We start from the raw sequence: 57,671 nt of genomic DNA, 5'->3' as shown, positions 1-57,671 counted from the left end.
TCATCACCCTCTCGTCCGCCACCTGGCAATTCCCACATATTGGGCCAAGGAATGCTTGCCTTATCATCACGCAAGATAGTTAAAATCCTATCCTCACAAAAGAGGGCAATTTTGCAACCTGTAAAATCAGAAATTTCTATTTCCATATCAGACTCCTTCGGCTAATTCTTCCTCTAACTCTGCTAACCAGTTTTCATAATAACGTTTCTCGTCTCGCACCAAACGGCTGGTCCTCATGTTTTTTCTAGCAATCTTTATAGCCTTGTCAGTCTGATCCATATCTTTCTTTACCAGAAATTGATAACAGGCTTGAATGATCTGTGTATCTGTCATTTTTAGAGATAAGAAGGCTTTGACTCCTCGATTACATGCATATTGCTCCGCTTTTTCATGATCTCCTTCTAGCAAGGCAATGTGAAGAAGGTATAATTGGGAAAGAGTTTGAGACATTGGATTATCTGTTTTATCTAATAAAGACTGAAAGTGTTTTTTGGCAGCCTCTATCTGATTATCGAATATGAAAACCAGTCCCTGAAAAATTAGAACACTTTCTGCAAAACTCCCTCTCGCATTCTCATCAACAGGCATGATAAAGTCTTTCAAATCATATTCTTGAGGAGCTAGCAAGGTCTGGGCAGAATGCCTCAACACCAGGTAGGCGTATTTGGTATTTTCAGGATGTTGTAGCAATTCCCAAATTTTTGCTCCATCGGTAATCCCAACTGGCTTAGCATTGATGAGAAGAAAAGATAGATTTAGACAAATCCAAGTAGCTGCAAAATACCAGTTAGCTGTCAAAATTCCATACAATAGGGCCAATAAAATCAAACCAAGATGAACCATCAAGCCTCCTGCAAGCATCAGGATGATTCTTTGATCACTTTCATCTTCTTTTAATCCAATATACTGAGCACCAACATTTTTCAGAACGGCTGTTCGACTCAGATGAAACTTGCCTGACTTTTTGGTCAAAAGAAAGTTTCCTAATCCAAAAGCCACCAGGCGATAGCCTGTCAGGTAACCACAAAATGCATGACCTAGCTCATGAAGGATAAATATCAGATAAATGCTGAGAAAAGTAAATAGATAGCCTGGAATAAAGACTAAAGAAAAATCTAACTCTTTAAAGGCAATCGTCCCAAAAACAAATCCTAGCATCAAAAAAACAAAGGACAGACCAGAAATAAAAGACAAGCCTATTTTCTTCATATACTTTCTCCCCTAGTCTCTAGTATCTCGGATAAGGATAAAACTCTCCTTCTTCCAAGCCGACTTTCCCTTCTTCAAAGACTTCTTGGTTCCATTCCATGACGAACTCTTCTGCTTCTGAGTCTTCCAAAAAGTCCATGAGCGTATCCAGCCCAACCTCTGCAGTGTCTTTGAGGAATAGAGCAAAATAGTTTAAAAATTCACGAGAAAATCCTTTCTTTGGCAGATAAGGTATAACTGTCAAATAGTCTTCCTCATTGACAGTTGACTTAGCAGGGTTGTAAAAGAGTACCGCTTCTTCAAAGAGAATGTCGTCTGACGAAACTTCTCCGTCCTCATCCACCATCTCTACACCAGCAGCATTTTGCGCTTCTAGAAGAAAACTCACTTCAACCGCGTGGTTGCGCTTATCCCAGCTAATCTCATAGTCAAAGGGAAAGTTCTTGTCCAACTCTTCCTGTAAAACATCTAAAAATCCGTATGTTGCCATTTTGTCCTCTTTCTATGCGATTCTTTAATCGCCCCGATTGCTCGGAAATATGCTAAAATAGATACTACCATCTTACCACATATACATCAGAAAATCCATGTTAGAAAGGACTGCTATGCCAGACAATCTCGCGCTTCGCATGCGCCCAAAAACCATAGACCAGGTCATCGGTCAGGAGCATCTGGTCGGACCTGGAAAAATTATCCGTCGCATGGTGGAAGCCAATCGTCTGTCCTCCATGATTCTCTACGGACCTCCAGGAATCGGCAAGACCAGTATCGCCTCAGCCATCGCTGGAACCACCAAGTATGCCTTTCGGACCTTTAATGCGACTGTTGATAGTAAGAAACGACTGCAAGAAATCGCTGAAGAGGCTAAATTTTCTGGTGGACTAGTTCTGCTACTGGACGAGATTCACCGACTAGATAAAACCAAGCAAGACTTTCTACTTCCCCTCTTGGAAAGTGGTCTGATCATCATGATTGGTGCGACGACTGAAAATCCTTTCTTTTCTGTAACTCCAGCCATTCGTAGCCGTGTTCAGATTTTTGAGTTAGAACCCTTGTCTAATCAAGATGTTAAAGAGGCGATTCAAATTGCTCTAACCGACCCTGAGCGTGGTTTTGATTTCCCAGTTGAGCTAGATGAGGAGGCTCTGGATTTCATCGCAACTTCTACAAACGGAGATCTTCGCTCTGCCTTCAACTCACTTGACTTGGCTGTTCTTTCTACTCCCGAAAATGACAAGGGCATCCGTCATATCACTCTTGATATCATGGAAAACAGCCTGCAGAGGAGTTACATTACCATGGATAAGGATGGGGACGGTCACTACGATGTCCTTTCAGCACTGCAAAAGTCCATCCGTGGCTCGGATGTTGATGCCAGTCTCCACTACGCGGCCCGCTTGATTGAGGCTGGGGATCTGCCTAGTCTCGCTCGTCGCTTGACTGTTATTGCTTATGAAGATATCGGTTTGGCCAATCCTGAAGCTCAGATTCATACCGTAACTGCTCTAGATGCTGCTCAAAAGATTGGCTTTCCAGAAGCTCGCATTCTCATTGCCAATGTCGTGATTGATTTGGCCCTCTCTCCAAAATCCAACTCAGCCTATGTGGCCATGGACAAGGCCCTTGCTGATCTCAAAACATCAGGGCATTTGCCTATCCCTCGACACCTGCGCGATGGCCACTACAGTGGAAGCAAGGAACTAGGGAATGCGCAAAACTATCTCTATCCGCACAACTATCCTGGACACTGGGTCAAACAAGATTACTTGCCAGAAAAAATTCGAGATCATCACTACTTCTCTCCAGAAGATACTGGCAAGTACGAACGGGCCTTGGCTCAAAGAAAGGAAGCTATCGACCGTTTGCGAAAAATCTGAAATCCTTTTCAAAAAATTGCACTTTCCTCTTGATTTTTTTTGAAAAAGTGGTATCATATAAACATAGAAACGCTGTGGTGTACGACTTCACACTTAAGTGTTGACCGACTATTTTTTGTATTATTAGGGAAACAAAAGTCTTCTAACAGCATGTAGGCCGTCTCACACGGAAACAGCTTCAGTTAGAGCGAGTTGCCCACCTGCTTAATTGCGCGGGTTCAATACAAACCGTGAAGTTTCGGCACCAATACAGCTTTTTTCTTTGCCTCCTTAGCTCAGCTGGCAGAGCAGCGGACTCTTAATCCGTGGGTCACAGGTTCGATCCCTGTAGGGGGCATCTAAATCAACAGGAAAAAGCCTTGAGTTCCAAGGCTTTTTTGCTTATCTATAACTGATTTACCCCATCATTTGTCCCACATTTTAAATCTATCTTTTCTTTTTGAATCAAATTACATCTTTACAAATAGTGTAAAGCCAGTTACTTTTGCTTTGATTCCATACAATATTTTCATGTAGAGAAGACAAATTTTATCTTCTCTTTTTATTTTCAAAATAATAAAAACTGATTTTCTTTTCATAAATCAGACTGAAACTTCCAAATTTTCCATTTTGTTTATTGATATTTCCTCTAAAAAGGTGTATAATATTTTTATTATCAAACTATACTATACTATATAGGGGGTATTGAAATGAAATTTTCTAATCGTTTACTGCTATTCCTTGCAGGAGTTGTTTTTGTCCTTTTAGCACTCTTTCTATTTACAGACCCAGTAGCTAATCTTGTTGCTTACAGCTGGTGGATTGCATTTGGTTTACTGGTTTCTTCTATAGCAGCTATTTTAGGCTATTTCTCTGCACCAAAAGAGCTTCGCTCACCTGTTTATCTTTTCCAAGGATTTGTTAGTCTTCTCTTAGCTCTTTACCTCGTTGCTTATGGCTTTGTGACCCTGCCGGTCGTCATTCCGACCATTGTAGGAATTTGGTTAATTGTAGAAGCCATTATTGCTTTCTTTAAAGGCAATCGTCTAGGATTGATTTTCCCTATTATTGGCAACCATATCATGTGGATAGCGTTGCTTGCATTTTTACTAGGTCTAGTGATTTTGTTCAATCCAGTAGCTACAAGTGTCTTTGTCGTTTATGTCGTTGCCTTTGCATTTTTAATTGTTGGTTTCACCTATATCCTTGATGCCTTTCGTAAATAATCTAGCTGCCATTTTGGGCATATTAAAATAGCTGGGAAGTTACATTCTCAGCTTTTTCTGTTGCTTCCTTAGCTCAGTTGGTAGAGCAGTAGACTCTTAAGCTATGGGGCGCAGGTTCGAGCCCTGCAGGGGGCATCTAAATCAACAGAAATAAGCCTTGAAACCAAGGCTTTTTTTAACGTCTAATAGCTTTTTGTAGAAAAGTATTTAAAAATAAAAGAGAAGAGAATCTCTCACTCTCTTCTCAGTATATCTTATTAAATTTAGTTTTTCTTAATCTAGCTGATTTTCCTTTGCAACGACAAATTCCTTAACCAATCGATAGATAACAGCAAATATCGGTGTAAAGAATATCATCCCAAGTAAGCCAAAGAGATTGCCTCCAATACTAGCAGCCGCAAGCGTGAAAATAGCTGGCAAACCAATAGATTGACCTACAACTCTAGGATAAATAAGGTTTCCTTCAATCAGCTGTATAACTTGATATAGAAGAAGAGAAAGTAAGGCTTGAGTAGGACTCACTGTGAAGATAAAAATCGCTCCCACAACACAAGCAATCATAGGCCCTACATAAGGAATGAACGATAGCACTCCTGCAAATATACCTGTCATTACCCCATAGGGTATCCCAAACACGCTGTAACCAACCGCTATCATAACTCCTATGATAACTGCTTCAATCAGCTGAATCATCAAAAATTGGTCATAAGTCTCTAGTGCTACTTGTCCAATGTAAGTCAACTTTATCACCACCTTCTCTGGAAGAAAAACTTTTAGAAGTCGACTCGTCATCGCTGCCAGATGTTCCTTACTGGATAAAAATAAAAAGGTAAATACTATAATCAGAAAGGCATTCATTATACTTGAAAAAATATTTCCTATATTACTAGTCAGACCGGATAAGAAGGTTATCAAAGCTTGACTAATAGAGCTAGACTGTCCCTGAATTCCTGATACGATAGTTGACAGCATGTCTTTGGTTACAAATTCCGAGCTGTCTAGCAATTTCCCAAGTTGAGTCAGGACTGTTGAAAGGACTGCTCCCAGCTGACTAATAGTCTGAGCAAGGGTTGGAAGCACCAAAACCAAAAGACAGATCACGATTAAGATAAGAGATAGGAAAACAAGCACCATAGCAATCGGACGGCGCAACCCTGCCTTTACCTTCATTTTAACTAGGAATTCTTCAATTTTTTTCATGGGAACATTGAGCACAAAAGCAATGACAGCACCATAAATCAAGGTAGAAGTTACTTCAAAGAGAGATACTGCCCCTGATATAAAGCTTGATGCATTCAGAATTACAAGAGTAACCAGCCCTATAAAAAGTATTAATGGGGTGTATTTTTTACTAAATTCATAAATTCTCCTTAATAAACATGTTTAGATACGACTATACTATTTGGTTTTTCAAACTCTCGGTCAAGGTAAGCTTGGTAAGTTCCTGGTGCGATAAATCCTTTGGGTGAGAGGATATCGGTGCCAGCCTGACCGACTATGGTATCAGCCAAGAGCACACAGTTTGTAGATAAGACAAAGTAGGATTTAAACTTAGATTTGATAAATTTATAAAGTTCCCCATCTGTCTCATGTCTGATTTTATAAGCGTAGGTGTAGTCTTCCTTACCATCACCTGTCATGATTTTATCTGCACTTGGCTCCCATGGAATCGTCAGTTGTTTCAATTCAGCCAACTTTTTCTGAACTGCTTTTTCCATTTCAGGCGTCAAATCTATCCCATAACCAAAAAGCGTTTTTTGACTCTCACGTTTACATAGGTCAATGTACTTGTCACGATCACAGAAATATAAGACACCATCTCCTACCATGCCAAATAAGGTCTCAGAAGACGGATCATAGTTGCCATAAGAAATAACACGGCCTTGATAGCAGATATCCACATGACCAATTGCCGAAAACAGGGAGGTCTCAGCTGTATGAACAAAAATTTCTAGCTCTGCTGTCTTACCAGACTTCACTATTCCAAGATGGATATCTTCTTCCTCATCAGCATTTTCCAGCATAAATTTGTTAATTTTTGCTAAAGTTCTTGCAGGGATGAGAGCGGCTAGGACAATAGGTAAGCTAATTCTAATGCGACGTTTGAGATGGTTTTTCCCAATTTCCCCTTCAAATAAGAAACCGTCACGGATATTGGACAGACCATAAAGGAAAAAATAAGCCCCTAAAACAAAGAGTTGAAAGACAGAATTTCCCGTAGAGGACAAAAGACTAGCTCCACCAAGAAAAACTAGTAGAATACCATCTAGTAAGAGACGAAAACGAGGTCGAATATTATTTTTACGGTAGAGAACATAGGTGACAAGATTAATCGTGGCCCTAAAAATCTGATAAACTCCAATCACAAGAGCCAGAACATAAATCGGTATATCAGTCGCAAGATTGGAGCCAAGCAAATATCCCAGCACTAACAATTTAACCAGTGCAACTCCCAAGGTATCCGTTGACTGGCTTTTTTTGAAAATACGTAATACTAAATCTAAGACCGTTGCTATCCAAGCTAAAAACAGAACCAGGCGAATAACCTTTACTGGCAACCAAGTCCCCGTGACCATCAAGATGAGACCTAGCAGAACAAACAAGAACCCCTGAGCAAGTAATTTCTTACCTGTCAGACCTAAAGATAGAATTTTCGCCATATAAAAACCTTTCAACAATAAAAATTAAACACTCCGATTAAACTGACTAGTAAATAGCCAACACTACAAACAGCCTGTGCCAGCAACATATGGTGACTAGAAATGACTGTAATAATGTCACCATCTTGTCTTATGCACTTCTAAAATTTGTTATATTGATTAGAAACCAGAGCTTATAAAAACTAGCTAAACTCGAGAGATAGACACAATTGCGACGAAAAAATGTATAACCAATTCAACTTGTTAAGGTAAGAAAGCATTATTTCCAATCTATTAATTATTCATCTATTACCTATTATGACACAATATTCCCTATAGTTCAACTTTTTACTTGTTTTTATATTACACGGACTAAAAAGTTTTCAACAGTTGATTGCATTTGTTTTAATAAGTTTTAACCTTTCTTGGTTAGATAAAAAAAGAACCATACAGTTTAGAATCTGTATGGTTTTTGCCCCACTTTTGTCCCATTTTTAAATCATGACATTGAAAATACCTAAAATCACTTATATTTCAATATTTTTAATTGCTCTCAATATGAAAGTCCTTTCCAAATCCCTGTAGGGGGCATCTAAATACAACAGGAAAAAGCCTTGTAAATCAAGGCTTTTTTTGCTTGTCTATAACTGATTTACCCCATCATTTGTCCCACATTTTAAATCTATCTTTTCTTTTTGAATCAAATTACATCTTTACAAATAGTGTAAAGCCAGTTACTTTTGCTTTGATTCCATACAATATTTTCATGTAGAGAAGACAAATTTTATCTTCTCTTTTTATTTTCAAAATAATAAAAACTGATTTTCTTTTCATAAATCAGACTGAAACTTCCAAATTTTCCATTTTGTTTATTGATATTTCCTCTAAAAAGGTGTATAATATTTTTATTATCAAACTATACTATACTATATAGGGGGTATTGAAATGAAATTTTCTAATCGTTTACTGCTATTCCTTGCAGGAGTTGTTTTTGTCCTTTTAGCACTCTTTCTATTTACAGACCCAGTAGCTAATCTTGTTGCTTACAGCTGGTGGATTGCATTTGGTTTACTGGTTTCTTCTATAGCAGCTATTTTAGGCTATTTCTCTGCACCAAAAGAGCTTCGCTCACCTGTTTATCTTTTCCAAGGATTTGTTAGTCTTCTCTTAGCTCTTTACCTCGTTGCTTATGGCTTTGTGACCCTGCCGGTCGTCATTCCGACCATTGTAGGAATTTGGTTAATTGTAGAAGCCATTATTGCTTTCTTTAAAGGCAATCGTCTAGGATTGATTTTCCCTATTATTGGCAACCATATCATGTGGATAGCGTTGCTTGCATTTTTACTAGGTCTAGTGATTTTGTTCAATCCAGTAGCTACAAGTGTCTTTGTCGTTTATGTCGTTGCCTTTGCATTTTTAATTGTTGGTTTCACCTATATCCTTGATGCCTTTCGTAAATAATCTAGCTGCCATTTTGGGCATATTAAAATAGCTGGGAAGTTACATTCTCAGCTTTTTCGTCTCTTTAATTATCACTTTTTCGCATTCCATTCTACGTAGAATTGCTCTAAGTATTCTTCCAAAAAGTGATGGCATAGTGCTCTAGCATTCGATAAGTTGGAATAATAACCGGTCGAGAACGGGGCATCGACTCAATCATACCGAAAATAAAAGATCGAATGTTATCTGCAAAAAGAAAGCTTAGATTCTTTGCGATTTCAACAAAAAAAGCACTGTTTGTACTGACCCCAAAAAGTTAGACAAGTAATTTAAGTGAAGGATTTAGTTCTGTATTTCACAGGACTAATGTAAGTGGCTCATTTGGACTATCCTCCTGTTTTGTTTTGTCACTTACAGTATAGTCCTTTTAGGCTTTTCTTGTATTTTGAGTTTAACTAGCACCACGGGTATTATTTTTCCTTTTACTTACCAGATAGAAGTTAAAACTTAATTGAAAAGAACCATTTAATTTAACTAATGCATGTTCTTAAAATTTCCTAAGTCTACCAACAGCTCTATCTAAATCTTTCTTTTTAATCAAAATTTTAAAATTGCCTAATTTATAGAATATAAGTTTTTAAATAAAAATTTAATCTTTTTGTAATATATTGTATATTGCATAAAAGATTATTGTATGCTACAATTCACCTTGTGTAGCAGTAGTTTGTACTACTAAATATAGGAGATTTTATTCTATCTCTATAAAGTAATAAAGGAGTGTAAGCCCATGGAAAATGTTGTTGTCTCAATTTTTCATATTGAAAGTGAAGCCTTTCAGGCCTTTTCAGAATTAAAACAGTTTGTTCAAACTGAAAATACAAAATTAGCTCAGGCTTCAATTGTAAAAGCTGAAAATGGCGTTGTTAACGTCAAAGATAGCTTTGATTTGATGAATTCCCTAGGAGATGATTATTTCGAAGGCGGATTAATTGGTAGTTTAATCGGAATTTTAGGTGGACCACTAGGTGTTCTCTTTGGTTTTGCTACTGGTGGAGCAATTGGCGCCTCCGTTGGTTCAGACAAAGAATTGATCAATTCGGCATTAATTACAACCGTTAGTAAAAAGTTGACTAATGGCGAAGTAGCTATTATTGCACTTGTACAAGAAAATGATGAATCTGTTTTAAATGCTATTTTTGAAAAGTATCAGGTTGACATTGCTAGATGGGATGTCGCTACTGTTGCGGCAGAGATAGAGTCAGCTCTCAAAATTCAAGAAGATTTAGAGCATCAAGCTAAAGCTCGCTTAATTGCGGATAAAAAAGAAGCTCGTCGTGAAAAATTTGATAAATTGAAAGCTAGTATTAAAGAGAAATTTTCGAAAAAAAATTAACAGACTGAAGAGACTGAGGTAATTAGGAATCGGTAAACAGTCCATCTCTGATTACGAAAAACAAAAAAGCTATCCTACCTTTGCAAATTTGGATAAGATAGCAGAATATTTTAATGCAACTCCAACCCAACTCTTTGGAACGAGTAAAGAGATTGAGTTAGAAAAGAGTGTTCTTGAATCTAATGAATACTCTGATAAAGTAAGTGAAATCTTAAAAGCTGTCAAATACATCGAGCATTTCCTACATACTGATGGACAGTACTTAGAGGATTTACTTTACCTAACAAGAGGCAACCAACTATACACAGAAGATGGAAAAGAGTTGTATATTGATCCAACTTCTCAGAAAAGAACACTTCATACCCAATATGAACCTGGTTTTATTGAAGCAAGAGATAAATCTCCACTAGAGCTCTTAATTGAAAATAAGGAGCTATTAGATTAAATAAAAAAAGCGAGGATATCCTCGCTTTTCTATTGTAAAATCTTATTCTTCATTATCAATCATCAAACACTCTGCCTGTGAGTTGGTACATGAGGTAAATGTGCTCCAAGGTTTTGACAATTCGCGTCACATGAAGTTATTTAAGCATATCCTTTTCTCTCATTACCATTTTCTGTTATAATAAATCGTACTTCTAGAATGGAAAGGACTTGAGATGACAACTCTTGTTAAACATAAACGTGTAAATTATTCAGAACTTTTTTATGATCTAGTTTTTGTTTTTGCGATTTCAAAAGTAACTGCTTTAATTCACCATCTTCATAACGGTATTTTGACTTGGAATTCTTTGCTTGATTTTTTCATGTCTGTCTTGCTTCTCATCAATGCCTGGATGATTCAAACCGTTTATACCAATCGCTATGGAAAGAACTCTGTATTTAACATGGTAATCATGTTTATCAATATGGGACTTTTACTCTTTATATCCAATTTGATTAAAGATGATTGGCAACAATATTTTCATTATGTCTGTTGGGCTATTGGTACATTAACCCTTACCTTATTTTTTCAATATTTGGTTGAGTTTTTTAAAAAATCAACCGATAATGTTCATAGGGAAAGTATCAAAGGTTTTCTATGGATAACAGGTCTACGAAGTTTAGAAATCTATCTAGCAGCTCTTCTTCCTATTTACATTGGAGTCTATATCCTTTATGCTAGTATTCTGCTAACATTTATTACGCCAATTACCTCGATTAGTAAAGATGATCATTTCCAGATAGTTCTCCCCCATTTAATCGAGCGCATCTCCCTTCTTGTCATTATTACGTTTGGAGAGATGATTATGGGGCTAGTTAACTTCTTTACAATCGAGAATTTCTCGATTTATTCGGTTCTTTATTTCATTATTATGCTTTCTCTGTTCTTGTTTTATTTTGTTCAATTCGACCATGCTATTGATGAAGAATCTAATCAAAAGGGACTATTTCTAATTTACAGTCACTATCCTATTTTCATTGGACTTCTTATGATGACCGTTTCGATGAGTTTTCTTCTGAATCCTGAAACTAATCTTCTCTTTGCAACCAGCTTCTTTTATATCGGAATTGGCCTCTTCCAAGCTGCTGTCCTAGCAAATGGGCCCTATAACAAACACTATCTTCGCTATTCGAAAAGTTACTACTGTGTCCAAGCTACACTCTATCTGGCTGCCTTGATTCTCTCTTTAATCTTTGCTTCTAATCCTATAATAGTAGTAAGTATTACAACCATTTTAGCTCTAGCTATAGCTATTCATTCTATTTATTTTTATATGACACAGACTAAAAAACATTCCACACCTTACTGGGAGTTGTTTTAATGAGTTTATAGCATTAAAAAAGCCTTGGTTTCCAAGGCTTTTTGTTGTTCTGAACTAAAAAATGACAGGTTTGTTAGGATATTCTGAGTTTAGTATAGATAAAATTCTTTCCTTATAAAACAAAAAACGCTATCTAGCGTTTTTTGTTATTCTTAGTTACTCGTCTAATCGAATAAACATCATTGCGTTAAGCAAAGAGATGAGAGCGACTGTATTGACATTATTGGAATAGATCAGTCTCTTATTTTCAATAGGTGGAATAATAAAATTTGAAATAATGATGTCGTAAGGTGATTCTTTTAGAGCATCAATGGACAACTCTAATTCACTCCAGACCTCCAGTTCAAAATTGTTACTGCAATAGTAAGCAAGTGTCTCGGCTACTGATTTTGCATGATACTGATCAAAATTACTCACGACCAAAACCTTTAATTTAGGTTGGTTTTGTAAAAGATTTAACACTAAGTGTTTGCTATGGGTGATAAAAGTATAGGATAAATGATTGACCTTCATTGAATTACGATCCATATCCAAAGCCTCTAGATAGTGTTCAATCCCTTCCTTCACCTCTGAAACAAAGCGAGGGAAAATATTTTGAAAGTTCTTGATTGTATTGCCTTTTTGATCAAATAAGATAAACTCTGTTGATAATTCCTGGCGATGCAGATGTGCCGTATTGTGCATATGCCAAATCAGATTGTCCTTATTGTCTACTTGAAGATTATACTCTCTTGATACCTGATCTACTAGCTTTCCCAATAACTGATACGATTTTTTTACATAGCTGTCTGTTTTTGCATGGTTGAGAAATACTTCTTCATCTATGAAAAACATTTTTTGAAAATAGGTTACAAATAATTGACCTATTACTTCTTTATTCAGTGAGATCTGATATTCAGAATCAAAACTCGCTACAATCTCGTTGATTCCTTCTGCCTGCATAAACGATTCCAACAATTGATTGTTAAAAGAGTCTCTCTCAACTTCCATGAAATGACCAAACTTTATGCGATATAAATTTGTAACCAGAAGTAATTTTAACATTCTGTGAGTTGATAAATTCATCGGGAAAGAAGTTGCTTTATAGACTAATTCCAATAATTGAGACAAGGGTTCTTGAGAAAAATCTTCAAAGGGCCATTCAAGGAAATAATATTTCTCTGAAAAATACTGGGCAAAAAAGTAACGGATATCAATCTCATTTCCAGTGATTCGAACTGGATTGAGGCTAATTTCAAAACGATATTGTTTCTTAATAATTTTATTAATATGACTGATGATACGATAAAGAGAGGAAGAACTGATATAAAACTCTTTGCAAATACTATCAGTATCACATCCTTCATTAAAGAAGACAAATTCTAAAATTGAAAAGTGGGTTGAATGCTTAAAAAAATGATGATAGACCATCTCAATATCACTATCATCGGTATTAATGATACGGATGCCGTTTGTTGAGGAATGAAATATCAAGTCAGGAAAAGAAGATCTGACATGGGACAAGTCATCTTTTACAGAACGTTCTGCACAGTGCAATAATTCTGCTAGTTCTGAAATATGAAACCAGCGCTTGTTTTCAAACAGTAATTCTAATAATTCTAATTGTCTGTGACTTTTTTTCGATAATAAATCTCTCATGAATAGCTTTTCTCTCTTTATAATAAACTAAACGATTGCCTATCAATCTTCATGCAATTATACCATATAGAGTGCATTTATCCTCTTACAACGACTTTTGCTTGTCATCAAAAGACTAGTCTAATCCCTTAGAAACCCAGTAGCATCAAGATTTTCTTATTTATTTGTACCTGTAGTGTGTTTTTATAATACGTAGTTTGAGACAAATTATTACCCTTCCATATTTAAATATTATATAATTAATTCAATCAAAGAAATTGGTTTTCTGAAATTGATTCTTTGATTTAGAAATAAAAAAGGAGGATACACTATGTTGTGGTCCATTATTGTAGGAGGTCTTATTGGTCTCATCGCAGGTGCAATCACTAAAAAAGGTGGTTCAATGGGATTGATTGCAAATATCTTTGCAGGTCTTATCGGTTCGTCTGTAGGGCAATCACTTCTAGGAAGCTGGGGACCTTCATTGGCTGGAATGGCTATTATTCCGTCAATCGTAGGTGCAGTGATTGTTGTTGCAGTCGTTTCATTTCTATTTGGTAAAAAATAAGCATTACCTAATAGAACATTAAAAGTGATAAGCCATAATTTTGAATACTTTAGACGGGTAAAATTATGGTTTAAAGCTTTTCATTTGAAAGGATTTAATATGTCAAAATCAAAGAAAATATTGTTACTTATTTTCTGTATTTTAATCTTGGCTATTTTCCTTCCTATTCTCATAGATTATCATCAGGTCAGTGATTTAGATATCCACTTATTCAGTTGGAGAGAACTCTACGCTGAATTTCTGATTGCTAGATATGTCTTTTGGGGGACACTTGTCCTATCTGTTTTAGTGTTAATTTCAATGTTAGTAATACTCTTCTATCCTAAACAGTATTTAGAGATTCAATTAGAGACTCAAGAAGATACATTAAAACTAAAAAATTCAGCTATCGAAGGCTTTGTTCGATGTTTGGTCATTGATCATCAGTTGATCAAAGAACCAACAGTCCATGTAAATAGCCGCAAAAATAAATGTTTCGTTTATGTTGAGGGCAAAATTCTTCCTTCGGACAACATCTCAAATCGATGTCTTGTCATCCAGAATGAAATAACTCATGGATTAAAGCAGTTCTTTGGTATTGAACGTGAGGTAAAACTTGAAGTTAAAGTGAAAGAATTTGAACCTCCAAAAACGACCAAAAAGACTGTTAGTCGTGTAAAGTAAGGAAGTAAAAAATGGAATGGTTTAAAAAATATCAGTATCCAATTATTGCAGGTCTAGTAGGTGTCATTCTCGCTTGCTTTATCTTATCCTTTGGCTTTTTCAAAACACTCTTTGTACTAATTTGTGGAGCCCTAGGAGCATTTGCAGGATACTATGTTAAGGAAAAATATTTAAATAAATAAAGGAGTCTCGTATGTCAAACGTAGATAAAAATGTAGAAAAAAAAGATGTCGCTGTTGTTTCTCAAGATGTTAAAGGGGAACTCACTTATGAGGATAAAGTAATCCAAAAAATCATTGGTCTTTCACTTGAAAAAGTACCTGGACTTTTGGATGTGGATGGAGGATTCTTCTCTAATCTAACAGAAAAAATTATCAATACAGATAATGTCACTCATGGTGTCAATGTTGAAGTTGGGAAAGAGCAAGTTGCAGTTGACTTGAACATTGTTGTTGAGTACCAAAAGAATGTCCCTGCTTTGTACAAAGAAATCAAAGATGTTGTCGTATCACAAGTTACAAAAATGACTGATCTAGAAGTGGTTGAAGTCAATGTGAATGTTGTTGATATCAAAACGAAGGAACAGCATGAAGCAGATTCAGTTAGCCTCCAAGACCGAGTAACTGATGTGGCTTCTTCAACAGGAGAATTTGCTTCAGAACAATTTGAAAAAGTGAAATCTGGTATCGGTTCAGGTGTTGCTGCTGTTCAAGAAAAAGTAGGCGAAGGTGTTGAAGCCGTTAAAGGCGAAACAAAAGAAAATGCTCGCGTACACTAATTCATCTGGTCAAAATCAATCAATTTAAAGGAGGCAGAATCATGTCAACAGAAGAAAAATTAAACCAAGCAAAAGGTTCCATTAAAGAAGGTGTCGGCAAAATGATCGGCGATGAAAAAATGGAAAAAGAAGGAACAGCTGAAAAAGTTGTTTCTAAAGTAAAAGAAGTTGCTGAAGATGCTAAAGACGCTGTCGAAGGCGCTATTGAAGGTGTGAAAAACATGCTTCACAAAGACGAAAAATAAGGCTAAACGTTAATTGACCTTTTCATTATAGTAGTCAAAAAGAGGACCGCAAATGTCCTCTTTTTTTGTAGATCGGATTCCAAACACGTTTCCCATTTTTCGTTAAAAGAGATTCTTAATAGGAAAGGCTCTGGTTTCAGGGCTTTTTTGTTTACTTAAAATAATATGTTTTTTATTGAATTGAAACGTTTATACGCTACTAGACTTACTTATCCACCACCTGAGCTTCAAATTGGGCTGGTTGGTTGTCTACATTGGTAATGGTTATCGTGTAGGGCTTGTTATTGGTGGCATCAAACACTTTTTCACCTTGGTAACTCACAACTACTCCATCTTTTTCTAAATAAATATCTGCTTGCTTGTTTGGAAGTTCTTCATCCTCCTCATCGAAACCATGGCTTTTTATAATCTTTTGTTCCTCTACTTCATAGTAAACATCGCCGTTTCTTTCACTCCAAACACTTGAGCCAGTTAATTTAATTTTACTTGAATCGTTTTTCTTCAAGATGAAGATTGAATAGTATTCCAAATCTTGTGTTCTGGGATTTACTCTTAAGCTGACGGATTGACCTGGTTGAAGAGTGTATTTGCCATAGTTCAAAACGGAAAAGACAAACCAGACTAGCAGCAAACTATACAAGACTCCTATAATCATTCGTGAGCGCCTACTTTTAAACAAACGTAAAAGTAACAGTAAAGAGACAATAAAGATCAATTCTGTAAACATTTTGTCCCTCCTTTCTCATCATCATTGACATCCTAAACAGAGTCTCGCATCCATTTCTCACTAGTAACATCAACCATACAAAGTCTGATACATCTTATCTAGAAAAGCTTTCAACTCTTTTCGAACAATCTTTAATAGGCGTTCTTCTTCGGCTTGAGAGATGTTCACACTTTCTTTTTTTCTGATTCCTAATATAAGAATAGTATCTACGTCTTAGGGTTAATTGATGATCTAAAATATAGTAGGCATTTATTTTTTCCTCATTTACCATTGTTTCAAATAAAACAGAGACTTCATCCCTTCTAGGATTCGACATTTTCAAATCGATGTCTCCTTTTATCCCTATGGAGTCAATTCCTCCATCCAAGCGAATGACACCGTCGGGAGGAACAATATAGCCTGCTTTTCGCATGTCAGACGCATATTTTCCTGACGCCGTTAAATGTTGTAAGACAGCTGTAGTGTCCTTTTCTTCAAAGGAGGTCTTTAATTGGAAGCGTTCTTGGTGGGAATAAAGATTGATACCAACAACTAAGGCAAGTACAGAAGCAAGCAAGATTCGTATTTTTCTAGGTCTCGACATGTTTATCTCCTCTATCTAAGAAATCATAGAAGTCTTGTTTCTAACTTTGAAAGATAACTTCTTTATCCTTGAAAATCCTTGGGACTCTAGCCCCACGTGAATATTATCTGCCCTTTTTCATGATGTATTTTCGTACAGGTGCTTCAACCATTTGAACGATTTTAAATCCTTCTTTTTGATAGAGATGCTGGGCTGCTTGATTTGCTTCGTAGACATTTAGAGAAATAGTATCTATGTCTTCATTTTCAAATGCCAAACTAACAAATTTCCTTAAAGCCTGGCTACCTAAGCCTTGCCCCTGTTTCTGGGGATTGATAAAAAATCTCCCGATATGAAGATTCCTGTCTTCTAGCCTGATTTTCTGGATAAGCCCCACAAACTCTTGTCCATCAAATATTGAAAAGATTCCTTCCAAATCTTGCAAGACTTGAATTGTCAAGGGAAAAGGAATCATTGTTCCCATCCATTGCTCTTGAAAGGATTTGCCAAGGGAGTTGGACCATCGGCATACGAGCTGAGCGTTTTCTGTGCTCACATTTTCTTCAAAACGAATTGTCATCTTGACCTCACCATCTTATCAATGTTTCTTTATTATACTACTTCTCTTATTTTTTACGAATAGATAAGTATGATTGATTTTTATTTTTTTCTTGTCGGGAGCATTCTCGCTTCCTTTCTTGGTTTGGTTATTGACCGTTTTCCTGAGCAATCCATTATCCAACCTGCTAGTCACTGCGATTCCTGTCAGATTCGCTTGCGTCCGCTAGATTTGATTCCTATCCTTTCGCAGGTGGTTAATTGTTTTCACTGTCGCTACTGCAAGGCTCCTTATCCTGTCTGGTATGCCCTCTTTGAACTAGGCTTAGGACTCCTCTTTCTGACTTGGTCTTGGGGCTGGCTTTCCTTGGGGCAAGTCATCCTCATCACTGCTGGTTTGACCTTGGGCATCTACGACTTTCGCCATCAGGAATATCCCTTACTGGTCTGGATGACTTTCCACCTAATCCTAATGGCTTTCTGTAGTTGGAATCTGGTTATGGTCTTCTTCCTTATACTTGGAATCATGGCTCATTTTATCGATATCCGAATAGGCGCAGGGGATTTTCTCTTTCTGGCTTCTTGTGCTCTCGTTTTTAGTGTGACAGAATTACTCATCTTGATTCAGTTTGCTTCTGCGGCAGGAATTTTAGTCTTTCTCTCGCAAAAGAAAAAGGAAAGACTTCCTTTTGTGCCTTTCCTCTTACTTGCTGCTTGTGTGATTATTTTTGGTAAGCTACTGCTTGTTTGATAAAGTCCTCAATCGGCTCTCCTTGGTGGAGAGCTTTTACAATTTTCGAACCGACGATAACGCCATCTGATACCGCATTGAAGCGTTCTACGTCTTCTTGACTAGACACACCAAATCCTGTCAAGACTGGGATGTCAGCTACTTGATGCAATTGTGCCAGGTGCTTGTCCAAGTCTGCACGGTAATTTCCTGATTTCCCTGTTACCCCATTGATGGCAACGGCATAGACAAATCCCTCAGCTCCCTGGATTAACTCTTTTTGGCGCTCGAGTCCTGTGGTCAAACTAACTAGGGGAATCAAGGCGATATCTGTGTCTGCCAAAAAGGGCTCTACAAAGTTGGCATGCTCATGAGGCAGGTCTGGGATAATCAAGCCCTTAACTGCTGTATCTGCCAGATCTTTGACAAATTTCTCCACACCGTACTGAAAGAGGGGGTTGAAGTAGGTCATGATGACAAGCGGAACTTCTGTTTGAATGGTTTTCAAGGTTTCAACCAAAGCCTGGGTAGAAGTTCCATGAGCTAGACTGCGCAAGCCTGCTTCTTCGATTACAGGTCCATCTGCAACAGGGTCTGAAAAGGGAATACCCACTTCAATAGCAGAAACACCCAAATCTTCTAAAAAGTGGATTGTTTCACCAAGACCATCTAATCCTTTCTCATGGTCCCCAGCCATGATATAGGGAACGAAAATTCCTTTTCCTGCTGCTTTGATAGCGTTCAATTTTTCTGTTAGTGTCTTAGACATGGGCTTCTCCCTTCTTTGCTGCATCTGCTTCCAAGCGGTCTTTGACTTGAACCACATCCTTGTCCCCACGACCAGATAGGCAGACAATCATAGACTTGTCTGGACCAAGTTCTTTGGCTAATTTCACTGCAAAGGCAATGGCATGGCTAGATTCCAAGGCTGGGATAATCCCTTCCACGCGAGACAAGAGTTGGAATCCTTCCAAGGCTTCCTCGTCAGTCACAGGAACATAGCTGGCACGTTTGATATCGTGGTAGTGAGAATGTTCTGGACCGATACCAGGATAGTCCAAACCTGCTGAGATAGAGAAAGCTTCAAGAATTTGCCCATGTGCATCTTGGAGCACATCCATAAGCGAACCGTGGAGAACACCTGGGCGACCCTTGGTCAAGGTAGCTGCGTGGTGCTCCGTATCCACACCAAGCCCTGCTGCTTCAGCCCCATACATTGCTACTGACTCATCTTCTACAAATGGATGGAAGAGACCGATAGCATTAGAACCACCACCAACACAGGCTACTAGGGCATCTGGTAAATCTTGACCTGTCAAGTCACGGTACTGTTGTTTAGCCTCTCGACCGATGACACTTTGGAAGTCACGAACGATTTCTGGGAAAGGATGAGGCCCCAAGGCAGAACCAAGGATATAGTGGGTGTCATCGATGTTAGCTACCCATGAACGAAGGGCTGCATTAACTGCATCCTTGAGCACGCGCGAACCATCTGTCACGGCCTCAACCTTAGCTCCCAAAAGCTCCATACGGAAGACATTAAGGGCTTGGCGTTTAACATCTTCCTCACCCATATAGATGGTACATTCCAAGTTAAAGAGAGCTGCAGCAGTTGCAGTTGCCACACCGTGCTGACCAGCACCCGTTTCAGCGATAATTTTCTTTTTACCCATGCGTTTAGCCAGAAGAACTTGTCCCAAGGCATTGTTAATCTTGTGAGCCCCTGTATGGTTGAGGTCTTCCCGCTTGAGATAAATCTTAGCTCCACCGATATGCTGGGTCAAGTTTTTTGCGTAGTAAAGAGGAGTTTCACGTCCTACGTACTGACGTAAGAGCTGGTTTAATTCCTCTTGGAAACTTGGATCCGCCTGACTTTCACGATAAGCTTTTTCCAACTCCAAAACTGCTGTCATCAATGTTTCTGGGACAAAACGTCCGCCGAATTTTCCGTAAAATCCTTCTTTATTTGGTTCTTGATATGCCATGCTTTACCCTCTCTATAAATCTTCTAATCTTTTCATGATCTTTTTGTCCATCCGTCTCCACTCCACTTGATACATCTACTGCATAGGGAGTAAAGTGTTGAATTGCTTTTACTACATTATCTTCATTAAGCCCACCTGCGATAAAGAAGGGCTGAGCTAGTCCTGTCGTATCCAGTTGACCCCAGTCAAAGGTCTGGCCACTCCCAGCAACAGGGGCATCAAAGAGTAGATAATCTGCCTGAGAATTAGGCACAAGCCCCTCTCTATCCACTTGCACAGCCTGAATACTGCTACAAGGCAAATCTTCAAACAACTCATCTGCTACCTGACCGTGAACTTGAACCAAGTCCAGACCAACTTTTTCAATCGCTTCTAGCAATTCTGCCCGACTTGGTGAAACAAATACACCAACCTTTTTAACGTTGACAGGAATGAGCTTTGCCAGCTCAGCAGCCTGTCCTAAGGTCACCTGTCTCTTACTAGGAGCGAAGACAAAACCGATGTAATCCGCCCCTGCTGAAACGGCTGTTTCCACCGCTTCTTTGGTTGATAATCCACAAATCTTAACCTTTGTCAATTTGCAACTCCTTGATTCTCTGGGCTACATCCTCCGCCTGCATCAGAGCTGTCCCTACTAAAATTCCGTTAAAGGATGATGCTAGTCCTTCCGCATCCTGCTCTGTGAAAATAGCAGATTCAGAAATGTAATAGTGACCTTTCTTAAAGTGCTGGGCCAAGTCTACACTGGTCTGCAAATCGACTTCAAAGGTGGTCAAGTTGCGGTTATTGACCCCGATAATCTCCGCTCCAAGTCTGTGGGCTACTTCTAGTTCAGCTAGATTGTGAGTCTCTACCAAGACTTCCAGACCAAGCTCTGTAGCATAGTCATACAGTTCCTTGAGGCGTTCTTCTGACAAGGCCGCGACGATGAGCAAGATAACTGTCGCACCTGCATTACGAGCGCGGATAATTTGCTTTTCATCGATGATAAAGTCCTTGTTGAGCGTCGGAATCTGCACCTGACTGGAAATCTCCCGCAGATAATCCAAATGTCCTTTAAAGAAAATCTCATCTGTCAAAACCGAAATCATCACTGCTCCATTTGCTTCATAAGTCTGGGCCTGTTGCACAATATCCACATCGAGATTGATATCTCCCAGACTAGGGCTAGCTTTCTTGACTTCTGCAATCACCTGCAAGCGGTCTTGATGATTCTTCAAAAATTCTGCCAAGCGATAGGTCTGGCGCAAGGGCTGGATTTGCTCCAGCTCCATTTGCTCGACTTCACGCGCCTTCTGCTCTAAGATTCGTGCTAAAAATTCCTGACTCATTTTTGGTACTCCTGTAACAGTCTGAGTTTTTCAAGGGCCTTGCCACTAGCAATCACTTGACGGGCCAAGGCTACTCCTTCCTTGATACTAGCTACCTTACCATTAGCATAGAAACCAAGACCTGCATTTAAAACTGTCGTTTCCAAGAATGGACTTGGTTCGTTTTGAAGAACGCTGAGCAAAATTTCTGCATTTTCCTGAGCATTCCCACCACGGATATCTTCGATAGCGTAGCGTTCCATCCCCAAATCCTCTGGAGTGAAGCTTGACAAGGTGATTTCGCCATTTTCAAGAAGAGCAATCTTGGTTGTTCCGTTCAAGCCAGCTTCATCAAGACCTTCTGGTCCAGCAACCACAACGGCACGTTTGCGACCCATATTTTTCAAAACTTGAGCTGTACTTTCTAGCAGTTCTGGACGACTAATACCAAGCAACTGTGTTTCTAAGGCCATTGGGTGAATCAGTGGACCAGTCAAGTTCATGATTGTTGGAATTCCCAACTCCAAACGAGCTGGCATGATGTATTTCATAGCTGGGTGCATATTTTTAGCAAAGAGAAAGACGATTCCAGTTTTATCAAAAATCTTACCTAGTTCAGCTGATTTGAGATCAAGATTGATGCCCAATGCTTGAAGGACATCTGCCGAACCTGATTTAGAAGAAATCGAACGGTTACCGTGCTTAGCCATATGAATGCCGCCACCAGCCAAGACAAAGGCTGCAGTTGTGGAAATGTTAAAGCTGAAAGACTTGTCCCCACCTGTACCGCAGTTATCCATAGCATCATGTATCTCAGTTGGAATATGTTGGGCATGCCCTCTCATGACTTGGGCAATGGCTGTGCGTTCTTCCGGTGTTTCCCCCTTCATCTTAAGAGCCAAGAGGAGAGAAGCAATCTGCGCTTCAGTTACACGCCCAGTTACGATACGCTCGATGACATCTGTCATTTCCACACCTGATAAATTTTCAAATTTTGCTAGTTTTTCAATAATCTCTTTCATCCTAGTTTCCTCACTTTACAACCTTCTCGATAAAATTCCGAATAGAAGACAAGCCATCTGGCGTTCCGATACTTTCTGGATGGTACTGGAAGCCATAAATCGGCAGGCTTTTGTGTTGAATTCCCATAATAGCCTGGTCATCAGTCGAACGAGCTGTCACTTCAAAGCCTTCTGGCATTTCTTCAATCAAAATGCTGTGATAGCGCATGACTGGACGACCATCCTCAATGCCTTGATAGAGAACAGATGGCGCTTCAAAGCTAATATGGCTCTGTTTCCCATGCATGACTTTTGGAGCCAAACCTAGCTTCCCACCAAAGACTTCTGCGATAGCTTGGTGACCCAAACAGATCCCTAGAATTGGCTTCTTACCTGCAAAGTCACGAATCATATCTTCCATCTTTCCAGCATCAACTGGCCAACCAGGACCAGGAGAAAAGACCAGACCATCTGCTTTTTCAGCTTCTTCATACAGCTTGGGATCATCATTTCTCAAGACCTGCACTTCTGCAAAATTCCCGATGTATTGCGCCAAGTTATAGGTAAAAGAATCATAGTTGTCAATCAATAAAATCATGGTCTTAGTTCTCCAATTCTAGTCATAGATTTTGCCTTGTTAATGGTTTCTTGGTATTCGTTTTTTGCGATAGAGTCGTAGACAATCCCTGCCCCAGCCTGCACATAAGCTGTTTGATTTTTGAGAATCATAGTTCGGATGGCAATGGCGAAGTCCATATCACCCGTCGCAGACAAGTAGCCGATTGCTCCTGCATATACGCCTCGTTTTTCCGTTTCTAGTTCATAGATGCGTCTCATGGCCCGAATCTTTGGTGCTCCTGAAACTGTTCCAGCTGGAAGTGTAGATTTCAAAGCATCCATGGCTGTTAATTCTGGAAGCAAACGCCCTTTCACCACGCTGGTCAAATGCATGACATAGCGGAAAAGCTCCACTTCCATATACTTGGTAACTTGGACACTGGCTGTTTCAGAGATGCGACCAATATCGTTACGCCCCAAGTCTACCAACATCCGATGTTCTGCTGTTTCCTTCTCATCAGAAAGCAGGTCTGTCGCCAAGGCCTTGTCCTCTTCATCCGTAGCCCCTCTTGGTCGCGTACCTGCAATCGGATTAGTTGTCACGATGCCATTTTTAACTGAAACCAAACTTTCTGGACTGGCACCGATGATTTGATAATCCCCAAAATCATAGAAATAGAGATAATTAGATGGATTGGTCACGCGAAGATTTCTGTAAAAGTCAAATGGATTACCAGTAACCTCTGCTGAGAAGCGCTGACTGAGTACGCATTGGAACATGTCTCCATTGCGAATCAAGTCACGAGCTGTTTCCACCATTTGCTCAAACTTCTGAGAAGCGATGTGGGGCTTGAAGTCCAGCGGTGATAAATCCAAATCTTCAAATTCATTTGAAGCAGGGATGCGTAATTCCTCAAGCACTTGGTTCAAGGCTTTTTCCAAATCCTCTTGACTGCGATCGCTATATAGAGCATCCTCAATGACATGGATTTTTTCCTTCTTATGGTCAAAGACCATATAACTCTCATAGACAAAGAAATGCATGTCTGGCGTCCCAATGGTATCCTCAGGGATTTGGCAAATTTCTTCATAAAGAGAAATCATATCGTAACCGACAAAGCCAATAGCTCCCCCACCAAAAGGGAGGTCTGAATGGTGCTGGCTCTTATGAGTCACATCATAAAGGAAATCCAAAGGATCCCGATCAATCACTTGCCCATTTTGATAGAGGACTCCATTTTCAAACTGAATCTCAAAAACAGGATTATAGGCTAGGATAGAAAAACGAGCGGTTTCCTTGTCTCTCGGAATACTTTCTAAGATCACCTTGTGTTGCCCCTTTAGGCGCATATAAGCCAAGATTGGTGATAAGACATCTCCATGAATGATTCGTTCCATTGTAATTTCCCTTTCAGTTTCTTATTTTTAATTTTTTGTCTTTTTTCTATTTCCCTTAAATAGTGCGGACGGGAGGTAAAATTATCCAGTGGATGATTTTAGAAAACCATAAAATGAAAGACCTAATTTTCGAGCTCCTCGCTCATTCATTTCTAGGCTCAAGCTAAAATAGTTCCCCGAACTATTTTACTCTCAAAAATTCCGTTCTAGAGAAGCATCTTTGCTTCTCTAGAATACCACTATGGCGGGAAATAGCGTTTCAATGCTCACTTCGTTTGCAAATATTTTATAGAAATCTATCTATTGATGAAGCATAATTTAAAACTGATGACCATATCTACGATAAATATATAAAAATCCCCACGCAAAATAACTTGCGTGAGGACGAAATTCGCGGTGCCACCTCAATTATAGGATTTCTCCTATCTCTCATTCCTGTCTCAGAACTTTCCTGTAACAGGCTGTGCGATAAAGGGCACTCCCTTGAGAATTATGTTTTCTTCTCTCGTTTCAGATGGACCCAACCTTACAGCTTTCTCTGCTTGTTTCCAGCAACCACAAGCTCTCTGGGAAAGAAAGTACTGTAATTTTTCCATCTCTTATTTCTTAGCTTCTAGGTAGTCTGCAATCGCAGCTACGTCCTTGTCTCCACGACCAGAGACATTGATGATGATAATGTCATCTTTACTTAGTTTCGGTGCACGTTTAACCGCTTCTGCGATGGCGTGCGAACTTTCAATCGCTGGGATAATCCCTTCTGTCTTACTAAGAAGGAGCAAGGCTTGAACAGCTTCTTCGTCTGTCGCTGCCACATATTCCACGCGACCTGAATCTTTAAAGTAGGCGTGTTCTGGGCCAACCCCTGGATAGTCCAAACCAGCTGAGATAGAGTAAACTGGCGCCAGCTCTCCGTCTTCCTTAAAGACTGCATAGGTCTTCATACCATCGACAATTCCGACACTACCCTTTGTCATAGTGGCTGCATGCTTGTCTGTGTCAAGTCCGTGACCGGCAGCTTCGACCCCAACCAATTTGACTTCTTCATCAGCCACATACTGTGAAAAAGCACCGATAGCATTGGAACCACCACCTACACAGGCAATGACGTAGTCTGGTAAACGGCCTTCTTTTTCCAAGATTTGACGACGAGATTCTTCACTGATGACCTTTTGAAACTCATGGACAATAGTAGGATAAGGGTGAGGTCCCACAGCCGATCCCAAAACATAGAAGGCTTCAAGGTCATTCATCCATGCTCCAAAGGCTGCATCGACCGCATCCTTGAGAGTTCGTGTCCCCGTTTCAACCGCGTGAACAGTTGCTCCCATCATCTCCATGCGGAAAACATTGAGACGTTGACGCTCCACATCTTCTGCCCCCATGTAGACATCACAAGCCATACCAAACTTAGCTGCAGCTGCTGCTGTCGCAACACCGTGCTGACCAGCTCCTGTTTCCGCAATCACTCGTTTTTTGCCCATACGTTTGGCAAGAAGAATTTGTCCTAAAACGTTGTTAAGTTTGTGAGAACCAAGGTGGTTAAGATCTTCGCGCTTGAGATAAATCTTAGCGCCACCTAAGTGATCTGTCAAACTTTCCGCAAAATAAAGCGGTGTTTCACGACCTGAATAATCCTTCAAGTAATGGCGAAATTCTGCCAAAAACTCTGGATCATCCTTGTATTTGTCAAATGTCATTTCCAACTCATCCAACAAAGCCTGAATCGGCTCCGGTACAAAACTACCACCAAATTGTCCAAAATAACCTTTAGTTGTCATAAATTTTTCCTCTTTCCATATTAATTCGGCTTTTTGTTTGCTTTTAGTAGTAGGCAAGGAGCTGCAGATAGAACTCAAGTTCATCAAAGCGACTTAACGCCCTAATAAAAGATAAACAAAATGACCGAAAGAAAAAAGCCCACACACAGAATCTACTTCCATGTGAGGGCGTTGGTAACGCGGTGCCACCTCAATTATAAAGGGACTATTCCCCTTTACATCTCTGCCTTGTCTAACAACAAGTTGCACTGTAAGGTGTGCGCACCGAATTTTCATTGTTTCAAATTCATTTTTAAAATCAGCCCACTTTCACTACTTCCAACCACCTGTTCACAATCACCACAGGCTCCCTGAAGATCAAAAATAGTTACTTTTCTGATTTGTTGAGAATATTATATGCTATTGTCCGCTTTTTGTCAAGATTTTTTATTATTTTTTTCCAGAACCGAGGATTTCTTCAGAAATTCTCACCAAAGTCTGAACGATGTAATCAACTTCTTCATCGCTTAATTTTGTATGAAGAGGAAGCGTAATTTCATTTTCAAAGAAGGCATAGGCTCTTGGATAATCTGCCATATCGAAACCAAGATTCTTATAGGCTGTCAGGAGAGGAAGCGGTTTATAGTGTACATTACTTGCAATTCCTGCTTTGGCCAATTCTTGGATGATGTGGTTGCGTTCTTCTAAACTTGCTCCTTCTACATGGGTGATGTAGAGGTGGCGTGAAGATTCGACACTATCAGTCTTGTGTGCCAATGGACGGATGCGAGAACCTGCAAAACCACGATCATAGCGGTCCACGATGTCCTTACGACGTTCTAGCAAAGCTGGGTAACGGTCCAATTGTACCAAACCAATCGAAGCCATGATATCGGTCATATTGCACTTGTAGGCTGGTGTGACGATATCGTACTCCCATGAACCCAATTGCATCTTGGCAAGAGCATCCTTTGTTTGACCGTGAAGGGAAAGGATTTGGAACTCCTTGTACATCTCTTCGTCATCAATCGCTGGATTGGCTTTCCAAGTCGCACTTCCTCCCTCAGCCGTTGTAAAGTTCTTAACGGCGTGGAATGAGAAGGAAGTAAAGTCAGCGATAGATCCAGCTGGTTGTCCTTTATAAGTAGATCCCAAAGCATGGGCACTATCTGAGACAATTACGATACGGTTAAAGGCTTTTTGCCACTTGCTAGCAGCTGTAAAGAGGTCCCGTTTCTTCTCCACCACTTGGAGCAAACGATCATAGTCGCAAACAATCCCTGCAAGCTCAACCGGAATAATCACCTTAGTCTTTTCAGTGATGGCTTGCTCAAGCAAGTCATAGTCCATCTCAAACGTATCTGCTTGAATATCCACCATGACAGGTGTCGCTCCTACGTGTGTGATAACACTACATGAAGCTGTATAAGTCATAGCTGGAACGATGACTTCATCCCCAGGTCCCACTTCCAAAACACGCAAAATCAACTCAAGAGCGGCTGTCGCAGAGTTGAGGCAGACAGTCTTAGGTGTCTGTGTGTATTGAGACAAGCGGCGCTCCAGTTCTTTTGTCTTCGGACCTGTTGTGATCCAACCAGAACGAAGGGTATCCGCTACTTCAGCAATTTCAGCTTCGGTAATATCGGGAGGTGAAAATGGAATATTGTAATTTGGCATTGATTTGCTCCTTTTATCTGTACTCATTTTCTCATGACTACTTTATTTTAGTACTTCAAACACGGTTTGAAACATGATTTTGATGTCTCCAAGGAAACTAAACTCTCGGAGATAGGCGAGATTATAGCGCATCTTTTCAGGAAGGACATGTTCGACATAGGCCTGGTCAACCGACAGACCTTTCTCTGTCATCTGACTGATGATGGTGTCCTCATCCTTGTAGTTGATACTGGCTGGAGAGGTGATTCCTGCTGGCAAGAGCAAGGTCGCCATCATTTCAGGACTATACTGCTCTGTGTAACGTGGCACTTCAGGACGGGTCCCTACAAAGGACATTTCGCCTTTAAGGACATTGACCAGCTGAGGTAGTTCGTCCAAACGCACACGGCGGATGAAATTTCCAACCTTGGTAATGCGACTATCGTTAGCAGAAGTCACCAGACTTCCTTTTTTATCCGCATCCGTTACCATAGTACGGAACTTCCAAATCTTGAACCGACGATTATACTGGGTCACGCGCTCTTGCTTGTAAATGACAGGCCCCTTGCTATCCAACTTGATCCAAATGCTCAAGACAAGAAAGACGGGAGAGGTCAAAAGTAGCAAAAACAGGGCCAGAACCCAGTCCAGGCAACGCTTGAAAACCAGCGAACCTTTCCTTTTAGAGACAAGCTGGTAGTAAGACTTAACCTCGCTTGATTGCATTTCCACGGGTAGGTCTTCCCATTTCAGCATGCTGTTTCTCCTTTGTTTTTATTATACTATTTGTCAACATTTTTCATTATACCACAAAATGGAAAAGGCGGTGCAAGAAATCTGTGATTTGAAGAATTTCCTTCTGGTGCTCAATGAAAATCAAAGTACAGCTTTGAGGTTGCAGATAAAGCTGACATGGTTTGAAGAGATTTTCAAAGAGTATTAGGACATGGCCCCAGCCTGCAAGCTATACATTTTGTGATAGGTTCCTCCCAAGGCCAAGAGTTCCTCATGGGTTCCACTCTCGATGATACGCCCCTTGTCCAAGACGTAGATGCAGTTGGCGTCTTGGATGGTCGAAAGGCGATGAGCAATAGCAATGGTCGTCCGACCCTGTCTCATCTTAGCTAGGGAATCTTGAACCAAACTTTCTGTTTCAGAGTCAATATTGGCTGTCGCTTCATCCAAAATCAGGATTTTAGGCTGACTGGCGACAGTTCTAGCAAAGGCAAGAAGCTGGCGTTGGCCAGTAGAAAAGCTCGAACCACGCTCAGAAACAGGTGCATCATAACCCTGCGGAAGGTCCTGAATAAAGGAATCTGCATCGACAAAGGCAGCTGCAGCCTGGACCTGATCATCACTAAGATCTTGGTACATGGCGATATTGGACTTGATAGTCCCGTGATAGAGGAAGGGATCCTGTAAGACCAAACCGATGTTTTTTCTCAGCTCTTCCTGACTGTAGTTCCTGATATCCACATCATCCAAGAGAACGTGGCCTGACTGAAATTCATAAAAACGCATGAGGACATTGATAATGGAAGATTTCCCAGAACCTGTATGACCTACAAAGGCAATGGTTTCGCCCTTGTTAACTGAAAAGGAAATATCATCCAGAATCGGATGTTTGCCATCATATGAGAAACACACATGTTCAAAACGGATATTGCCTTCTTTGACTTTAGCTTTCCCATCTTTTTGAAGAGGCTCATAGGTCGTTTCGTCAATCAAGGCAAAGACACGACCTGCAGATACCATGGACGTTTGAAGGGTTGAAAAGTTTTGCGTTACCTCAATCAGGGGATCAAAGAGACGGTTGATGTACTGGATAAAGGCATACATGGTTCCGGCCGTTATCCCGATAGACAGACCACGGTAACCAAAGTAAGCCATCAAAACGGCGTAGCCTAGGAGTTTCAGCAAACTCATGGCAGGACGCAAAAAGAGGGCATCCAAGGCTACAGATCGGTTGGCATAGACCAAGTGTTCTTGGTTGATTTCATCAAATTCTGCCTGCAGGCGCTTCTCTTGATTAAAGGCCTGGATAATCCTGATTCCCTCGATATTCTCTGCCAGCTTACTATTGATATCCGACAAGAGACTTCTGGTTTTTTCGATGATTTTCACTGACTTTTTCCGATAGAGATTGACCAAAAGGAAAATCAAGGGAAGAAAGAGCAAGACTAAAGCTGTCAAACGAAAATCCAGCACCAACATGGTATACAGGGTTGTCAGAAAGATGAAAACAGCTGAGATAAAGCTGGATAAAATTCCCGAAAACATGTCACTGATGGTCTCGGTATCATTGGTCAAACGAGAGACGATGGAACCTGCTGGCGTCTTGTCAAAATAAGACATGCCGAGTTTCTCCATATTGGCAAAGGCATCCCGACGAATATCTCTGACAATACTGTAGGAAACCCGCGCAAAGAGAAGATTGCCGATATACTGAACTAGAGTTTGTAGGATATAAAGACCATAGTAGACCAGCAAAACGGTCACAGCAAGTTGGTTGAGATTGCTGAGGTACTGGTCGATAAAGTGGGAAGCTACAAGGGGAATGACACTTTTAATGACCGTCGTCGCGAGGAGAAAACTGAGTGCCAAAAAGGTCAGGAGGCCATAGGGCTTGAGATAAGACATCAAGCGCTTCAATACAACCCATTGTTCTTTCTTATTCTGCATCTTCTTCTCCTTTCATTTCCAATTGCTGAGACTGGTAGGTTTGGGCATACCAGCCATCTAAAGCTAGCAGGTCTTCGTGTGTACCGCGTTCTATGATTTGGCCATTTTGCAGGACTAAAATCAAATCTGCATGGACGACTGCACTGAGACGATGGGCTGTGATAATGGTTGTCTTATTCTTCCGCGTCTCCTTGAGATTGTCGATAATCGCATACTCTGTCTTGGCATCCACGGCGGACAAGGAATCATCTAAAATTAAGATATCAGGGTCTAAAATCATAGCCCTACTCATAGCCAGACGTTGCTTTTGACCACCTGAGAGACTGACTCCCTTTTCACCGATCAGCGTATCAAATCCCTGAGGCATGTCCACAATATCTTTATAAACTTGAGCTAGTTTAGTCGCTTCCTCGACCGCTGAAAGGGGCAAATTAGGATTGCCGAAGCGGATATTGTCTAAGATAGAGGTCGCAAAGAGAAACTGATCTTGAGGGACATAGCCCATGAGACCACGAAGGTCTGTCAGACGATAATCACGAATATCGTGATCGTTTAGATAAATAGCTCCCTTATCCACATCGTATTCACGCAAGAGGAGCTTAATCAAGGACGTTTTCCCAGAGCCTGTCTGTCCGACCAAGCCTAGGGTTTGTCCTTTTTCTAAACTAAAGTGAATATCCGTCAGTGTCTCCTCATTTTCAAAGGCAAAGCTGTCAATAGCGTACTCCAAACGTCCATTTTCAATACCGTCCAGAGGAAACTCAGGGTCTTTTACAGGTGATTCCTGAGATAAAAGTTCCTCAATCCGTTGGTAAGAAACCTTGCCTCGCTGAGTGATATTAAAGAGGAAACCAATGGCCATAAGAGGCCAAACTAGCATATCCAAGTAGCTGATAAAGGTGACCAGATTCCCAACCGTGATTTGCCCTTTCTGAACCATCAAAGAGCCGACCAAGAGAGTTAAAACATAGGACGAACCAACAAACAAGAGAACCATGGGGTCAAAGAGACTATCGTATTTCATGGTTTGGAGATTCTTTTGGAAGGTCAATTCATTGACTGTCTGAAAGGACATCAACTCGTCCGCCTGATACCCGAAAGACTTGGTCACTTTAATACCTGATACAGACTCCTGCACCTTATTATTGAGTTCAGAAAAGGCAGCCTGTGATTCACCAAAGGCCTTGTGGGTCTTTCTCCCTAGACGACTAGTCGCATAAGCCATGAAAGGCAGGGGAAGAATAGCAACAAGAGTCATCTGCCAAGAAATGCTAAAAAGCATGGTCAGCAAAGTCACCAGCGCCGTGATGGAAGCATCCACCGCAGACATAACACCGCCGCCTGCCAGACGGGTTAAGGCATTGATATCATTTGTAGCGTGTGCCATCAGGTCTCCCGTTCGATAGGTCTGATAAAAGGCTGGAGACATTTTTGTGAAATGCTCAAATAAGCGAGACCGCATAATCTGCCCCAAACGGTAGGAGGTTCCGAGGATATACATACGCCAAACATAGCGCAGATAATACATCCCAAAGGCTGCAAGGAGCAAGTAAAATAGGTCAAGAAGAAGGTCCTGCTGGGTTAATTGCTCCGATGTGATGGCATCAATGACCCGCCCCATAACCATAGGGGGAATGAGATTGAGGACGGAAACCAAGACCAGAGCCACAATCCCGACTAAATAACGGCGTTTTTCTAACTTGAAAAACCACCAAAGTTTTTGAATAATGGACATAACATCCCTTTCTGATTGCAAATAGAAACCTGAGGCCAAGACCCCAGGTTTTTCTTATTCATAGGTTACAACTGTGACGGCACCCTTGTCATACTCAGCGATAAAGATATTGGCCACATTGTCATGTCCTTGTTTGCTTAGATTATCAAGCAGCCACTCTTCGCTACGGCCAATCGATTCCAAAACATCGACTTGGATCACACCGTCAGTCACAACTGGATACTTAGGATTTTCATCTCCTATTTGGACCACGATGAGTTGGCCATTTTGCTCCTGCACAGCGCATTTGACCTGTTTCATCTGGAAAATCCCTTGGCTACGAAGTTTGAGAGCAACTTCTGCTGCAGACAAACCAACTGAACGACAGGCTTCTGGGTCAATCTGCCCATTTTTGATAAGGAGAGTTGGTTTTCCATCAATCAAGCGTTTGACAAAACGAACATTGTTATTGAGCCACTTGAGGGTCAAGACCAAAATCGTCCACATCATCAAAATCACTGCGTACTGCAGAATACTGATTGAACTATTGTAAATCACCCCACCGATGATACCACCAAGAACATAGTTCTGAATTTGGTCTATAGCAGAGTTAGGTGCTAGATTCCCCTTTCCTGTCACATTAATAACAAAAACAAGAGAGAAAAGACCCAGGGCCAGTTTGATTAAAATTTCCATATAATTGAGTGTCATTTGTTTACCTCCACCAATTCAATAGCGTCTGTTTGATGCAATTCTAATTTCTCTAAAAGATACTTGTCTGGTTGGCTCCCGTTCATGGCACGATAGAAATTTGAACCTACCTTGATAAGTGCTCCATCAGTGTCGGCAGAAGTATTGACATAAACTTCTGATTTATCCACCCCCAAGTCTTTGGAAACAACCTCTATGAAATGAAGGGAAGTTTGAAATTGGTTGTTAGAGGCTTGATTGGTCTGGTATTTTGAGATTGTCACCAAAAGCATGGCCACCAAGGTCAAGGCCAAAATCATGACCAATTCCCGAAACTTAGTCCCCTTTTTATCTCGATAGGCTTTAAAAGCAAAAAATCCTGTGATAGCTAGGAGAACAATTCCAAAGCCAATCATGATGCCATTTTGCTGACTGATTTGGCTAAGTACATAGTCATATGAGTAAAATTTCATTTATTTTCACTCCCTTTCATAAAATCATTCTTAATTATAAACGAAAGAGAGTGATTTTTCAAGCCATACGTTGGGGAAATAGACCTTTTTTTGGTATAATAAAATCTATAATCTGAATGAAAAAGGTAACTTTATGAAACTTATCTCATGGAATATTGATTCCCTAAACGCTGCCCTAACTAGTGACTCAGCTCGTGCCAAATTGTCCCAAGAAGTCCTACAAACCTTGGTCGCTGAAAATGCTGATATCATCGCTATCCAAGAAACCAAGCTTTCTGCCAAGGGTCCTACAAAGAAACACTTGGAAATTTTAGAGGAACTCTTCCCAGGTTACGAAAACACGTGGCGCTCTTCCCAAGAACCTGCCCGTAAAGGCTATGCTGGAACCATGTTCCTCTATAAGAAAGAACTTACGCCTACTATCAGCTTCCCAGAAATCGGTGCCCCTTCTACCATGGACTTGGAAGGCCGTATCATCACTCTAGAATTTGATGAATTTTTCGTAACCCAAGTTTACACTCCAAACGCTGGCGACGGTCTCAAACGCTTGGAAGAACGTCAAGTCTGGGATGTCAAATATGCGGAGTATTTGGCTGAACTAGACAAAGAAAAACCAGTCCTTGCGACCGGTGACTACAACGTAGCCCACAATGAAATCGACCTTGCAAATCCTGCTAGCAACCGCCGTTCACCTGGATTTACCGACGAGGAACGTGCTGGATTTACCAACCTCTTGGCAACTGGATTTACGGATACCTTCCGCCACATTCACGGCGATGTTCCAGAACGCTACACTTGGTGGGCACAACGCAGCAAGACTTCTAAAATCAACAATACAGGCTGGAGAATCGACTACTGGCTGACAAGCAACCGCGTGGCTGACAAGGTGACCAAGTCTGATATGATTGACTCAGGTGCGCGCCAAGACCACACACCCATTGTCATGGAGATTGAGCTCTAAGGAGAAAGCTAATGGACTATCAAGCTATCATTCCTGAATTTGTAGTATCTGACATCGAAAAATCACGCCACTTCTACTGCGACTTGTTGGGATTCTCTGTCGAATACGAGCGCCCCGAGGAGAAATTTCTCTTTCTCTCTCTTGAAGACTGCCAGCTCATGTTAGAAGAAGGCAGCGCAGAAGAATTAGCCCAACTGACCTATCCTTTCGGGCGCGGTGTCAATATTTCCTTTGGCATTGCAGATGTTCCTCAGCTCCACCAAAAAATGCTGGAAGCTGACTATCCTATCCATCGTCCCCTGACAAAAAGAGAATTTCGAGTGGGAGATAGCTTTATTTACCCTCATGAATTTGCGATTTTGGATCCAGATGGTTATTTTCTAAGATTTAGCGAATAGAATAATCGAAGTCTACAATACTATCTAGCCTTGTAGGCTTTTTCGTTCGCTTTTATGATCTATTTGCTAACAAAATATTTGATTTATAAAGCTAATTGGTGTAAAATAAAAACATTGGCAGTAGCCTATTTAAAATTGAATATCATTTTACTTGTTTATGTCGTGAATTGGCACGACGTTTCTACAAGGTGCTGGAACACCTAACAATGAGTATGTCAGCTGAAGGTATGGTTTTGGCCATGCCTATTTTGGGGACTTGCTTAGGGAATTAAGTAGGTCCTTTTTTCTAGCCCTTTTTGAGACGATAAAGGCGATAGAAAAACACAAAAGAGTTTAGACTTTAGGAGGTCTTATGAAATTATTAGAAGAGCGCATCCTTGAGGATGGGCATATCTTGGGTGACAACATCCTCAAGGTAGATTCCTTTTTAACCCATCAAGTTGACTATCGTTTGATGCGGGAGATTGGTAAAGTTTTTGCGGAAAAATTCGCAACTGCTGGCATTACCAAGGTCGTAACCATTGAAGCGTCAGGTATTGCCCCAGCCGTTTTTACTGCCGAAGCTTTAAATGTTCCCATGATTTTCGCCAAGAAAGCTAAAAACATCACCATGAACGAAGGCATCTTAACTGCTGAGGTTTACTCCTTTACCAAGCAGGTGACCAGCACCGTTTCCATCGCTGGAAAATTCCTTTCACCAGAGGACAAGGTCTTGATTATCGATGATTTCCTAGCAAATGGACAAGCTGCCAAAGGCTTGATCCAAATCATCGAACAAGCCGGAGCAAAAGTTGAAGCGATTGGTATCGTGATTGAAAAATCTTTCCAAGATGGTCGTGATTTGCTTGAAAAAGCAGGGTATCCAGTCCTATCACTGGCCCGTTTGGATCGTTTCGAAAATGGTCAGGTCGTATTTAAGGAGGCAGATCTCTAATGCAAAAACAAGAAAAACACTCGCAAGCAGCTGTTCTTGGCTTGCAGCACTTACTAGCCATGTACTCAGGTTCTATCCTGGTTCCTATCATGATTGCGACAGCTCTTGGCTATTCAGCTGAGCAGTTGACCTACCTAATCTCCACAGATATCTTCATGTGTGGGGTGGCCACCTTCCTCCAACTCCAACTCAACAAATACTTTGGGATTGGACTACCAGTCGTTCTCGGGGTTGCCTTCCAATCCGTCGCTCCTTTAATTATGATTGGGCAGAGCCACGGTAGCGGGGCTATGTTTGGTGCCCTTATCGTTTCAGGGATTTATGTGGTTCTGATTTCAGGCATTTTCTCAAAAGTTGCCAATCTCTTCCCATCTATCGTAACAGGCTCTGTCATTACCACGATTGGTTTAACCTTGATTCCTGTCGCTATTGGAAATATGGGAAATAACGTTCCAGAGCCAACTGGTCAAAGTCTCTTGCTTGCAGCTATCACTGTTCTAATCATCCTCTTGATCAACATCTTTACCAAAGGATTTATCAAGTCTATCTCCATTTTGATTGGGTTGGTTGTTGGAACTGCCATTGCTGCTACCATGGGCTTGGTTGATTTCTCCCCTGTTGCAGCAGCACCGCTTGTCCATGTCCCAACTCCCCTCTACTTTGGGGTGCCAACCTTTGAAATCTCCTCTATTGTCATGATGTGTATCATCGCAACGGTGTCTATGGTTGAATCGACTGGTGTTTACCTAGCCTTGTCTGATATCACGAAAGACCCAATCGACAGCACGCGCCTGCGCAACGGTTACCGTGCAGAAGGTTTAGCCGTCCTTCTCGGAGGAATTTTTAACACCTTCCCTTATACAGGATTTTCACAAAACGTTGGGTTGGTTAAATTGTCAGGTATCAAGACTCGCCTGCCAATCTACTACGCGGCTGGTTTCCTAGTCCTCCTTGGACTCCTTCCTAAGTTTGGTGCCCTCGCCCAAATCATTCCAAGCCCTGTCCTTGGAGGGGCCATGCTAGTGATGTTTGGCTTTGTTTCCCTTCAAGGGATGCAAATCCTTGCTCGTGTTGACTTTGCTAACAATGAACATAATTTCCTTATCGCAGCTGTTTCAATCGCTGCAGGTGTCGGACTCAATAACAGTAATCTCTTTGTCAGCATGCCGACAGCCTTCCAAATGTTCTTCTCAAACGGAATCGTCGTAGCCAGCCTACTGGCCATTGTACTCAATGCCGTATTAAATCGGAAAAAGAAATAAAAAAGAGGTGTAGACCTCTTTTTTGTGTGACAAAATAAAAACATCTACTCATATATGCTAGTCTCATAGTCCTGAAAATCATCTGCATCAAGAACTATTTCACCATTCTTATACTTTTCTCTTACAATACGTTCAGCTTCATACTTATCTTCAGCTTCTATACTCACTAAACGGGTTAGAGTTTCAGTAATTTCTATAGTATACTTTTTCATCTTAAGTTTCTCTCCAATAACTCACTTATTAGCAATAATCTATGTTTTGGGCTTTCCAACCACTCTGGTAATTCATCTCCATATTCCCAGCTATATTTTTTATTCAATAAAGAAAGTTGTTTCTCATCACCAAACTCCATATTTTCAGATAACCACCTCACACAATCAGGGTCTGATAAAGTATAAACCATTACACATAAGTTTTCATAATTACTCTCTGTTTCATAATCAGGCCAGATGACTTTTAAGAAATCATACACCTCTTCTGATGCAACAAGTTGTTTCGTTTTCATAATTTCCGATACTTTCCTCTACCTTTAAATTCTATTATTTCTTTGTCTCTTAATATTTGAAGCTGTTGCCTAATCTTTTCTTTGATATGGTTGTTCTTAACAAAGATATTTTTTAGGTCACTTTCAAAACGATACATATCTTCAAGGGTAAATTCTGAACCCTCTATCTTATCTATACAATTTAGAATTTCTATTGTCCAACCTCTTACTGAAAGAGAGTTCTTCCTTAAAAATAAACTTTGCTTAAATTCTTTTGTAACTTTTTCTGGATCCCTAACTTGCCCATTTTGCACGAGAAATATTCTTCCTTTGGAAGGTACTTGTGATAAATCTATGTTACAACCAATCCAACCGGCGCGTCTAGAAGTCGGTGCAAGTGGTTTTCTTTGAATAATCGATTTCGGTGTGACAAATTGCTTCGGAAGGACAAGAAAGTTATTTACCTCAAAATTTTTTGTGTAAGTTAAAAAAAAGAAATTAGGATTATTATCTGCCTGCACACGCTCCATCATCGTTGCATAAGCACCATCATTGATTGTTGATGAAAAATTCCCTTTCTTACTTTTTAGTTCAAACTCCTCGCTACAATGATTACAGAAAAAATCTGCTACAGGCCTATTATTTTCAAAATGATTTAAGGGATTGTTCCCACAATTAGGACAATAAGACTGACGATAAACCCAATCTTCCGTTAGAATACGAGCCTTTTGGCTATTACTTTTATAGTTTTCTACTAATTCTAAATTAAATTGTAATTCCATTCAAAAATTCCTCACTAATATGAGAATTCACTCGATATAAGCAATTAAAATATACTATAACTAGTATACCACATATACGTACCCATTACCCCTGTATTTCACCACTCTCTTTTATATTTCCTTCTAACCTATTTCATAAATTAAAAATGAGTAGGCTATATTTGTCCTACTCATCTATCTCTATATTCTTACCTGTCTCTCATCTGACCGCTGGCCTGTGACAAACATGGTAAAGGTTGCCTTACAGACATTCTTACCCTCTTGATTGCTGATATCTACATCCACGACACAGGTTGTACGGCCTTGATGGACACATTCTCCTTTTATGGTCAACACATCATCGCGTTTCCCTGCCTTGAGGTAGTTGATGGAGGATTGGAGCGTCACTACGTCTAGTCCTAGCGAGATGAGCACCAAACCACTGATCTGGTCACAAAGGGTGAAGAGATAGCCACCATGGGCATTGCCATAGTAGTTGAGCGACGAGTCCACTACTTTGGTCGTCACCTCAACGTGGCCATCTTTCATCTCTTTAATTTCATAATTTTCAAAAGCTGATATAGCGTCAAAATGAAAATCTTTCATATTTTCCTCCTAAATTTCAAACACTATATCATACTACTACTTTTTACAAGACTAGGCAAGAATTATTCACTAGTCTGGTAAAATTCCAACCTGATTAACAAAGCGCATAAAGGATGCTTGTCCCTGTTCCGTTTGCTTGTAGACTCCTGCATCCTCAAGTACACGAGCAAAGATAGCACCCACAGAGTCCTTAACGATTTCAAGGGCTTTTTCTTTATCCGTCAGATCTGAATGTTGGACTTTGAGTTGGTCTGCCCATTCCTGATGATAAGCGGCAACTGAGACATCTTCTCCCACTAGGTAGTTAGCGACTTGCTCCACTTCTGCTTTCAGGCGTGGTGGCAAAATAGCCAAGCCCATGACCTCAATCAAGCCGATATTTTCCTTCTTGATATGTTGGACATCCTTGTGGGGATGATAGATGCCATCCGGATGCTCTGCCGAAGTCTGATTGTCCCGCAAGACCAAGTCCAATTCAAACTGTCCATCACGCTTACGCGCAATGGGTGTAATGGTGTGATGCGGTATCCCGTCTGTCTCTGCCAAAATTTGCACTGCAGGATCTGAATACTGACGCCATTCCTGCAATATCTTATCAGCCAAGTTGATCAAATCTTCTTTTGAATCCGAGGTCAAACGTAGCACTGACATAGGCCACTTGACAATCCCAGCCTTGACCTGATCAAAACCAGCAAATCGGAAAGCCTTTTGCAAAGGAGCCAATTCCATAGGAAACACGTGACGGCCTCCTTGATAGTGGTCATGGGTGAGAATAGAGCCTCCCACGATTGGCAGGTCGGCATTAGAGCCTGCAAAATAGCCAGGAAACTGCTCTACAATAGCCAGCAGACGCTCAAAGCTCTGACGACTGATAGCCATGGGGCGATGCTGGCCGTCTAAGAAAATACAGTGCTCATTAAAATAAGCATAGGGCGAATACTGGAAGCCCCACTCCTGACCCGCCATTTCAAAACGGATAATGCGGTGATTGCTTCGAGCTGGATGGTTAACCCGACCATGGTAGCCTTCGTTCTCTAGACAGAGTTGACACTGTGGGTAATTGCTAGCTTGAACCAACTTAGCTGCCGCAATCTCTTTTGGATCCTTTTCAGGTTTAGACAGATTGATAGTAATCTCCAGTTCTCCGTAGTCTGATGGTACACGATAAGCGATATTCTTAGAAATAGCCTTGAGCTTGATGTAGTCATTTTTCTGGCTGAGCTGGTAAAAATCACCTATCGCCTGCTCAGGAGAGTGAGCATAGGTTGTCCAAAAGTCACGATTAACCTGACTTGGACAAGGAGTTACCAAGTCCATCAGTTCAGAACCGAGGATTTCACGCGCAGTCTGACTGTCCTCAATCGTCTCTAATCGAACTGCTTCCTCGACTAACTGGTCCTTAAGGTCAATCAACTCATCCAGATCAGTCTCAACTTCCAAAACACCTTCACCCACTCGTGCTAAGACACGATTGGTTAGGTAGATTCGATCCATTTCCTCAAATGAACTTTCAGCAATGACTTCCGTGATAAATGCATCTAGAACTCCTTGACTCATTGATTCTCCTTCTTACTTTCTAAATAATCTCTGACAGCATCTAAATCCTGAAAAACTTGTTCTGTTTTATTTAAGAAAGACTGTGCTGGCATTTTTAAGTCTGGAATACAAATAACTGGTATCCCAGCTCTATACGCTGCTTCAATCCCTGCTTCACTATCCTCTAGTACTAAGCAATTCTCTGGTAAAACATTCAAATCAATACAGGCCTTTAAAAATATATCAGGGTAAGGTTTACTTCGCTTTACATCTTTTGCAAAAACTAGATGGTCAAATAGGGACAGTATCCCATTACTATCCAAAATCATTCTAGCTCTAGATTCAACACTTGAAGTTGCTAGAGCGATTGGAATACCTTCTCTTTGCAAAAAAGCAAGCAAATTTTTAGCACCTTTTTTTTAAATTTACACCTTTGGCTAATATTCGAGCTTCCAGTTCATAAACTTTTTCCAAGGTTTGGTCAAAGTTCCAAGGTAAATCATAGTTATCTAAAAATCGTTGAACATTCTCCTCTTCCCTATGTCCACTGTATTCTCTAGAATATGTTTCTTCTGTGAAAGGAATTCCAAAATCTTTAAGCAATTCTTGATAAACTTTTAGAGAAATGATCTCAGTATCAGCTAATAAGCCATCTAAATCAAATATTACAGCGTCCATTTACTTCTCTCCTAGTCTAAAACGCGAGTGCCACCTGCAACTTCAGCGATATAGAAGCTTGGAGCATATCCAACGACTTCCTCATAGTGCTTGCCAACAGCTGCTTTAAAGGCCTCAACAGCATCTTTTCGCACCAAGGCAATGGCACAGCCACCAAATCCTGCCCCTGTCATACGAGCACCCAGAACACCTTCCTGAGCCCAAGCTGTGTGAACAAGGGTATCCAATTCCAAGCCAGTTACTTCATAGTCATGCTCCAAAGAAACGTGAGATGCATTCATCAAGCGACCAAAGGTTTCCAAATCACCTGCTTGAAGGGCTGCTTGAGCTTTAAGAGTACGTTGGTTTTCAAGCACAGCATGGCGAGCACGTTTTAAGCGATTTTCATCTTTAATCAGATAGCTGTATTGGTCAAAGGCCCACTCATCCAATTCACCCAAGGTCTGAATATCCAAGGCAACTTGCAATTCTTCCACAGCTTTTTCACACTCAGCACGGCGTTCATTGTACTTAGAGTCCGCCAGTTCACGACGTTTGTTGGTGTTCATGATAACAACGACATTGTCCTTCAAATCAAGTGGCACCAAGTCGTACTCCAAAGTGTTGGTATTCAGGTAAATGGCACGTTGGTCAGCACCCATACCGATGGCAAACTGGTCCATGATACCAGAGTTTACTCCGATAAAGTTGTTTTCTGTTTGTTTTCCGATTTTAACCAAATCCAAACGGTCTAGTTTTAAACCAAAGAGATGCTCTGCCACAACCCCTGTCAAGAGTTCCAAGGATGCTGAAGAGGACAAGCCTGCACCATTTGGGATATTCCCATAAACATAAAAATCAAACCCTTTGTCAATCACATGCCCAGCTTCTTGCAAGAAATGAAGAACCCCTTTTGGATAGTTGGTCCAGCTGTGCTCTTTTTCAAATTTGAGGTCAGCAAGAGGCACTTCGATGATACCCTTGTCCTCAAAGTTGGCTGAGTAGAAACGCAAAACTTGATCGTCACGCTTGCGAGCTGCACCATAAGTTCCCAAAGAAATAGCAGCTGGAAAAACGTGACCACCGTTGTAGTCCGTGTGTTCACCAATCAGATTGATACGACCTGGTGAAAAGAAAGTTTGGTCTGCTTCTTGACCAAAAACGGCAAGAAAATCTTTGCGAAGGGCTTCAGTAGTAAGATCTTGTGTCATATAAATTCTCCTTTGACTGTCCGTTAAGTCATCTTAACGTGTAATCGTTTTCTTCTATTGTATCCAAGGGATTTACCAAGGTCAATCCTTTTTACTAAACTTTTACTAAACTATCAGTAAAAATCAGAAAAATATGATATACTAACCTAAAAGGAGGAGGATTTATGGCTACCTTAAAAGACATCGCACAGCTAGCCTCTGTCTCTATTGCGACCGTATCTCGTGTCCTCAATCGCGACCAGAGCCTATCTGTCACAGAAGAAACCAGACACCGTATTTTAACCGTCGCGGAAGAGCTAGGCTATACTAAGCACCTCAAGACAGGCGAATCCCACAAACCAAAGCAAAAGATTGCCATTATCCAATGGGTCAGCGAACAAGGGGAGTTGGAAGATCTCTACTACTACCAGATTCGTCTCGGTATTGAAAAAAGAGCCCAAGAGTTGGACTATGATATCTTGCGCTATTTTAATGACCATCCTTTTACACTGAGCGAGGAAGTGATTGGCATTCTCTGCATCGGAAAATTTAGCCGAGCTCAGATTGCTGCCTTTGAAGAATACCAAAAACCTCTAGTCTTTATAGACAGCGATACCCTCTCATTAGGTCATACCTGTATTATCACTGACTTTTACACTGCTGTGAAACAAGTTGTAGACCATTTCCTCAGCAAAGGTATGAACCATATCGGAATTCTCACAGGCCTTGAGGAAACAACCGACCAGGAAGAAATTATCCAGGATAAGCGACTAGAAAATTTCAAAGACTATACCCAAGCAAATGGAATCTACCATGAAGAACTGGTCTTTCAGGGGAGCTTTACTGCCCAGTCTGGCTATGACTTGATGAAGGAGGCCATTCACAAGCTAGGAGAACAACTCCCACCAGCCTTTTTCGCAGCCAGCGATAGTTTAGCCATCGGTGCCCTCCGTGCCTTTCAAGAATCTGGAATTAGCCTACCAGACCGCGTCAGCCTCATTTCTTTTAACGACACTAGCCTGACCAAGCAGGTCTATCCTCCTCTTTCTAGCATTACCGTCTATACCGAAGAAATGGGCCGAGCAGGTATGGATATTCTTAACAAGGAAGTCCTCCACGGTCGCAAAATACCTAGCCTAACCATGCTGGGAACCAGACTGACTTTGAGAGAAAGTACGCTGCCATAACTCAACAAATATACCAACGCAAAAAATCCTAATAGAGAGTCTCAAATCTCCATTAGGATTTTCATTGTTAATCCATCACAATCATAGACTTAATGGTCTTGCGTTCATCCATATCTTTATAAGCCTGGTCGATATCTTCCAGTTTATAACTTGAAGTAAAGACGCGACCTGGATTGATGTCTCCATCAAGAACCGCTTTTAACAAAACTTGTTTGTCATAAGTGGTAACTGAGGCTGCTCCACCTGCCACTGAAATATTTTGGGCAAAGGTTGAACCAAGGGCACGGTTATTATAATGTGGAACACCGACAAATCCCATGCGTCCTCCATTATGAAGGACTCCAAGGGCCTGCTCAACGGCTGCTTCAGTCCCAACACATTCAAGGGCTGCATCTGCTCCACCACCGAGGATTTCACGCACCTTGGCAATTCCCTCTTCGCCACGTTCAGCCACAACAGCTGTCGCCCCTGATTCCAAGGCCATCTTTTGGCGGTCTTCATGACGGCTCATAAGGATAATTTGTGATGCACCACGCATCTTAGCTGCAATGACAGCGCATTGACCAACAGCCCCATCACCGATAACGACCACCTTGTCGCCCTTTTGCACATTAGCAACACGCGCCGCATGATAGCCTGTCGGCATGACATCAGCAAGTGTCAAAAGTGACTTGAGCATGCCTTCGCTATAATCTGAAGGTTGACCTGGAATTTTCACAAGTGCCCAATTAGCAAAGTGGAAACGGATGTACTCTGCTTGGACCCCGTTAGACCAGTTGGTGCCAATATGGCGGTCACAAGTCCCATCATAGCCAGCGCGACAGGCATCACACTCCCCACAGCCATGGGTGAAAGGTGCGATGACAAAGTCTCCTGATTTTACTGTAGTAACGTTCTCACCAACTTCTTCGATAATTCCGATAGCCTCATGACCGCTATTTCTATGTCCTTCTTCGATTTCTGGATTACGGTAACTCCAGAGGTCCGAACCACAAACGCAAGTACGGACAATGCGGATAATAGCATCATCTGCTTCTATAATTTGCGGACGTTCAATTGTAGCAAGTCCAACCTTGCCTGCCTTTGTATATACTGCTGATTTCATTTAAAATTTTCCTTCCTTGTAAAGTTTAATTTTGAGATTTAAGCGATTTAAAGCCGTCTGTAACTGAGAAAAGCGCTCTTCTAATTTTTTCTTTTCCTCTTCTAAAATACCAAGCCTTCCCTCTCGCGTTTCATCCCCCTTTTGGTAGAGCGACATATAGTCAACTAAACTGTCTACAGAGACACCCGCCGAACGGAAACACTTAATAAATTCCAGTGCTTCTATATCCTGATCTTGAAAGTCACGAATCCCAGTTGCAGTTCGAGTAATCGGTGGCACAAGACCAACTCGCTCATAATACCGAATCGTATCCGCTGAAATTCCCAATAAGTCGCTGACAGATTTAATATTCATATACTAGCCTCCTTTCATATCCTTCATTGAATTTAAGCAATGATAACTCACTTATCTTATTATACAACTTTGAGTTGACTCCAAGTCAAACATTTTGCATCTAAAAGAAAAATTCTTTTAATTACCAAATTTTTAAAATATTTAAACTGGAAATAAAATACTCTATTTCAAATAACATAGGGGTTCAATCATTCTTGACTCTATACTAATGATGCCCATGCTTCTGCTCTAACTCTCTCACTCTCCGTCTATGTTGCGCATGATTGCTTTGACTGCTATCTACTTCAATAGTGATATTCTGCACGCCTCTTTCTTCTAAAAATTGACGCACTACTTCTTTGGTTTCCATCATCTGTTCCCAGTCCTTGATACAAATGTGAACAATAGCATTATTCTCTAGACCATCCATGGACCAAATGCTAAGTTGATTAACACTTTTGACATTGGGTAGAGCCTCTAAATCTTTCTCCAAATCACTTGTCTCGACCCCTTCTGGCACAGCATCTAGGAAAATTTTTAGTGCACTCCAAAAGCGTGGAATGGCTTTCGACAGAATAAAGATGGAAATGACCAGAGATAAAAGCGGATCGAGGATATACCAGTCCGTAAATCGAAGAATAATCGCCATTAGAATGACAGCCAACCAACCAAGAGTATCTTCCAAAAAATGCAAGCTAAGAATAGATTCATTCTTTGTTTTTCCCTTACGAACTACCAGACTAGCTAGCACATTGATAGCTACCGCAATGATTCCCAGCCAGAGAATCCCTTCCTCATTAACGGGTTGCGGGTGAGCGATCTTTGTGACATTTTCCAAAATCACTAGGACAGACCCTATCATAAGAATCACAGCCGTTAGCATGGCCCCTAAAAGACTAAAACGTTTGTAACCCAAGGTGTACTGTCTATCTTCTTCACGATTGGAAATCGTTTCTAAAAGGGCAGATATGCCAATGGCTATAGCATCTCCCAAGTCATGAACAGAATCAGCAAGAACTGCACTCGAACCAAAGATTCCTCCTGCGATAAACTCAACAATCGCATAGCTTAAATTTAAGAAAAAAGCTAACCAGATAGATGTTTTAGAACTCATTTCTCTCCCTCCTTTGGTATAATGGGTATATACATACTTCTTTCATTTGTATTATCTAATAAAATCCAAAGAAAGGATAGAAGCAAACTGTCAGTCCTGTTCAGTTCTGAACAGTTTGTCACTAGTGTCTATATGACAAAAAGAGACCGTCGAGTCAGCAAGACGAAAAAAGCCATCTACCAAGCTTTTTTACAACTTTTGAACGACAAGGGCTATGATGCCACTACTGTTCAGGATATCATTGACCTAGCAGATGTTGGGCGCTCCACTTTTTACTGTCACTACGAGAGTAAGGAACTCCTTTTAGATGAGCTCTGTCGCTACCTCTTTCATCATCTCTTTGAAAGGGAAGGACACTTGACTACCGAGGACTACCTCGCACATATCTTTTTACATTTTCAGAAAAACCAGGACCATGTCACCAGTCTCCTTTTTTCCAAAAACGACTACTTCCTCCGCCAACTACACAGGGAACTCAAACACCACGTTTATCCCATGGTGGCGGATGACTTGCAAGAAGCCTATCCAAACATTCCGGACTCCTACCTCCAGCATTTTGTTGTAACGAACTTTATCGAGACCCTAACTTGGTGGCTAAAAAAAGGAAAATCTTATACCGAAAACCAAGTGGTGAAATTTTACCTTGATGTAATAGAGATGACCTCTACAACTCCACTTGATAACTAAGCCTGAAACTCAGAAAGGAACCAACTATGTTAACTTCGATGATTCTAGGAATACTAACAATTGTACTAGCTCTCGCCTTCTCATTGCTTCACCTTGCTGCTGCTTTTTCAGCCATGAAACAAAAGAACTACAGTCTGGGAAACACGTGCATCTTGGTTGGCAGTTGCCTCACATCTCTGGCTCTAGCCATCTTTTACTTCGTTCCAGTTGCAACCATTCTTCTATGGATTGTGGGTTCGAGTATCGTCTGCTATGGAGCCTACTGGAACGGCCAACAGAAAGAAAAGCAACATATCTCGCACCACATCGTTCGTATAACGACCGCTATTATCATTACGGTATTATTCATTTTGCTCTAACACAAAAAGGATCAGATGATCCTTTTTTACTTTTTAAGCGCTTTTTGCTGCCTTGCTCCACTGATACCACCCAACTAGACTATTGATCAAGTAAATCAGGTATTTTCCTTGGATTTGCAGGCTTTCTCCCCACCAGAGATAGATTGAAAAGACAGTAGTAGCAGCCCAGAATATCCACTGTTCACGGTAAACAGCTGTCATGAGGATTTGCCCTACACCATTGGTCGCATCAGTGATAGAATCACGATAGGGACGATTAGCTCCGATAGACTGATAAATAAACCCAAAGGCCAACCACCAAAGAACACTAATAGAAAGATACTTTGTCCAACCCTTGCCGTCTAGTTTACGTGCGACAAACTCTTGTTGTTCTTTCTTAAACTGGGCTTGATAAATCCAAACCAAGAGACCAATTGGCTGCATAATTGTAAAATAGAGAGTTGTTAAAACCTCACCATAGAAGCCTTTCTGCAAAGCCAAGATAAGGTAAATGACAGAGTTAATCAAACCAAAAAGGTAATTACTTGCTCGACCTTCTGATACAAAGATGACACAGATAATTCCAGTCAGGCTACAAATCATCCCAACCCAGTCAACAATGCGGTGTTCATAAATCAACTCAAGCCAGATTGGAAAACTTCCTAAAACTAGCAGGTAAAGCCACTGGGAAAAACTACGATTGGCAAAGAGGTCATTCCAGATAGCCTTCATAGTTCCTGAAAATCCTAAATCAGCCATAGCAGCAACCATACGGCGGTAACCGCCAGACATTTCACCAAGAGTAATTTTGATATTCTTGAGTTTTGTTTACAAATAAGTCGTCATATTTTCTCCTTTTGTTTTTAAAGAGCTGTGTCTGGATAGACTTTCGGACGCAACGCTCTATTATATATCTACTGAACTGTCTATACACAAGATTTCCATCCTTAGTCGACATGAGCTGGAAATCCTTATTTGTTAAGTAGTTCACAACTCATTATACAACTAATTTCTGAATAGTCAAGTGTATTTACAGTAAAATTTTGAAAATCCTGAAAATTTCCTCTTATTTTCCATTTAAAAATGAAAATCATTAATTCTGACACTAAAAAAGCCCAGACAACATTGTCTGAGCATTCTTCTGTATGTCATTTAAAGAAGTTGAGTTTGACATTTTCAATCTATTTCTTCAACAATCCTTGTTCTTGGAGAAACTCCTTGGCTACTTGTTCTGCTGACTTGCCTTCAACACCGACTTGGTAGTTGAGCTGGCTCATCTGGCTTTCAGTAATTTTACCAGCCAATTTATTGAGAACTGTCTCCAACTCAGGATGTTTCTTGAGAAGAGCTTCTTTCATTAGTGGAGCTCCTTGATAAGGTGGGAAGAGTTGCTTGTCATCTTCCAAGACCTGTAAATCATAACGCGCCAATTCTGCATCTGTCGAATATGCATCTGTGATTTGAATATCGCCTGACTGAATTGCCTGGTAGCGAAGGGCTGGCTCCATGGTCGCTACATTGAGATTGAGACCATACATTGATTGCAAGCCCTTATTGCCATCTTCACGGTCATTAAATTCGAGTGTAAAACCTGCCTTCAGCTGCCCTTCCACTTTTTTCAAGTCCGAAATGGTCTTCAAGCCATATTCTTGAGCAATCTTTTTCGGAACAGCTACAGCGTAGGTATTTTGATAAGACATGGGTTTGAGATAGGCAAGATGATCCTGTTTGGCAATGCCATCACGCGCCACTTGATAAACCTGATCTGGCTCATGCCCCACTTTAGGTGCTGGTTGAAGCAAACTTTCAGTCACCGTACCCGTAAATTCAGGATAGATGTCAATATCCCCTTTTTTCAGAGCTTCATAGAGGAAGCTTGTTTTCCCAAAATTCGGTTTAACAGTCGCAGTCATACTGGTATTTTCTTCAATGAGGAGTTTATACATATTGGCCAAAATTTCTGGTTCCGGTCCCAATTTCCCAGCAATCACCAAGTTTTCTTTCTCTTTTTGAGCTAATAGAGCTGGACTATAAGACAGACCGAGCAATAAGGTCACCAAGGCAAAACCAGAGAAAATCGTCCGCAATTTTGCTTTTTCCATCACTTTTAGTAGGAAGTTAAAGGCAATGGCAAGCACTGCTGAAGAAAGCGCCCCAATCAAAATCAGACTGGTATTATTACGGTCAATCCCCAAAAGGATAAAGGAACCCAGTCCGCCTGCCCCAATCAAGGCTGCCAAGGTTGCCGTACCGATAATCAAGACCGCTGCCGTCCGAATCCCAGACATCATAACAGGCATGGCAAGTGGAATTTCGAATTTCTTGAGACGCTCCCATCTGGTCATCCCAAAGGCAATCCCAGCCTCCTGCAGACTCGGATCAATTCCCTTCAGCCCAGTGATGGTATTTTGTAAAATCGGGAAAATCGCATAAATCACTAGAGCTGTCAAGGCCGGTAAGGTTCCAATTCCCATCAAGGGGATGAAGAGCCCCAACAAGGCAAGAGACGGGATGGTCTGGAAAATCCCTGCAATCTGCAAGACCCAGTCCGCCATCTTTTCATGATAACGAAGAAATACCGCTAAGGGGACTGCAATAAAAATAGCTAGTAACAAGGTCAAAAGTGACAACTGCAAATGTTGAGATAGAGCTGTTACCCAATCACCAAAACGATCCTGAAAAGTTGATATCAAATTAGCCATGAACACTACCTCCAAACAAGTCTGCTACAAAGTCTGTTGCAGGCGCTTTTAAAATCGTCTCGGGATTCGCCACCTGACAAATCTCTCCATCCTGCAAAACAGCAATACGATCACCTAATTTCAAAGCTTCATCCGTATCATGGGTCACAAAAATCGTTGTCATCCCAAACTCTTTATGCAATTCTTTCGTCAGAACCTGCAACTGTTTTCTCGAAATAGCATCCAAAGCCGAAAAGGGTTCATCCATGAGGAGAATCTTAGGCTGACCAATCATAGCACGGACAATGCCGACCCGTTGCTGTTCTCCACCAGATAATTCACTCGGAAGTCGATGCCCATACTCAGCTACTGGTAAACCAACCTTAGCCAAAAGCTCTTCTGTTTTCGTCGCTATTTCTTCCTTACTCCACCCCTTCATCTCAGGAATGAGAGCAATATTTTCTGCAACCGTTAAATTGGGAAACAGAGCAATGGCCTGTAAAACATAACCAGTAGAAAGACGAAGTTCCCGCTCGTCATAGTCTTTGATGCGCTTGCCATCCATATAAATATTTCCATCAGTTGGTTCCAAAAGACGGTTAATCATCTTGATCATGGTTGTCTTACCAGATCCAGATGGACCAACTAAAACCATGAACTCCCCATTCTCAATCCGTAAATTGACATCTCTCAAAACATCTTTTTCTGTGTAGCGTAGCGCTACATTTTTGTATTCAATCATTCTTTGTCCTCAATTTAAAATTTTCCTCGGTTTGTCAAGTTACCAAACTTTTAATAACTAATTTACCCCATTCTAAACCTCATTTTCCTGCTCTTTCAGATTAGCCAAAATTCTTTCTTGAAAACCTTCAAACTGACGAATTTCTTCCTCTGAAAATCCTTTGTAACAGATAGTATCCAATCTCTGACTGACACGTTGCCCAACTTCTTTCTGGGACTTGCCCAACTCTGTTAAAACTAAATACTTCTTACGCTTATCTTCTCCACACGGACTGACAGTTATAAGATTTTGCTCCTCTAACTTTTTTATCATAGTCGTCAACGTATTATTAGCAAGCCCAGTCGCAAGCGCAATATCTGTCGCAGTTGCACAGCCCGTCTTACTATTCCATAAAACCGCTAAAATCTTTCCCTGCTCACTCCGATAAAGAGAGTCAGGGTCTTGTCTCAGTAACTTTTGAAAAAGCCGCCCATTCAACAAACGAATATGATGGGCTACCAAATGACAATATTTCATGAAACCTCCAATTTATTTCTATATCGATACGAATAAAAAACATTATAATACTTATTATTCCAATTGTCAACTATTTCGATTTAGAACTAATTTTTCTCAGTAAAAAATCTCCTACTCAAGGTAGAAGATTTCAATCTTATAAACTTAATCCGTCATGTCTGATACCAAGGTTCGACGCTCCAATGGAATACTGCACATAACTAACAAGAAAATGAAACCTGACTGAATCCAGAAAAGGGCCAAGTCAAAGATTCCATGCACAGCAACCACTGTAAGGAAAGATAGATAAAGACCGATAATTGGACGTTTCCCCGACTCCTGACTCATATCCATCATCAAACGAACAGGAGCAACAGAAGACAAAGCTAATAAAATGGTTCCCACAATTCCGTAACTCAGAATCGTATCAATATAAAGGCTGTGAGCATGTTCATGATAAGGAGCATTTATCCGAGGATAAGAGTGCATATAGGTCAATGGCCCCTCCCCCCAAAAAGGATTTTGCTTAAACAAGGCCATCCCAGCATCCCAGATAGAAATGCGTTCTTCCATAGAGGAATCTAAAGTCCCCATCCGAACTCCCAAATCACTAGAAAAAAGGAAACTCAAGCCAATCGCAAAGACCCCGATACTAAGCCAAAAGGCCTTCCAGTTTTTAATGGTTGTAAAGAGATAAATGATGGCTCCAGCGATAATAGCAGGAAAGGCAGTTCGATTTTGAGTAAAGTTCAATCCAAAGAGATTAACAAAGCCTGCAATCACACAGAATACCTTCAACCAATTCAACTTGGTCGTTGTAAAGAGATAAAAGGCAATCATGATACAGAAGCAACAGATAATCCCATAATAGTTAGGATTAAAGAAGGTCACCTCTGCACGGTTTTGGTGCCATACCTGCATATTAGGCGAAAGAAAGGCGTAGTTAAATTTCTTTACAATTTGGAAATGCTCCAAAGTAGCAAAAGCCGCAGAGAGCACACTTCCAAACAAGATTGTCTGCAGTATCAGTCGAAAGAAAGCATGTGTCAGACGTTTCTGGTAGAAGCTAAAGAAAATGAGGAAGAGAAACATCAGTAAAGATGCTGCTAGACCAAGCCAGTTCTTGGCGACGATAGAGATGATACTACTGTAGGCAATAAAAAAGAGAAGTACAGGATGTTTGGCCAATCCTTTGATAATTCCCTTCATTTCCCCAGTAACAAGTAAACCTATCAAATATAAAGCAAAGAGGGCTAAGAACAAATAAAAAGGTAAAAAGATACTTATGATCATCAAATACAAAAAGAAATCTTTTTTCGAAAGCCCTCTTATCTTATCCAGTAATCCAATTGATTTCAAAACGGATCCTTTCTGTTCTGAATTTCTCCAGAAGATAAATGCTAAACTATCTTTATATTCTACCATTTTTTCCGTCATTTGGGAACAATGAACACGTTTTCGCCACAAAAAAAATCTTTCATTAATATGGCACTAGAACTGAATGTTTCTACCGTTTTCCACTACTTGATAGGTCTGACTTTGCAAATCAATTTCTGCTACTGCTGTTACGGACTTGTCTTTATTTTGACGTTTGATTACAATGCTGTGAGCTGTTGGTGTTTCAATGTCAATAGTCCCTTCTAGGTCAAAGGCCTCTGACCGATTACGGAAAGAAAATAGATTGAGAAGGGACTTCACCACAGGACGTTGAACTTCTTCTGCTATTTCCTCATTGCTATAGTAATGACGATTAATATTTCGACCTTCTTTGGTTTCTTCTAATAATTTCAAGTCATTTTTTCCTGCTAATAGACCCACATAGTAAACCTGAGGAATGCCTGGCGCAAAAGCTTGAATCAAACGAGCGAGGAAGTACTTGACATCATCATCTCCAAGCGCAGAATAGTAGGTTGAATTGATTTGGTAGATATCTAGATTGTTATACTCTGCACTAGAGTACTTACGTTTGACATTCGCTCCAACCTTATAGAGCTCATTTGAAGCATAGTCAATTTCCTCATCGGTCAGGATATCCTTGACATCTACCACTCCAATCCCATCATGGGTATCTAGTGTCGTAAATTGCTTCATCGGGCTCATCTTTAACCACTTAGCTAAGCGCTCTGTTCTGGAACTGTAAAGAGTATAAAGGGTCACCATTGGAAGGGCAAAATCGTAAACATAGTAATCATGATCCGCTATTTTAAACTGAATCGAATAGTGTTCATGAATCTCAGGTAAGAGCTCTGCACCGTATTCAGCTCCTATATCCCGGACCTTATCCAATAAGTCCCAAATATCTGGTTCCACAAAGAAATCATTGGTATCCAATTTCTTCACCGCATAAGCAAAAGCATCTAGGCGAATCAAATCACACCCGTTACTTGCTAGATGTTGAATCGTCTTACGGATGAAGCTCATCGTTACTTCTTTGGTCACATCAAGATCAATCTGCTCCTCACCAAAGGTATTCCACAAATGTTCTACTGAACCGTCTGCAAAAACGATCTCTTGCTTTGGTGCACGATCCTTACGCTTGTAAATTAAATCTACATCAGCTTGTGTCGGACGGTTTTCCGGCCAAAACTTGTCCCAGTTTAAAAAGAGATCTTTAAATTCACTAGCTTCATGTTTTTCTTGATAGTCCTTATAATATTTAGATTGACGAGAAATATGGTTAATCATAAAGTCAAACATAAGATAATATTTCTCACCTAAACGCTTAACATCCTCCCAATCACCAAACGCTGGATCCACTTCATCATAGTCCACTGGTGCAAATCCGCGATCACCTGTTGACGGGAAAAATGGTAGAAGGTGAACTCCCCCAATAGCATCGCCAAAATGTTCTTCCAAATTCTCATACAAGTCTTTAAGGTTATTTCCAAGACTATCTGAGTAAGTAATCAACATAGTTTTATTTTGAATGGTCATAGATGTTCTCCTTTTTCTGATGAAAGCCAAGTCTTATATGACCTGGCTTCGTAAATGAAAGATATTTTTAGATTTTTGTTCAGTACTAATATAGACTGCAATCAACTAAATACGACTTTCTTGTTTTCTACATAGAAATGCCAACAAGCTGAACCGTTCCTCTATGTATGGAATTATAGATTCCATAAGCACTTTCTTACTTCACTGCCCCGTTACTCATTCCTGAAATGATATGTTTTTGGAAGATGAGGTAGACAATTGTTATCGTTACAATTCCCACAATATAAGATGCAAAACTTGGGCCATAGTCATTGAAGTACTGACCTTGGTAGTTGTATTGGAAGAGAGGCAAAGTCCACATCTTGGAATCCTTATTCAGAATCAAGAGTGGCAACATAAAGTCATTCCAGAACCAGAGAGCATTGATAATCAAAGTTGTCGCATGCATGGGCTTCAACATTGGAAAAATGATTCGACGATAAATTGTAAAACGATCAGCTCCATCAATTTCCGCAGCTTCATCCAAACTATCTGGTACACTGATTTTTATATAACCAACATACAAGAAGAGAGTCTGTGGAATAGCATAAGTTAGGTAGAGTATTACTAGCCCCCACATATTTGCTAGACCGAGTTTACTCATCATAACTGTGATGGGAATCATAATCACCTGAAATGGAACAAATATCCCTAAGATCAGGAGCGAATACATAATTGCAAAGGCTTTTTTCTTGGACATATTTCGAGCAATGGAATAAGCTGCAGCTGGTATAAAGAAAGCTACTACAATCAATGATAACACCGTAATAACTGCTGAATTCCAGAAATAGCCTCCAATTCCATCCGAAATCAATCGTTCATAATTACTCAACGTAAAAGGATTGGGCAAACTAAAGAAATGATTCATGATATCCTTAGTTGTTTTGAAAGAACTAAATACCGTTACCAACAAAGGAACAAGTATAAAAATACCACCGACTATCAAGAGGACATATTTCCAAAACTGATTCAATTTTTCTTCTTTTTTCATGTGTAGGACTCCTCTATTAGATTTCAAATTTCTTTGATAGCTTGATTTGGATCAGAGAAACAATTCCAATAATTAAGAATAAAATCAAGGCAATTGCATTCGCATATCCATATTGATTACTCTTGAAAGCATAGTTGTAGACTAAAAGTCCAAGAGACGTTGTAGCATTATTTGGACCACCACTCGTCAACGCAAAAATTTGGTCAAAGGCTGTCAAACCAGACTTAAGAGCCAAGATAAAAACCATTGAGATCGTTGGCAGTAAATAGGGCAATTCAATCTTCCAAAAGGTTTGTTTACTGGTTGCACCATCAATTGATGCTGCCTCTAAAATATCATTTGGAATACTCTGAAGACCAGCAAGAAAGAGAATGATTGGCATAGCTACTCCTTGCCATAGAAGAACAAAAATAGTTGCCACTACCGCTCCAACTGGTGTCCCCAATAGACTCTCTTGTAAAAAGCTAATTCCTAAAATTTTTCCAATCGTTGGAAGACCATAGTTGAAGAATTGTTTAAAAATCAAGGAAACTGTCAAACCAGACAAAACAGCCGGGAAAAAGAACCAAGCTCTAAAGAAGGTCTGCCCCTTCATCTTAGAATTTAAGGCTCGTGCCACAACCATCCCAATCGTAATCTCTCCAATAATCAATGCCAGAGTTAAAATCAAAGTAAAGGCTATGGCTGTGAAGAATTTCCCATCAATCATCAGCAATTTGTAGTTATTTAAACCAACAAATTTATAATTATAGGTCAATCCAGTCCAGTTAGTCAAACTATAGAAAGCACCTTGTACCATTGGAAAGTAAAAGAAGATAGCTTGTAAAGCAAGCGGGATGAGCAAAAATGTCCAACCCCAGTATTTATTTAAAAATTTTCGAATAGCCATATCATCTTAACTCCTATTCTAGTCCAAATCTGCCTTCATTGGATTAAAGAAAGCATTGAGATTGTTTGCCATATTTTTCAGATTTTTATCCATCAGGTAACCTGCACTTAGATTAAAAAAGTCTTCTTCAGAGTTCCAGCGTTGGCCCAACCAAACATAATGTTTGTCCGTAAAAGCCAGTTTAGAAATAGCTGCAAGCGCTGAATCTTCTTTTTCCTGTATGCCTTTCACCGCAACTGGTGATCCATCTACATCATAGTATGACTGCATAGCTTTTGGACTAGTCATATAGCTGATAAATTCTTCGGTTTCTTTCGGATGTTTGGTAGTAGCTGAAGTTGATAATGCCATGTCCCCTGCACCAACAGTGACTTCTTTTCCTACTTCTTCTCCAGGGAAGGCGAACATCCCCACCTCAAATTTTGGATCCTGTTGATTAATTGCGGCTAATGCCCATGATCCTTGTGGCATCATCAAGGCTTTTTCACTCGAAAATGCTACCACCGCATCATTATAAGAGGCACCACGCCAACCATCTTGAGCATTATCTGCTAATAAATCGAGTCGTTCTGCATCTGCTTTTAAAATAGCATCATCTGCAGAGATTGCGTTTGGTTTTGAAAAGCGAAGATAGTTATTAGCCGCGTCTCCACTACCCGTAAGGGTAATGAGAGAAAGTTGGTGGTAACCATTTAATGTCCAGCCTTCATTGCCTGCAACCGCAAACGGAGAATTTCCACTATCTTTTATCTTTTTGACAATCTCTTGAAATTCTTTAAAAGTCTTCGGTTCCTCAAGTCCTAATTCTTTAAACTTCGTTTTATTGTAATAGATTCCATAAAGGTTGGCTGTTAATGGCACACTATAAATCTTGTTATTGATTGCATACTTTTCGGCATAGTCATTCTTGATGTTCTCAAGATAGGGTTTTTCTGTCATATCTGCAAAATAGCCTGCCTTCGCCCACTCCTGAAAATCCATATTTTGAGGATAGACATTAATAATATCTGGAACATCTCCTGATAAAATCCGAGTCTTTAGAACAATTCCAGCTGAAGGTACTGTAGTCAGCTTTACATCAATATTAGGGTGTTCCTTCTCAAAATCATCCACTATCCTTTGCAAGGTATCTGCCATCTCGGTCTTCTGGTTAAAAAACTCAATCGTTACCTTACCATCAGCTGATTGATTGTTCTGACCACAAGCCACTAGGCCTAGTAAACTTGCCACAGCTACTAAAAGAAAACCTGCTTTCTTATACCATTTCATTGGAATGCCTCCTTGATAAATTTATACGCTTTTATTATAGTCTTTTGAATTTATACTGTCTACTCAAAAAATCTCCTGGCGATAAGGTAACAGTTAAACCTGCATACATGAGCTCTGCACCCGAGTAAACAATGTTTGTCCCTTCCAGCTCATAAAGCCCTTCCACCTCTAAGTCTTTCAGTTTCAAGGTGGTTTCCATTGTTTCCACAACTGATAGGACTCGGACGTAGGTTACAATCGTTTGATTTCCATAGTTAAATTGTACAGCTACTTCATTGGATGCAGCATCGGGATTAATTAACCTATACTGATTTCCCAACTGGACTACTGGTCGCAATTCTTTATACAAGTTCACCTGATTAGCGATCTCAGCTTTCTCCTCATCTGATAAACTTGTCAAATCAAGCTCATAACCCAGATTTCCCATCATGGCTACATGGCCACGTGTTTCTAACGGTGTCTTTCGTCCCATCTGGTGATTCGGTACTGCTGACACATGAGCCCCCATAGAAATGGTTGGATAGAGATAGGATGAACCATATTGGATTGGTAAACGTGCAATAGCATCAGTATTATCACTAGCCCAGACTTGTGGGAAATAACGCATCATACCAAGATCATTTCGTCCACCACCACCTGAGCAGGACTCAAAGAGAATATGGCTATGCTTCTCTGTCAGATAAGAAACGAGTTCGTAAAGCCCCATCATGTACTGATGAGACTGCATCTGGGTTTCCAGATAAACTGAACCATTCCCCAGATTAGTGATATTGCGGTTCATATCCCATTTGATGTAGTCAATTTTATGATGAAAGAGGAGTTCATCTAAAACATTTTT

General features: G+C 40.4%; 58 protein-coding genes, 2 tRNA genes, 3 pseudogenes, 1 riboswitch and 2 other annotated features (2 of these 66 only partly in view). Of the genes and pseudogenes, 21 read left to right on the top strand and 42 right to left on the bottom strand.

Annotated features, from left to right (window positions below):
* The 3 genes in view from CO686_RS01815 to CO686_RS01805 are tightly spaced (at most 19 nt apart) and all read right to left on the bottom strand, a layout consistent with a single transcriptional unit that may run on beyond the window.
* A protein-coding gene (locus CO686_RS01815; protein ID WP_070657348.1) for an NUDIX hydrolase crosses the window boundary here: on the bottom strand, positions 1–146 show its start. Its footprint begins 283 nt before the window's first position; only the first 146 of its 429 coding nucleotides appear in the window; it begins with the start codon at positions 144–146; its stop codon lies beyond the left edge, outside the window.
* Position 147: 1 nt separating this feature from the next.
* Entirely contained in the window at positions 148–1,209 is a 1,062-nt protein-coding gene (locus CO686_RS01810; protein ID WP_070657346.1) for a site-2 protease family protein, read from the bottom strand.
* Positions 1,210–1,228: 19 nt separating this feature from the next.
* Positions 1,229–1,699, bottom strand: a complete 471-nt coding sequence (locus CO686_RS01805; RefSeq protein WP_070657344.1) for a DUF3013 family protein — start codon at positions 1,697–1,699, stop codon at positions 1,229–1,231.
* A gap of 115 nt (positions 1,700–1,814) precedes the next feature.
* On the opposite strand from CO686_RS01805, the gene CO686_RS01800 reads away from it, so the two are divergent.
* From CO686_RS01800 to CO686_RS01785, 4 genes are all read left to right on the top strand, one after another.
* Positions 1,815–3,086, top strand: a complete 1,272-nt coding sequence (locus CO686_RS01800) for a replication-associated recombination protein A (RefSeq protein ID WP_096753435.1) — start codon at positions 1,815–1,817, stop codon at positions 3,084–3,086.
* A gap of 264 nt (positions 3,087–3,350) precedes the next feature.
* A tRNA-Lys gene (locus CO686_RS01795) sits at positions 3,351–3,423 on the top strand.
* Positions 3,424–3,775: 352 nt separating this feature from the next.
* Positions 3,776–4,291, top strand: coding sequence for a DUF308 domain-containing protein (locus CO686_RS01790; RefSeq protein ID WP_096753432.1), 516 nt, complete (start codon positions 3,776–3,778; stop codon positions 4,289–4,291).
* Positions 4,292–4,353: 62 nt separating this feature from the next.
* A tRNA-Lys gene (locus CO686_RS01785) sits at positions 4,354–4,426 on the top strand.
* Between the two features lie 138 nt (positions 4,427–4,564).
* On the opposite strand, the gene CO686_RS01780 is transcribed toward CO686_RS01785, so the two are convergent.
* The gene (locus CO686_RS01780; protein WP_253665851.1) at positions 4,565–5,656 is read right to left on the bottom strand and encodes an AI-2E family transporter; all 1,092 of its coding nucleotides are present in this window, start codon (positions 5,654–5,656) and stop codon (positions 4,565–4,567) included.
* 5 nt (positions 5,657–5,661) lie between these two features.
* Positions 5,662–6,951: a hypothetical protein gene (locus CO686_RS01775; protein ID WP_096753433.1), complete on the bottom strand. Its 1,290-nt coding sequence runs from the start codon at positions 6,949–6,951 to the stop codon at positions 5,662–5,664.
* A gap of 924 nt (positions 6,952–7,875) precedes the next feature.
* Between CO686_RS01775 and CO686_RS01770 the strand changes: the two genes are divergently transcribed.
* The 4 genes from CO686_RS01770 (at position 7,876) to CO686_RS01750 (ending at position 11,568) form a co-directional block, all read left to right on the top strand.
* Positions 7,876–8,391 (top strand): DUF308 domain-containing protein, encoded by a 516-nt coding sequence (locus CO686_RS01770; protein WP_096753432.1) that lies wholly within the window; start codon positions 7,876–7,878, stop codon positions 8,389–8,391.
* A gap of 766 nt (positions 8,392–9,157) precedes the next feature.
* Positions 9,158–9,763 (top strand): DUF1269 domain-containing protein, encoded by a 606-nt coding sequence (locus CO686_RS01760; protein WP_000432802.1) that lies wholly within the window; start codon positions 9,158–9,160, stop codon positions 9,761–9,763.
* Between the two features lie 28 nt (positions 9,764–9,791).
* Positions 9,792–10,208, top strand: a complete 417-nt coding sequence (locus tag CO686_RS01755) for a helix-turn-helix domain-containing protein (protein ID WP_071788307.1) — start codon at positions 9,792–9,794, stop codon at positions 10,206–10,208.
* Between the two features lie 214 nt (positions 10,209–10,422).
* A complete protein-coding gene (locus tag CO686_RS01750; protein ID WP_049473941.1) occupies positions 10,423–11,568 on the top strand; it encodes a low temperature requirement protein A in 1,146 nt (381 codons plus the stop codon).
* Between the two features lie 156 nt (positions 11,569–11,724).
* Here CO686_RS01750 and CO686_RS01745 read toward each other — a convergent pair whose 3' ends face one another.
* Positions 11,725–13,206, bottom strand: a complete 1,482-nt coding sequence (locus CO686_RS01745) for an AcpB/EbpR/MafR family transcriptional regulator (RefSeq protein ID WP_001205292.1) — start codon at positions 13,204–13,206, stop codon at positions 11,725–11,727.
* A 310-nt stretch (positions 13,207–13,516) separates the two neighbouring features.
* On the opposite strand from CO686_RS01745, the gene CO686_RS01740 reads away from it, so the two are divergent.
* The 5 genes from CO686_RS01740 to CO686_RS01720 all read left to right on the top strand — a co-directional run bounded on the left by CO686_RS01740 (position 13,517) and on the right by CO686_RS01720 (position 15,439).
* Complete coding sequence (locus CO686_RS01740) at positions 13,517–13,753, top strand: GlsB/YeaQ/YmgE family stress response membrane protein (RefSeq protein ID WP_000964741.1); 237 nt, start codon at positions 13,517–13,519, stop codon at positions 13,751–13,753.
* Positions 13,754–13,852: 99 nt separating this feature from the next.
* Positions 13,853–14,416, top strand: a complete 564-nt coding sequence (gene amaP / locus CO686_RS01735; RefSeq protein ID WP_000045614.1) for an alkaline shock response membrane anchor protein AmaP — start codon at positions 13,853–13,855, stop codon at positions 14,414–14,416.
* 11 nt (positions 14,417–14,427) lie between these two features.
* Positions 14,428–14,598, top strand: a complete 171-nt coding sequence (locus tag CO686_RS01730; RefSeq protein ID WP_000454669.1) for a DUF2273 domain-containing protein — start codon at positions 14,428–14,430, stop codon at positions 14,596–14,598.
* 11 nt (positions 14,599–14,609) lie between these two features.
* Positions 14,610–15,194 (top strand): Asp23/Gls24 family envelope stress response protein, encoded by a 585-nt coding sequence (locus CO686_RS01725; RefSeq protein WP_000072932.1) that lies wholly within the window; start codon positions 14,610–14,612, stop codon positions 15,192–15,194.
* A gap of 41 nt (positions 15,195–15,235) precedes the next feature.
* Positions 15,236–15,439: a CsbD family protein gene (locus CO686_RS01720; RefSeq protein WP_000102421.1), complete on the top strand. Its 204-nt coding sequence runs from the start codon at positions 15,236–15,238 to the stop codon at positions 15,437–15,439.
* Between the two features lie 205 nt (positions 15,440–15,644).
* Here CO686_RS01720 and CO686_RS01715 read toward each other — a convergent pair whose 3' ends face one another.
* The 3 genes and pseudogenes from CO686_RS01715 to CO686_RS01705 all read right to left on the bottom strand — a co-directional run bounded on the left by CO686_RS01715 (position 15,645) and on the right by CO686_RS01705 (position 17,308).
* Positions 15,645–16,166 (bottom strand): hypothetical protein, encoded by a 522-nt coding sequence (locus CO686_RS01715; RefSeq protein ID WP_049479764.1) that lies wholly within the window; start codon positions 16,164–16,166, stop codon positions 15,645–15,647.
* Between the two features lie 69 nt (positions 16,167–16,235).
* Positions 16,236–16,749 (bottom strand): annotated as a pseudogene (locus CO686_RS01710) (thiol-disulfide isomerase).
* Between the two features lie 103 nt (positions 16,750–16,852).
* Positions 16,853–17,308 (bottom strand): GNAT family N-acetyltransferase, encoded by a 456-nt coding sequence (locus CO686_RS01705; protein WP_096753431.1) that lies wholly within the window; start codon positions 17,306–17,308, stop codon positions 16,853–16,855.
* A 69-nt stretch (positions 17,309–17,377) separates the two neighbouring features.
* Between CO686_RS01705 and CO686_RS01700 the strand changes: the two genes are divergently transcribed.
* Entirely contained in the window at positions 17,378–18,037 is a 660-nt protein-coding gene (locus CO686_RS01700; RefSeq protein ID WP_096753430.1) for a prepilin peptidase, read from the top strand.
* Here CO686_RS01700 and trpA read toward each other — a convergent pair.
* The 14 genes from trpA to CO686_RS01625 all read right to left on the bottom strand — a co-directional run bounded on the left by trpA (position 18,009) and on the right by CO686_RS01625 (position 33,240).
* On the bottom strand, positions 18,009–18,785 hold the full coding sequence (trpA, locus tag CO686_RS01695) for a tryptophan synthase subunit alpha (RefSeq protein ID WP_000047739.1): 777 nt from the start codon (positions 18,783–18,785) through the stop codon (positions 18,009–18,011). The genes CO686_RS01700 and trpA overlap by 29 nt on opposite strands.
* Positions 18,778–20,001 carry a tryptophan synthase subunit beta gene (trpB, locus tag CO686_RS01690; RefSeq protein WP_096753429.1) on the bottom strand — a complete coding sequence of 408 codons (1,224 nt, stop codon included), beginning with the start codon at positions 19,999–20,001 and terminating at the stop codon, positions 18,778–18,780. The genes trpA and trpB (CO686_RS01690) overlap by 8 nt, the downstream gene beginning before the upstream one ends.
* A complete protein-coding gene (locus CO686_RS01685; RefSeq protein ID WP_000169919.1) occupies positions 19,979–20,578 on the bottom strand; it encodes a phosphoribosylanthranilate isomerase in 600 nt (199 codons plus the stop codon). Before CO686_RS01685 ends, trpB (CO686_RS01690) begins: the two co-directional genes overlap by 23 nt.
* Complete coding sequence (gene trpC, locus CO686_RS01680) at positions 20,565–21,332, bottom strand: indole-3-glycerol phosphate synthase TrpC (protein ID WP_000076532.1); 768 nt, start codon at positions 21,330–21,332, stop codon at positions 20,565–20,567. Before trpC ends, CO686_RS01685 begins: the two co-directional genes overlap by 14 nt.
* A complete protein-coding gene (trpD, locus tag CO686_RS01675; RefSeq protein WP_000658699.1) occupies positions 21,329–22,333 on the bottom strand; it encodes an anthranilate phosphoribosyltransferase in 1,005 nt (334 codons plus the stop codon). Before trpD ends, trpC begins: the two co-directional genes overlap by 4 nt.
* Before the next feature lie 10 nt (positions 22,334–22,343).
* Positions 22,344–22,910: an aminodeoxychorismate/anthranilate synthase component II gene (locus tag CO686_RS01670; RefSeq protein WP_000601900.1), complete on the bottom strand. Its 567-nt coding sequence runs from the start codon at positions 22,908–22,910 to the stop codon at positions 22,344–22,346.
* Complete coding sequence (gene trpE, locus CO686_RS01665; RefSeq protein ID WP_045616749.1) at positions 22,907–24,268, bottom strand: anthranilate synthase component I; 1,362 nt, start codon at positions 24,266–24,268, stop codon at positions 22,907–22,909. The genes CO686_RS01670 and trpE overlap by 4 nt, the downstream gene beginning before the upstream one ends.
* Positions 24,269–24,645: 377 nt before the next feature.
* Positions 24,646–24,871: a binding site (T-box leader), on the bottom strand.
* Positions 24,868–26,046 carry a tryptophan synthase subunit beta gene (trpB, locus tag CO686_RS01660; RefSeq protein ID WP_045616748.1) on the bottom strand — a complete coding sequence of 393 codons (1,179 nt, stop codon included), beginning with the start codon at positions 26,044–26,046 and terminating at the stop codon, positions 24,868–24,870. It overlaps the preceding feature by 4 nt.
* Before the next feature lie 161 nt (positions 26,047–26,207).
* Positions 26,208–26,433: a binding site (T-box leader), on the bottom strand.
* Positions 26,434–26,475: 42 nt separating this feature from the next.
* Positions 26,476–27,702, bottom strand: a complete 1,227-nt coding sequence (locus CO686_RS01655) for a DegT/DnrJ/EryC1/StrS family aminotransferase (protein ID WP_001134529.1) — start codon at positions 27,700–27,702, stop codon at positions 26,476–26,478.
* Between the two features lie 42 nt (positions 27,703–27,744).
* Positions 27,745–28,437, bottom strand: coding sequence for a sugar transferase (locus CO686_RS01650; protein ID WP_000922231.1), 693 nt, complete (start codon positions 28,435–28,437; stop codon positions 27,745–27,747).
* A gap of 183 nt (positions 28,438–28,620) precedes the next feature.
* Positions 28,621–30,363: an ABC transporter ATP-binding protein gene (locus CO686_RS01640; protein ID WP_049501582.1), complete on the bottom strand. Its 1,743-nt coding sequence runs from the start codon at positions 30,361–30,363 to the stop codon at positions 28,621–28,623.
* Positions 30,353–32,098 carry an ABC transporter ATP-binding protein gene (locus CO686_RS01635; RefSeq protein ID WP_049501581.1) on the bottom strand — a complete coding sequence of 582 codons (1,746 nt, stop codon included), beginning with the start codon at positions 32,096–32,098 and terminating at the stop codon, positions 30,353–30,355. The genes CO686_RS01640 and CO686_RS01635 overlap by 11 nt, the downstream gene beginning before the upstream one ends.
* Before the next feature lie 54 nt (positions 32,099–32,152).
* Positions 32,153–32,788 (bottom strand): DUF421 domain-containing protein, encoded by a 636-nt coding sequence (locus CO686_RS01630; protein WP_049501580.1) that lies wholly within the window; start codon positions 32,786–32,788, stop codon positions 32,153–32,155.
* Positions 32,785–33,240, bottom strand: a complete 456-nt coding sequence (locus CO686_RS01625; RefSeq protein WP_049501579.1) for a DUF3290 family protein — start codon at positions 33,238–33,240, stop codon at positions 32,785–32,787. The genes CO686_RS01630 and CO686_RS01625 overlap by 4 nt, the downstream gene beginning before the upstream one ends.
* A gap of 133 nt (positions 33,241–33,373) precedes the next feature.
* Here CO686_RS01625 and CO686_RS01620 point away from each other — a divergent pair, with 133 nt between their 5' ends.
* The 4 genes from CO686_RS01620 (at position 33,374) to CO686_RS01605 (ending at position 36,795) form a co-directional block, all read left to right on the top strand.
* On the top strand, positions 33,374–34,201 hold the full coding sequence (locus CO686_RS01620) for an exodeoxyribonuclease III (protein WP_038804934.1): 828 nt from the start codon (positions 33,374–33,376) through the stop codon (positions 34,199–34,201).
* Between the two features lie 11 nt (positions 34,202–34,212).
* Complete coding sequence (locus CO686_RS01615; protein WP_049501578.1) at positions 34,213–34,599, top strand: bleomycin resistance protein; 387 nt, start codon at positions 34,213–34,215, stop codon at positions 34,597–34,599.
* Positions 34,600–34,730: 131 nt separating this feature from the next.
* A riboswitch (purine riboswitch) is annotated at positions 34,731–34,826 on the top strand.
* A 125-nt stretch (positions 34,827–34,951) separates the two neighbouring features.
* Positions 34,952–35,533 carry a xanthine phosphoribosyltransferase gene (locus tag CO686_RS01610; protein WP_096753428.1) on the top strand — a complete coding sequence of 194 codons (582 nt, stop codon included), beginning with the start codon at positions 34,952–34,954 and terminating at the stop codon, positions 35,531–35,533.
* The gene (locus tag CO686_RS01605) at positions 35,533–36,795 is read left to right on the top strand and encodes a nucleobase:cation symporter-2 family protein (RefSeq protein WP_001171653.1); all 1,263 of its coding nucleotides are present in this window, start codon (positions 35,533–35,535) and stop codon (positions 36,793–36,795) included. Before CO686_RS01610 ends, CO686_RS01605 begins: the two co-directional genes overlap by 1 nt.
* A gap of 44 nt (positions 36,796–36,839) precedes the next feature.
* On the opposite strand, the pseudogene CO686_RS10430 reads toward CO686_RS01605, so the two are convergent.
* From CO686_RS10430 to CO686_RS01570, 6 genes and pseudogenes are all read right to left on the bottom strand, one after another.
* Positions 36,840–37,300, bottom strand: a pseudogene (locus tag CO686_RS10430) (DpnD/PcfM family protein).
* Positions 37,297–38,061: a DpnI domain-containing protein gene (locus CO686_RS01590; RefSeq protein WP_000422786.1), complete on the bottom strand. Its 765-nt coding sequence runs from the start codon at positions 38,059–38,061 to the stop codon at positions 37,297–37,299. Before CO686_RS01590 ends, CO686_RS10430 begins: the two are co-directional and overlap by 4 nt.
* A 180-nt stretch (positions 38,062–38,241) precedes the next feature.
* The gene (locus CO686_RS01585) at positions 38,242–38,646 is read right to left on the bottom strand and encodes a PaaI family thioesterase (protein ID WP_000651225.1); all 405 of its coding nucleotides are present in this window, start codon (positions 38,644–38,646) and stop codon (positions 38,242–38,244) included.
* A gap of 69 nt (positions 38,647–38,715) precedes the next feature.
* Complete coding sequence (locus tag CO686_RS01580; RefSeq protein WP_000077634.1) at positions 38,716–40,203, bottom strand: UDP-glucose--hexose-1-phosphate uridylyltransferase; 1,488 nt, start codon at positions 40,201–40,203, stop codon at positions 38,716–38,718.
* Positions 40,200–40,860: pseudogene (locus CO686_RS01575) on the bottom strand (HAD family hydrolase). The gene CO686_RS01580 and the pseudogene CO686_RS01575 overlap by 4 nt, the downstream one beginning before the upstream one ends.
* 11 nt (positions 40,861–40,871) lie before the next feature.
* On the bottom strand, positions 40,872–42,050 hold the full coding sequence (locus CO686_RS01570) for a galactokinase (protein ID WP_045616738.1): 1,179 nt from the start codon (positions 42,048–42,050) through the stop codon (positions 40,872–40,874).
* Between the two features lie 164 nt (positions 42,051–42,214).
* Here CO686_RS01570 and galR point away from each other — a divergent pair, with 164 nt between their 5' ends.
* Entirely contained in the window at positions 42,215–43,216 is a 1,002-nt protein-coding gene (galR, locus tag CO686_RS01565; RefSeq protein ID WP_049501575.1) for a DNA-binding transcriptional regulator GalR, read from the top strand.
* A gap of 67 nt (positions 43,217–43,283) precedes the next feature.
* Here the strand turns inward: galR and CO686_RS01560 are convergent, their stop codons facing one another.
* The 3 genes from CO686_RS01560 to CO686_RS01550 form a co-directional block, all read right to left on the bottom strand.
* Complete coding sequence (locus tag CO686_RS01560; protein ID WP_049501574.1) at positions 43,284–44,321, bottom strand: zinc-binding dehydrogenase; 1,038 nt, start codon at positions 44,319–44,321, stop codon at positions 43,284–43,286.
* A complete protein-coding gene (gene nmlR, locus CO686_RS01555) occupies positions 44,322–44,675 on the bottom strand; it encodes a stress response transcriptional regulator NmlR (RefSeq protein WP_001022654.1) in 354 nt (117 codons plus the stop codon).
* A gap of 205 nt (positions 44,676–44,880) precedes the next feature.
* On the bottom strand, positions 44,881–45,768 hold the full coding sequence (locus CO686_RS01550; protein ID WP_000095927.1) for a cation diffusion facilitator family transporter: 888 nt from the start codon (positions 45,766–45,768) through the stop codon (positions 44,881–44,883).
* Between the two features lie 132 nt (positions 45,769–45,900).
* Between CO686_RS01550 and CO686_RS01545 the strand changes: the two genes are divergently transcribed.
* Entirely contained in the window at positions 45,901–46,455 is a 555-nt protein-coding gene (locus CO686_RS01545; RefSeq protein WP_000166618.1) for a TetR/AcrR family transcriptional regulator, read from the top strand.
* Positions 46,456–46,481: 26 nt separating this feature from the next.
* The gene (locus tag CO686_RS01540; RefSeq protein ID WP_000958147.1) at positions 46,482–46,814 is read left to right on the top strand and encodes a hypothetical protein; all 333 of its coding nucleotides are present in this window, start codon (positions 46,482–46,484) and stop codon (positions 46,812–46,814) included.
* Positions 46,815–46,847: 33 nt separating this feature from the next.
* Here the strand turns inward: CO686_RS01540 and pnuC are convergent, their stop codons facing one another.
* From pnuC to CO686_RS01490, 10 genes are all read right to left on the bottom strand, one after another.
* Positions 46,848–47,585 carry a nicotinamide riboside transporter PnuC gene (gene pnuC, locus CO686_RS01535; RefSeq protein WP_000014133.1) on the bottom strand — a complete coding sequence of 246 codons (738 nt, stop codon included), beginning with the start codon at positions 47,583–47,585 and terminating at the stop codon, positions 46,848–46,850.
* Between the two features lie 389 nt (positions 47,586–47,974).
* Positions 47,975–49,495, bottom strand: a complete 1,521-nt coding sequence (locus tag CO686_RS01530; RefSeq protein ID WP_049501573.1) for an ABC transporter permease/substrate-binding protein — start codon at positions 49,493–49,495, stop codon at positions 47,975–47,977.
* On the bottom strand, positions 49,488–50,216 hold the full coding sequence (locus CO686_RS01525; protein ID WP_049501572.1) for an ATP-binding cassette domain-containing protein: 729 nt from the start codon (positions 50,214–50,216) through the stop codon (positions 49,488–49,490). The genes CO686_RS01530 and CO686_RS01525 overlap by 8 nt, the downstream gene beginning before the upstream one ends.
* A gap of 72 nt (positions 50,217–50,288) precedes the next feature.
* On the bottom strand, positions 50,289–50,732 hold the full coding sequence (locus tag CO686_RS01520; protein WP_000872571.1) for a MarR family winged helix-turn-helix transcriptional regulator: 444 nt from the start codon (positions 50,730–50,732) through the stop codon (positions 50,289–50,291).
* A 144-nt stretch (positions 50,733–50,876) separates the two neighbouring features.
* Complete coding sequence (locus CO686_RS01515) at positions 50,877–52,070, bottom strand: O-antigen ligase family protein (protein WP_096753799.1); 1,194 nt, start codon at positions 52,068–52,070, stop codon at positions 50,877–50,879.
* Positions 52,071–52,202: 132 nt separating this feature from the next.
* On the bottom strand, positions 52,203–53,645 hold the full coding sequence (gene gtfA / locus CO686_RS01510) for a sucrose phosphorylase (RefSeq protein WP_033606274.1): 1,443 nt from the start codon (positions 53,643–53,645) through the stop codon (positions 52,203–52,205).
* 196 nt (positions 53,646–53,841) lie between these two features.
* The gene (locus tag CO686_RS01505; RefSeq protein ID WP_000711260.1) at positions 53,842–54,675 is read right to left on the bottom strand and encodes a carbohydrate ABC transporter permease; all 834 of its coding nucleotides are present in this window, start codon (positions 54,673–54,675) and stop codon (positions 53,842–53,844) included.
* 16 nt (positions 54,676–54,691) lie between these two features.
* Positions 54,692–55,564, bottom strand: a complete 873-nt coding sequence (locus tag CO686_RS01500; protein ID WP_033584257.1) for a carbohydrate ABC transporter permease — start codon at positions 55,562–55,564, stop codon at positions 54,692–54,694.
* A gap of 18 nt (positions 55,565–55,582) precedes the next feature.
* The gene (locus CO686_RS01495) at positions 55,583–56,833 is read right to left on the bottom strand and encodes an extracellular solute-binding protein (RefSeq protein WP_049501569.1); all 1,251 of its coding nucleotides are present in this window, start codon (positions 56,831–56,833) and stop codon (positions 55,583–55,585) included.
* 34 nt (positions 56,834–56,867) lie between these two features.
* A protein-coding gene (locus CO686_RS01490; protein WP_096753427.1) for an alpha-galactosidase crosses the window boundary here: on the bottom strand, positions 56,868–57,671 show its final stretch. It continues 1,359 nt past the right edge of the window; the window shows 804 of its 2,163 coding nt (coding positions 1,360–2,163); its start codon lies off the right edge, out of view — the gene reads right to left on this strand; its stop codon occupies positions 56,868–56,870.

Source organism: Streptococcus oralis, from assembly GCF_002386345.1.
In the GTDB taxonomy this organism is placed as follows: Bacteria; Bacillota; Bacilli; order Lactobacillales; family Streptococcaceae; genus Streptococcus; species Streptococcus oralis_S.
This window is presented reverse-complemented; position numbering and strand designations above follow the sequence as displayed.

Coding starts and splice junctions, on each gene's coding strand:
- CO686_RS01810 (WP_070657346.1), bottom strand. CDS start 1,209: ATGAAGAAAATAGGCTTGTCTTTTATTTCTGGTCTGTCCTTTGTTTTT.
- CO686_RS01805 (WP_070657344.1), bottom strand. CDS start 1,699: ATGGCAACATACGGATTTTTAGATGTTTTACAGGAAGAGTTGGACAAG.
- CO686_RS01800 (WP_096753435.1), top strand. CDS start 1,815: ATGCCAGACAATCTCGCGCTTCGCATGCGCCCAAAAACCATAGACCAG.
- CO686_RS01790 (WP_096753432.1), top strand. CDS start 3,776: ATGAAATTTTCTAATCGTTTACTGCTATTCCTTGCAGGAGTTGTTTTT.
- CO686_RS01775 (WP_096753433.1), bottom strand. CDS start 6,951: ATGGCGAAAATTCTATCTTTAGGTCTGACAGGTAAGAAATTACTTGCT.
- CO686_RS01770 (WP_096753432.1), top strand. CDS start 7,876: ATGAAATTTTCTAATCGTTTACTGCTATTCCTTGCAGGAGTTGTTTTT.
- CO686_RS01760 (WP_000432802.1), top strand. CDS start 9,158: ATGGAAAATGTTGTTGTCTCAATTTTTCATATTGAAAGTGAAGCCTTT.
- CO686_RS01750 (WP_049473941.1), top strand. CDS start 10,423: ATGACAACTCTTGTTAAACATAAACGTGTAAATTATTCAGAACTTTTT.
- CO686_RS01745 (WP_001205292.1), bottom strand. CDS start 13,206: ATGAGAGATTTATTATCGAAAAAAAGTCACAGACAATTAGAATTATTA.
- CO686_RS01740 (WP_000964741.1), top strand. CDS start 13,517: ATGTTGTGGTCCATTATTGTAGGAGGTCTTATTGGTCTCATCGCAGGT.
- amaP (WP_000045614.1), top strand. CDS start 13,853: ATGTCAAAATCAAAGAAAATATTGTTACTTATTTTCTGTATTTTAATC.
- CO686_RS01730 (WP_000454669.1), top strand. CDS start 14,428: ATGGAATGGTTTAAAAAATATCAGTATCCAATTATTGCAGGTCTAGTA.
- CO686_RS01725 (WP_000072932.1), top strand. CDS start 14,610: ATGTCAAACGTAGATAAAAATGTAGAAAAAAAAGATGTCGCTGTTGTT.
- CO686_RS01720 (WP_000102421.1), top strand. CDS start 15,236: ATGTCAACAGAAGAAAAATTAAACCAAGCAAAAGGTTCCATTAAAGAA.
- CO686_RS01715 (WP_049479764.1), bottom strand. CDS start 16,166: ATGTTTACAGAATTGATCTTTATTGTCTCTTTACTGTTACTTTTACGT.
- CO686_RS01705 (WP_096753431.1), bottom strand. CDS start 17,308: ATGACAATTCGTTTTGAAGAAAATGTGAGCACAGAAAACGCTCAGCTC.
- CO686_RS01700 (WP_096753430.1), top strand. CDS start 17,378: ATGATTGATTTTTATTTTTTTCTTGTCGGGAGCATTCTCGCTTCCTTT.
- trpA (WP_000047739.1), bottom strand. CDS start 18,785: ATGTCTAAGACACTAACAGAAAAATTGAACGCTATCAAAGCAGCAGGA.
- trpB (WP_096753429.1), bottom strand. CDS start 20,001: ATGGCATATCAAGAACCAAATAAAGAAGGATTTTACGGAAAATTCGGC.
- trpC (WP_000076532.1), bottom strand. CDS start 21,332: ATGAGTCAGGAATTTTTAGCACGAATCTTAGAGCAGAAGGCGCGTGAA.
- trpD (WP_000658699.1), bottom strand. CDS start 22,333: ATGAAAGAGATTATTGAAAAACTAGCAAAATTTGAAAATTTATCAGGT.
- CO686_RS01670 (WP_000601900.1), bottom strand. CDS start 22,910: ATGATTTTATTGATTGACAACTATGATTCTTTTACCTATAACTTGGCG.
- trpE (WP_045616749.1), bottom strand. CDS start 24,268: ATGGAACGAATCATTCATGGAGATGTCTTATCACCAATCTTGGCTTAT.
- trpB (WP_045616748.1), bottom strand. CDS start 26,046: ATGACAACTAAAGGTTATTTTGGACAATTTGGTGGTAGTTTTGTACCG.
- CO686_RS01655 (WP_001134529.1), bottom strand. CDS start 27,702: ATGCCAAATTACAATATTCCATTTTCACCTCCCGATATTACCGAAGCT.
- CO686_RS01650 (WP_000922231.1), bottom strand. CDS start 28,437: ATGCTGAAATGGGAAGACCTACCCGTGGAAATGCAATCAAGCGAGGTT.
- CO686_RS01640 (WP_049501582.1), bottom strand. CDS start 30,363: ATGCAGAATAAGAAAGAACAATGGGTTGTATTGAAGCGCTTGATGTCT.
- CO686_RS01635 (WP_049501581.1), bottom strand. CDS start 32,098: ATGTCCATTATTCAAAAACTTTGGTGGTTTTTCAAGTTAGAAAAACGC.
- CO686_RS01630 (WP_049501580.1), bottom strand. CDS start 32,788: ATGACACTCAATTATATGGAAATTTTAATCAAACTGGCCCTGGGTCTT.
- CO686_RS01625 (WP_049501579.1), bottom strand. CDS start 33,240: ATGAAATTTTACTCATATGACTATGTACTTAGCCAAATCAGTCAGCAA.
- CO686_RS01620 (WP_038804934.1), top strand. CDS start 33,374: ATGAAACTTATCTCATGGAATATTGATTCCCTAAACGCTGCCCTAACT.
- CO686_RS01615 (WP_049501578.1), top strand. CDS start 34,213: ATGGACTATCAAGCTATCATTCCTGAATTTGTAGTATCTGACATCGAA.
- CO686_RS01610 (WP_096753428.1), top strand. CDS start 34,952: ATGAAATTATTAGAAGAGCGCATCCTTGAGGATGGGCATATCTTGGGT.
- CO686_RS01605 (WP_001171653.1), top strand. CDS start 35,533: ATGCAAAAACAAGAAAAACACTCGCAAGCAGCTGTTCTTGGCTTGCAG.
- CO686_RS01590 (WP_000422786.1), bottom strand. CDS start 38,061: ATGGAATTACAATTTAATTTAGAATTAGTAGAAAACTATAAAAGTAAT.
- CO686_RS01585 (WP_000651225.1), bottom strand. CDS start 38,646: ATGAAAGATTTTCATTTTGACGCTATATCAGCTTTTGAAAATTATGAA.
- CO686_RS01580 (WP_000077634.1), bottom strand. CDS start 40,203: ATGAGTCAAGGAGTTCTAGATGCATTTATCACGGAAGTCATTGCTGAA.
- CO686_RS01570 (WP_045616738.1), bottom strand. CDS start 42,050: ATGACACAAGATCTTACTACTGAAGCCCTTCGCAAAGATTTTCTTGCC.
- galR (WP_049501575.1), top strand. CDS start 42,215: ATGGCTACCTTAAAAGACATCGCACAGCTAGCCTCTGTCTCTATTGCG.
- CO686_RS01560 (WP_049501574.1), bottom strand. CDS start 44,321: ATGAAATCAGCAGTATATACAAAGGCAGGCAAGGTTGGACTTGCTACA.
- nmlR (WP_001022654.1), bottom strand. CDS start 44,675: ATGAATATTAAATCTGTCAGCGACTTATTGGGAATTTCAGCGGATACG.
- CO686_RS01550 (WP_000095927.1), bottom strand. CDS start 45,768: ATGAGTTCTAAAACATCTATCTGGTTAGCTTTTTTCTTAAATTTAAGC.
- CO686_RS01545 (WP_000166618.1), top strand. CDS start 45,901: ATGACAAAAAGAGACCGTCGAGTCAGCAAGACGAAAAAAGCCATCTAC.
- CO686_RS01540 (WP_000958147.1), top strand. CDS start 46,482: ATGTTAACTTCGATGATTCTAGGAATACTAACAATTGTACTAGCTCTC.
- pnuC (WP_000014133.1), bottom strand. CDS start 47,585: ATGTCTGGCGGTTACCGCCGTATGGTTGCTGCTATGGCTGATTTAGGA.
- CO686_RS01530 (WP_049501573.1), bottom strand. CDS start 49,495: ATGGCTAATTTGATATCAACTTTTCAGGATCGTTTTGGTGATTGGGTA.
- CO686_RS01525 (WP_049501572.1), bottom strand. CDS start 50,216: ATGATTGAATACAAAAATGTAGCGCTACGCTACACAGAAAAAGATGTT.
- CO686_RS01520 (WP_000872571.1), bottom strand. CDS start 50,732: ATGAAATATTGTCATTTGGTAGCCCATCATATTCGTTTGTTGAATGGG.
- gtfA (WP_033606274.1), bottom strand. CDS start 53,645: ATGACCATTCAAAATAAAACTATGTTGATTACTTACTCAGATAGTCTT.
- CO686_RS01505 (WP_000711260.1), bottom strand. CDS start 54,675: ATGAAAAAAGAAGAAAAATTGAATCAGTTTTGGAAATATGTCCTCTTG.
- CO686_RS01500 (WP_033584257.1), bottom strand. CDS start 55,564: ATGGCTATTCGAAAATTTTTAAATAAATACTGGGGTTGGACATTTTTG.
- CO686_RS01495 (WP_049501569.1), bottom strand. CDS start 56,833: ATGAAATGGTATAAGAAAGCAGGTTTTCTTTTAGTAGCTGTGGCAAGT.